Source organism: Coprococcus sp. RTP21281st1_F1_RTP21281_210402 (assembly GCF_040915325.1).
GTDB lineage: Bacteria > Bacillota > Clostridia > Lachnospirales > Lachnospiraceae > Coprococcus > Coprococcus aceti.
This window is the reverse complement of record NZ_JBCPDQ010000001.1, coordinates 240,127-283,696: the sequence shown is the minus strand read 5'-3', so window position 1 is coordinate 283,696 and position 43,570 is coordinate 240,127. Positions and strand designations below refer to the sequence as shown.

General features: G+C 42.5%; 35 protein-coding genes. 31 read left to right on the top strand and 4 right to left on the bottom strand.

The annotated features are described in order from the left end of the window. Positions 1-509: 509 nt before the first annotated feature. The 11 genes from AB5150_RS01325 (at position 510) to AB5150_RS01275 (ending at position 11,207) form a co-directional block, all read left to right on the top strand. Positions 510-944, top strand: coding sequence for a hypothetical protein (locus AB5150_RS01325; RefSeq protein ID WP_368291078.1), 435 nt, complete (start codon positions 510-512; stop codon positions 942-944). Between the two features lie 208 nt (positions 945-1,152). After that, complete coding sequence (locus tag AB5150_RS01320; RefSeq protein WP_368291077.1) at positions 1,153-2,742, top strand: family 43 glycosylhydrolase; 1,590 nt, start codon at positions 1,153-1,155, stop codon at positions 2,740-2,742. A 24-nt stretch (positions 2,743-2,766) separates the two neighbouring features. After that, positions 2,767-4,095 carry a Na+/H+ antiporter NhaC family protein gene (locus tag AB5150_RS01315; RefSeq protein WP_349092661.1) on the top strand — a complete coding sequence of 443 codons (1,329 nt, stop codon included), beginning with the start codon at positions 2,767-2,769 and terminating at the stop codon, positions 4,093-4,095. A 165-nt stretch (positions 4,096-4,260) separates the two neighbouring features. Continuing rightward, positions 4,261-5,676, top strand: coding sequence for a sodium:alanine symporter family protein (locus tag AB5150_RS01310; RefSeq protein WP_055144286.1), 1,416 nt, complete (start codon positions 4,261-4,263; stop codon positions 5,674-5,676). Between the two features lie 219 nt (positions 5,677-5,895). Then, positions 5,896-7,263: a sulfite exporter TauE/SafE family protein gene (locus tag AB5150_RS01305; RefSeq protein WP_368291076.1), complete on the top strand. Its 1,368-nt coding sequence runs from the start codon at positions 5,896-5,898 to the stop codon at positions 7,261-7,263. 4 nt (positions 7,264-7,267) lie between these two features. Then, the gene (locus tag AB5150_RS01300; protein WP_368291075.1) at positions 7,268-7,852 is read left to right on the top strand and encodes a DUF2318 domain-containing protein; all 585 of its coding nucleotides are present in this window, start codon (positions 7,268-7,270) and stop codon (positions 7,850-7,852) included. Between the two features lie 270 nt (positions 7,853-8,122). Beyond that, entirely contained in the window at positions 8,123-8,272 is a 150-nt protein-coding gene (locus AB5150_RS01295) for a hypothetical protein (RefSeq protein WP_015535036.1), read from the top strand. Next, positions 8,254-9,198 carry an acyl-CoA thioester hydrolase/BAAT C-terminal domain-containing protein gene (locus AB5150_RS01290; RefSeq protein WP_349823348.1) on the top strand — a complete coding sequence of 315 codons (945 nt, stop codon included), beginning with the start codon at positions 8,254-8,256 and terminating at the stop codon, positions 9,196-9,198. The genes AB5150_RS01295 and AB5150_RS01290 overlap by 19 nt, the downstream gene beginning before the upstream one ends. An 18-nt stretch (positions 9,199-9,216) precedes the next feature. After that, positions 9,217-9,834, top strand: a complete 618-nt coding sequence (locus AB5150_RS01285; protein ID WP_368291074.1) for an L-2-amino-thiazoline-4-carboxylic acid hydrolase — start codon at positions 9,217-9,219, stop codon at positions 9,832-9,834. 179 nt (positions 9,835-10,013) lie between these two features. Continuing rightward, positions 10,014-10,283, top strand: a complete 270-nt coding sequence (locus tag AB5150_RS01280; RefSeq protein ID WP_055144294.1) for a hypothetical protein — start codon at positions 10,014-10,016, stop codon at positions 10,281-10,283. 171 nt (positions 10,284-10,454) lie between these two features. After that, a complete protein-coding gene (locus AB5150_RS01275) occupies positions 10,455-11,207 on the top strand; it encodes an alpha/beta fold hydrolase (protein WP_004853039.1) in 753 nt (250 codons plus the stop codon). 584 nt (positions 11,208-11,791) lie between these two features. Here the strand turns inward: AB5150_RS01275 and carB are convergent. The 4 genes from carB to AB5150_RS01255 form a co-directional block, all read right to left on the bottom strand. Beyond that, positions 11,792-15,019 (bottom strand): carbamoyl-phosphate synthase large subunit, encoded by a 3,228-nt coding sequence (gene carB, locus AB5150_RS01270; RefSeq protein WP_055144296.1) that lies wholly within the window; start codon positions 15,017-15,019, stop codon positions 11,792-11,794. A 345-nt stretch (positions 15,020-15,364) separates the two neighbouring features. Continuing rightward, positions 15,365-16,189 carry an amino acid ABC transporter ATP-binding protein gene (locus AB5150_RS01265; RefSeq protein ID WP_004853032.1) on the bottom strand — a complete coding sequence of 275 codons (825 nt, stop codon included), beginning with the start codon at positions 16,187-16,189 and terminating at the stop codon, positions 15,365-15,367. Continuing rightward, positions 16,173-16,883: an amino acid ABC transporter permease gene (locus AB5150_RS01260; RefSeq protein WP_004853031.1), complete on the bottom strand. Its 711-nt coding sequence runs from the start codon at positions 16,881-16,883 to the stop codon at positions 16,173-16,175. Before AB5150_RS01260 ends, AB5150_RS01265 begins: the two co-directional genes overlap by 17 nt. A 60-nt stretch (positions 16,884-16,943) precedes the next feature. Beyond that, positions 16,944-17,834: a transporter substrate-binding domain-containing protein gene (locus tag AB5150_RS01255; protein WP_004853029.1), complete on the bottom strand. Its 891-nt coding sequence runs from the start codon at positions 17,832-17,834 to the stop codon at positions 16,944-16,946. 246 nt (positions 17,835-18,080) lie between these two features. Between AB5150_RS01255 and AB5150_RS01250 the strand changes: the two genes are divergently transcribed. The 20 genes from AB5150_RS01250 to AB5150_RS01155 form a co-directional block, all read left to right on the top strand. Beyond that, the gene (locus tag AB5150_RS01250) at positions 18,081-18,758 is read left to right on the top strand and encodes a TIGR00266 family protein (RefSeq protein ID WP_022216357.1); all 678 of its coding nucleotides are present in this window, start codon (positions 18,081-18,083) and stop codon (positions 18,756-18,758) included. Between the two features lie 311 nt (positions 18,759-19,069). Next, positions 19,070-20,353 carry an aminotransferase class I/II-fold pyridoxal phosphate-dependent enzyme gene (locus AB5150_RS01245; RefSeq protein ID WP_055272838.1) on the top strand — a complete coding sequence of 428 codons (1,284 nt, stop codon included), beginning with the start codon at positions 19,070-19,072 and terminating at the stop codon, positions 20,351-20,353. A gap of 344 nt (positions 20,354-20,697) precedes the next feature. Next, positions 20,698-21,150, top strand: a complete 453-nt coding sequence (locus AB5150_RS01240; RefSeq protein WP_022216358.1) for a 6-carboxytetrahydropterin synthase — start codon at positions 20,698-20,700, stop codon at positions 21,148-21,150. Between the two features lie 69 nt (positions 21,151-21,219). Next, positions 21,220-21,993: a Firmicu-CTERM sorting domain-containing protein gene (locus tag AB5150_RS01235; protein ID WP_015535029.1), complete on the top strand. Its 774-nt coding sequence runs from the start codon at positions 21,220-21,222 to the stop codon at positions 21,991-21,993. A 47-nt stretch (positions 21,994-22,040) separates the two neighbouring features. Continuing rightward, positions 22,041-22,646: an exosortase family protein XrtG gene (xrtG, locus tag AB5150_RS01230; RefSeq protein ID WP_015535028.1), complete on the top strand. Its 606-nt coding sequence runs from the start codon at positions 22,041-22,043 to the stop codon at positions 22,644-22,646. Further along, on the top strand, positions 22,618-24,024 hold the full coding sequence (locus tag AB5150_RS01225; protein WP_022216359.1) for a TIGR03111 family XrtG-associated glycosyltransferase: 1,407 nt from the start codon (positions 22,618-22,620) through the stop codon (positions 24,022-24,024). The genes xrtG and AB5150_RS01225 overlap by 29 nt, the downstream gene beginning before the upstream one ends. Further along, positions 24,024-25,130, top strand: coding sequence for a hypothetical protein (locus tag AB5150_RS01220; protein ID WP_055222731.1), 1,107 nt, complete (start codon positions 24,024-24,026; stop codon positions 25,128-25,130). The genes AB5150_RS01225 and AB5150_RS01220 overlap by 1 nt, the downstream gene beginning before the upstream one ends. Positions 25,131-25,194: 64 nt before the next feature. Beyond that, on the top strand, positions 25,195-25,644 hold the full coding sequence (locus tag AB5150_RS01215) for a 6-carboxytetrahydropterin synthase (RefSeq protein ID WP_022216361.1): 450 nt from the start codon (positions 25,195-25,197) through the stop codon (positions 25,642-25,644). Next, positions 25,641-28,112 carry a 6-pyruvoyl-tetrahydropterin synthase-related protein gene (locus tag AB5150_RS01210; protein ID WP_368291073.1) on the top strand — a complete coding sequence of 824 codons (2,472 nt, stop codon included), beginning with the start codon at positions 25,641-25,643 and terminating at the stop codon, positions 28,110-28,112. Before AB5150_RS01215 ends, AB5150_RS01210 begins: the two co-directional genes overlap by 4 nt. Before the next feature lie 60 nt (positions 28,113-28,172). After that, positions 28,173-29,666, top strand: coding sequence for a GGDEF domain-containing protein (locus AB5150_RS01205; RefSeq protein ID WP_022216363.1), 1,494 nt, complete (start codon positions 28,173-28,175; stop codon positions 29,664-29,666). Between the two features lie 114 nt (positions 29,667-29,780). Then, the gene (locus AB5150_RS01200; RefSeq protein WP_368291072.1) at positions 29,781-30,953 is read left to right on the top strand and encodes an ABC transporter substrate-binding protein; all 1,173 of its coding nucleotides are present in this window, start codon (positions 29,781-29,783) and stop codon (positions 30,951-30,953) included. Positions 30,954-31,050: 97 nt separating this feature from the next. Then, on the top strand, positions 31,051-31,692 hold the full coding sequence (locus AB5150_RS01195; RefSeq protein WP_055144308.1) for a TetR/AcrR family transcriptional regulator: 642 nt from the start codon (positions 31,051-31,053) through the stop codon (positions 31,690-31,692). A gap of 245 nt (positions 31,693-31,937) precedes the next feature. Continuing rightward, positions 31,938-32,639 (top strand): ABC transporter ATP-binding protein, encoded by a 702-nt coding sequence (locus AB5150_RS01190; RefSeq protein WP_117548877.1) that lies wholly within the window; start codon positions 31,938-31,940, stop codon positions 32,637-32,639. Position 32,640: 1 nt separating this feature from the next. Further along, positions 32,641-35,364, top strand: coding sequence for an FtsX-like permease family protein (locus tag AB5150_RS01185; RefSeq protein WP_368291071.1), 2,724 nt, complete (start codon positions 32,641-32,643; stop codon positions 35,362-35,364). 235 nt (positions 35,365-35,599) lie between these two features. Next, the gene (locus AB5150_RS01180) at positions 35,600-37,030 is read left to right on the top strand and encodes an alanine/glycine:cation symporter family protein (RefSeq protein WP_368291070.1); all 1,431 of its coding nucleotides are present in this window, start codon (positions 35,600-35,602) and stop codon (positions 37,028-37,030) included. 20 nt (positions 37,031-37,050) lie between these two features. Next, the gene (locus AB5150_RS01175; RefSeq protein ID WP_022216373.1) at positions 37,051-38,013 is read left to right on the top strand and encodes an NYN domain-containing protein; all 963 of its coding nucleotides are present in this window, start codon (positions 37,051-37,053) and stop codon (positions 38,011-38,013) included. 171 nt (positions 38,014-38,184) lie between these two features. Beyond that, positions 38,185-40,755 carry a tubulin-like doman-containing protein gene (locus AB5150_RS01170; RefSeq protein ID WP_161171944.1) on the top strand — a complete coding sequence of 857 codons (2,571 nt, stop codon included), beginning with the start codon at positions 38,185-38,187 and terminating at the stop codon, positions 40,753-40,755. A 93-nt stretch (positions 40,756-40,848) separates the two neighbouring features. Further along, the gene (locus AB5150_RS01165) at positions 40,849-41,595 is read left to right on the top strand and encodes a 4'-phosphopantetheinyl transferase superfamily protein (RefSeq protein ID WP_158547572.1); all 747 of its coding nucleotides are present in this window, start codon (positions 40,849-40,851) and stop codon (positions 41,593-41,595) included. A gap of 37 nt (positions 41,596-41,632) precedes the next feature. Further along, complete coding sequence (locus AB5150_RS01160; protein WP_015535018.1) at positions 41,633-42,133, top strand: helix-turn-helix transcriptional regulator; 501 nt, start codon at positions 41,633-41,635, stop codon at positions 42,131-42,133. Between the two features lie 21 nt (positions 42,134-42,154). After that, positions 42,155-43,570, top strand: a 1,416-nt coding sequence (locus AB5150_RS01155; RefSeq protein ID WP_368291069.1) for a peptide chain release factor 3, incomplete at its 3' end; no start/stop codon positions are given.

The window sequence follows — 43,570 nt, the reverse complement described above, 5'->3', positions numbered from 1 at the left end:
GGGCATATTTCCATATAACCTTCATAACTTCATATTCAGCTTCGGAAATCTGGGGAATGTGTTTCATAGATTATACTCCTTTAATACTACATTTGTAATAACAGTATAAAGATTATGGGGTGGGGTGTCAATTGTGTTGTGGAGGTTTGTTCAATGATAGACTGGGTAAGTATAATTTTTTTGATCTTCAAGAATAGTTAGAATAAGCAAAATCAGATAATGAAAGACCAGATATTTCGTTGAATATTTGATTATGAAACTTTTGTTGTCGGTTATCTCCCAATTGGCATAATATATATATTTCAATGTCGATTATGTCATGGAGTGCTTCATTTGTAATTATGACTTTATATTCTTTTAAGTTTATATTGATTCACCATGTCGGTAACTATTATGAAAGCCTTTGTCTATACATATGAGGAAACTCTCCAAAAAGGATTGTTTAGCAGAGTATATAATTTTCAAACACCGGGTAACATACTCATATACAGGCTAAGGAGGTATATGAGATGATATCACCAGACACAATAAAGCTGCTCAGGGAATGTGATGCCGGGATCAAGATGGGTGTTTCGTCTATTGATGAGGTGCTTGGGTATGTGCACGCGGCGAAGATGAAGAAGATACTTATAGAATGTAAGGAGGAGCACAACGCAATAAAACAGGAGATACAGAAGCTGCTGGATGAGTACCATGACGATGGAAAGGATCCAAATCCAATAGCCAAGAGCATGTCCTGGATCAAGACAAATGTGAAACTCATAGTGGATGAGTCTGACAATACCATAGCGGAGCTTATGACGGATGGCTGCAATATGGGTGTGAAGTCGCTGAATAAATATCTAAACGAATATAAGGCGGCGGATGACAGGGCGAAGGATAAGACGAAAAGACTCATAGAGCTTGAGAAGAAACTCTGCGAGCAGATGCAGCCTTTCTTGTAAAAATGCGCTGAACAAGGCGTTTTTATGAATGAATGGATGCACCAAAATAAATAGTCAGGCAGCCAGAATTTTGTAGGTTGACTAAAAAAGTTTTATTAAATATACTTGTAAATATGAGAACCCAACATGTCTGTAGATGACGCGGATCATGTTGGGGATTTGTTGTTTTAGGGGAACAGAAAAAATTGATACAAGAAGGAGAAGATATATGAACAGGCAGGTTTACAATCCCTTTTTGCCGCTGAATGAGTACATACCGGACGGCGAGCCGCATGTATGGGGCGACAGGGTTTATCATTATGGATCTCACGATAAGGAGGGCGGTTACACGTTCTGTATGCAGGATTATGTGGTGTACTCCGCGCCGGTAAAAGATCTGACAAGCTGGCGATGCGAGGGCATTACATACAGGGCGAGCCAGGATCCGGCATACCCGGAGCTGAAGTATATGTACGCGCCAGATGTTGTGAGGGGGAATGATGGCAGATATTATCTGTATTACTGTATGGGCGGTGACTACGGTTACGGCGGATACACAGGTCCGATCAGTGTGGCTGTGTGCGATACGCCGGCGGGCAAATACGAATATCTTGGCCATGTGCATTACAAGGACGGAACTGTGATGAAGAAGTACATTTGCTTTGATCCGGCAGCCATGAATGATGACGGAACCATCAGGATATTCTACGGAACCCAGTACGGATACGAGGAGGAGCCTGATTTTCTGACAAATGGCAGGCTGGATGATGAGGTATCTATGTTTGGAAGAACAAAGGAGGAGATACTTGGCTACAAGGACAGCATCATGGGACCGATCATGGTGGTGCTTGAGGACGATATGCTGACGGTCAAGGAAGAATCGAGGCACATCATTCCTTACGCTGTGAAGGGCACATCATTTGAGGAGCATCCATTTTTTGAGGGTTCATCCATGAGAAAGGTGGGAGACAAATACTACTTTGTTTATTCGTCATGGCAGAACCATGAGCTGTGCTATGCGGTGAGCGATTATCCGGATCACGGATTTACATTTGGCGGCACTATAGTGTCAAATGGCGATGTGGGATATAAGGGAAGAAGTTTCGAGAACAAGCTGAATATGACCGGAACTACGCACGGAAGCATAGAGTGCATAGATGGTCAGTGGTACGTGTTCTATCACAGACTCACACACAAGTCGGACTACAGCAGACAGGCCTGTGCCGAGAAGATATATATAGATGCGGATGGACACATAGACCAGGTGGAGGTTACGAGCTGCGGACTGAACAATGGACCGCTTGTGGCAAATGGCACGTATCCAGCGGTGATAGAATGCAACCTGACAAATGGACATATGCCACACGGCTCCAACAGTATATACACGACAGAATTCCCTAATGTGACGAACAAGGGTGAGGATAGATTTATTGCGGAGATAGAGGATGGAACACTCATAGGGTATAAGTATTTTGCGCTTGGGGGCAGCAGTACATTTGGCGTGAATGTCAGATATGAGACGGATGCCAACAAGGTGGTGTATGAGGGACCTGTCAGGGTAGACGAGAGATGCGAGAATCAGGAGCAGATCAAGGATGCAAACTGCTTGGCAGGAAATGTAGAAGGATACTTTGACATATGCGTGACAGAAGATGGTGAGAGTATTGGAAGAATAGATATACCTGTATCTGAAGATATCTCAGAGACAGAGTGGAGATGGTGCGAGAACAGAGTGGATTTCCCAGAGGGAGTCCACGTGGTGTATCTTGTATACCGTGGCAGAAGAAAGGTTCAATTAAAAGATATCCGATTTAGGTAAAATATTGAAAGAAGAGGGAGAATTATGAAGAAGTCAAATGGTGCGGCACTGATACCGATATACGTCTTTCTTGTCCTGTATCTGGGACTTGGAATACTGTTTGAGTACGTGCTGAAGATCCCGATGGGATTTTACAATATTCCAATAGTGGTCGCCTTTATGGTGGCGATATTTGTGGCATGTCTGCAGAACAGAAAGGTAAGTTTTGATGAGAAACTTCAGATCATGGCAAATGGACTTACAGACAAAAATATTATAACCATGCTGCTCATATTCCTGACGGCGGGAATATTTGTGGGAGTCGTGGGGCGGAGTAGTGCCGAGAGTGTGGCATACTTTATGCTGAGTATCATTCCGGCGAGATTCTCCGTGGCGGTTCTGTTCGTTGTAGCATGCTTTGTATCAACAGCTATGGGAACGTCTGTTGGAACAATAACACTTCTGACGCCTATAGGAGTTGCAGTTGCCGATGCGTCAGGATTTAATCTGCCGCTCTGTGTGGCGTCCATCATGGGCGGTGCGATGTTCGGAGATAACCTGTCGTTCATATCGGATACGACCATAGCAGCATGTAATGGTCAGGGGTGTGCCATGAAAGATAAGTTCAGGGCAAACTTCTGGATAGCATTTCCTGCGGCGATTGTGACGCTCATAGTAATCTTGGTTAAGTCATTCAATACTGAGATAGGCGGAGTAGTACACCATGATTACAATATGATACAGATCATTCCTTATGTTCTGGTACTCATAGGAGGAATAGTGGGATTTAATGTGTTTGTAGTCCTGATAGTTGGAATCGTGTCAGGCTCCATCATCATGCTTGCCACAGGGCAGACGGCAGCAGTGGATCTCCTGACGAATATGGGAAGCGGTGCAGCAGGAATGTTTGAGACTAGTATGGTTGCTGTACTTGTGGCAGCTATGTGTTCACTCATCAGAGAGTATGGCGGGTTTGAGGCACTGCTTTCAGCTATAAAGAAGGTGTTCAAAGGTGACAAGGGAGGCCAGCTTGGAATCGGACTCCTGGTTGGAGCCATGGACATAGCCACAGCCAACAATACGGTCGCGATAGTCATGGCGAATCCGATAGCAAAGGAGATGGCAGAGGATTATGGTATATCCCCGAAGAGATCAGCGTCGCTGCTTGATACATTTTCATGCATATTCCAGGGAATCATTCCTTACGGTGCCCAGATGCTGGTTGCAATATCAGCGGTGTCGGAGCTGGGACATGAGATATCAGCATTCCAGATAATTCCAAATCTGTTTTATCCAATACTTCTTCTTGTAAGTTCACTTGTTTGGATGCTTATAAGAAGTGATGACAAACCACATCTGGCAAAGAGACGGTAAAGAATATAAATGTGCGTTATTTCGTAATATAATAAATAAATATTCAAAAAAACACGCAAAAAAACAAGAAAAATGTTGAAAATGCGTGTTTTTTCGTTTTTATTTAAGAATTTTTATGCTATAATTTACACTTGTGAATTATAAATAAAAAATAGGAGGAGTAACATGGACGCATTCACAAACTTTTTAGGCAAAGTTGATGATATTGTCTGGGGCTTGCCACTCATAATACTCATCATCGTCTGCGGAATCTATCTGACGATCAGACTTAAGTTCCTTCAGATAGTTCATCTGCCAAAGGCACTGAGATTCATGATCAAGAATGAGGAAGACGGTACAGGAGAGGTGACGAGCTTTGGCGCGTTATGTACAGCACTTTCAGCAACTATCGGTACAGGTAACATCGTAGGAGTAGCAACAGCTATAGGTATCCTTGCCGGTGGTCCTGGAGCACTTTTCTGGATGTGGGTAGCAGCGCTTTTCGGAATGGCAACAAAGTATTCAGAGGGACTGCTTGCTGTAAAGTACAGAAAGATTGACGAGGATGGACACGTTCTCGGAGGACCTTTCTACTACATTGAGAATGGTATGGGTCACAAGTGGAAATGGCTTGCAAAGATATTTGCATTCTTCGGAGCATGCGTAGGTCTCATGGGTATCGGTACATTTACACAGGTAAATGGTATTGCTTCTGCAGTTCAGGCTTTCTTTGATCCTGACAAGGCAAATACAGTATCAATCTTTGGAAATGACTACTCAATAGCTATCGTCATCTCAGCATTTATTCTTGCAATCCTTGTAGGACTTGTCGTAATCGGTGGAATCCAGAGAATATCAAAGGTTTCTCAGATTATAGTACCATTCATGGCAGTTCTCTACATCGTGGTGTGTCTGGTTCTTATCATAGTTAATATAAATAAAGTTCCAGCTGCATTTGAAACAATAGTCAAGTGCGCATTTAAGCCTATGTCATTTGCAGGTGGTGTTACAGCAAGTCTTGCAATAGCCATGCAGAAGGGTGTTGCACGTGGTATCTTCTCGAATGAGGCTGGTCTTGGTTCTGCACCTATCGCAGCAGCAGCAGCTCAGACAAAGGAGCCTGTTCGTCAGGGACTTGTAACAATGACAGGTACATTTATTGATACTATCATCGTATGTACAATGACAGGTCTTTCAATCGTTATGATGGGAAGCTGGCAGGATGGCAGCCTTGAGGGAATCGCAGTCACAACTGATGCATTCCAGAAGGGACTTTTCTTTATGCCAGGTCAGGTTGCAGCATTCATCCTGATGATCTGCCTTGTATTCTTCGCATTTACAACTATCCTTGGTTGGGACTATTATGGTGAGAGATGTCTTGAGTACCTCACAAACGGCAGCAAGGTTTCAGTTCAGATCTATCGTTGGTTATACATACTTTGCGTATTCATCGGACCATACATGACAGTTAAGGCTGTATGGACTATCGCTGATATATTCAACGGACTCATGGCGATTCCGAATATCATAGCACTGCTTGCACTCAGCAGTGTGGTTGTGGCAGAGACAAAGGATTACTTTGCACGCCACAAGGAACTGTAGGGTTCAATAGAAGTAAATATTTATAATAATTGTGTGAGCACCTACCAGCAGTCAGGCAAAATTTTGTCTGGCTGCTTTTTTATATGGGGCAGAAAATTGGAAACTGTGTTTTCTAATGTTTGAATAATTTGTGAAAAATATTGACAAATATAATGTAGATGTATATATTGTCAATGTTAAAAAATACCCTATAGGGGTATACAAAAAGGAATTATAAGTATGGCAATGGAGAAAAAAGTCCTATTGATTGAGGGAATGACATGTTCCAACTGTCAGAACAGGATAGAGCGGGCTTTACGAAATACGGCAGGAATTTCAAAGGTTAATGTTTCATACAACAAGGGGCAGGCGGAAGTTGAGTTTGATAAAGAAATACTGACACTGGAGCAAATTATACACATCATTCAGGATCTTGATTACACAGTAGTACAAAGGAGAAAAATAGATTATAAGAAAACAGTCAGTTCAATAGGCACATTTGCAATTATTATCTGTCTGTATTATCTGTTACAGAGATTTGGTGTTCTGAACCTGCTTGTTCCATCGATGCTTGCTGATTCAACGATGAGCTATGGTATGTTGTTTGTAGTGGGATTACTAACATCGGTTCACTGCATAGCGATGTGCGGCGGTATAAATCTGTCGCAATGTATACCTTCGGGGAAAGATGACAGTGGGAATGGAAACAGTGAGGTTATGCCATCATTGCTGTATAACACAGGGCGGGTGGTCTCTTATACAGTAATCGGTTTTCTGCTTGGCGGAATCGGCATGATCTTAACAGGTTGGTCTGAGACAGGAATTCCACTGATCCTACAGGGGATATTGAAGATAATAGCAGGTCTGTTTATGGTGATAATGGGAATAAACATGCTGGGAGTTATTCCTGTACTGAGAAAGTTGCAGATAAGACTTCCGAACAAACTTGCAAATAAAATAAGCAGGAGAAAGATAACAGAAAAGCGTCCATTTTTTGTAGGTTTGCTGAACGGATTGATGCCATGTGGTCCCATGCAGTCTATGCAGATCATCGCGCTTGGTTCAGGTAATCCTGTATCAGGAGCATTTGCAATGCTGATGTTCAGCTTGGGTACAGTTCCCCTGATGCTTGGATTTGGAAGTATCGTGTCTGCGCTTGGCAAGAAATATACAAAGATTGTCATGCGTGCAGGATGTATTCTTGTTGTGGTTCTGGGACTTGCGATGCTTTCACAGGGGGTAAGCCTGTCTGGAATTAATATGAACAGAACAGCCACTTTATCAGAAAACACGGAAGAGTTAAACATGGCAGAGATATCAGAATCAGGCGATGTGCAATATGTAAGCAGTGAACTGGACTTTGGAAGTTACCCAGAGATTACAGTTTATAGCGGAATTCCGGTCAAATGGACAATAAATGTGCCGGAGGAGGTCATCAACGGGTGCAATTATAAAATGATATTGAGTGCTTATGGCATAACTCATGAATTTACACCAGGCGAGAATGTGGTTGAATTTACACCGGGAGAACCGGGGAGTGTTCAGTTCACATGTTGGATGGGAATGATAAATGGCAAGATAAATATCATTGGCAGAGAAGGAGAATGAGATAATGAGAAATAAAACAATGACAAGGAAAACAGATACAAGCAGAAAAATACTTACAGTTATAATGACAGCACTTGTGGTATCAATGCTGGCAGCCTGTGGAAGTTCAAATACGTCAGGAAATACAAGTGCATCAGGAAATTCAACCTCATCTGAGAGTGGAAAAATCGATTATACTACAGAGGAGAACAAGGCGGATGTATATGTAACTCCCGCAGTTGAAAATGGCGAGATTGCAATTGACGCAGACACATTGACTTCTGATCCGATATATGTTAACTATGATTCAAATGGAACAAACATCCAGCTTATCGCTGTTAAAGCATCTGACGGGACAACACGCCTGTCACTTAACACTTGTCAGGTATGTAATCCGTCGCCAAGGGCATATTTTAAGGAGCAGGATGGAAAGCTGGTATGCCAGAACTGTGGAAATACATTCATTATGGACAGCGTGGGCGAGACATCGGGAGGGTGTAATCCAACCTATATTGACTATAAAAATACAGATGGAAAATTGACTGTAAGTGTGGCTGATCTTGACACATATGCAGATAGATTTACGTCTTGGGGTGGTCCTGTTGAGTAATTTAAAATACTTTATTTCAGCCACAACCTGAACAGCTTTTGATTGGAAAAGACATAGATATGCTCTTTAGTATCAATAACAGAAATTCGATAGAGATAATAAATGCAAATGGCATCCGTGAACACATCATTAGGTCTTAGAAGATGTGTTTGCGGGTGCTTTTTTATTTGCGGGATTTTTTTGATTTACAAAGCAATAACACTTGACAATAAAGTTAGTAGCGACTAACATTGTGGTTGTTAAGAGAATTGGATCAGGGGGATGTAACAAATGAAAGGTTCTGAAACTATAAAAGAAACGCTGCACAAGGCGGATTGTGTCTTATATCCGGTTGGTGACAGAAGAGATAAAGTTGTCATTGTGTTATCAGGCAGCGAGGGCGGTCTGGAGTATACAGGAAAATGGAGGAAAAAGTTGTGAAAAAACAGTTTTTTGAAATCGAGAAGGATGGGTTCTACGGAACATACTACGAGAATCCAAATGGGGCTGACTGTGCATTCATAGGACTGTTTGGAGATGATCCGAATGATTTTATGGCGAAGTGCGGAGCAAAGTGGCTGCACAAAAATGGTGTGAACGCACTCTGTGTATCTCCCGGAAGAAAGAATTACAGCCATGTAAATAATCCGCTGGAGAGAATAGAGTCGGCTATTGCATGGCTGAAAAGTCATGGAAACCGGAAAATAGGAATCATGGGAATGAGCACGGCTGGCATGGATTCCCTTGTTGCGGCGTCGTATTTTCCTGATATCACATTGACATTTGGACTTACGGCAAGTGACTTTGTATGGCAGGGATTTGAACAGGGCAAAAAAGACGGATGTAAGGAATGGCCGATACCGGGTGCATCGACTCTTTCGTGGAGAGGCGAGCCTCTTGCTTATATGCCATTTGTGTATGAGCATCCTGTGTACTGGCAGAAAATCGAGGAGGAGACAAAGGGCTCCGGCGACATTGAGCGCAGTACCTGTCTGTTTATCGATTCGGAGAAGGCCAGAGAACACACAGAAGAGGAAATGATCAAGGTCGAGAACATAAGGGGAAAGCTGTTTTTGATTGGTGCAGACGACGACTCGTTCTGGGAGGCGGGCAAATACATCCGCAGAATGGATCAGCGACTGAAGGAGCGTCCACATACATGTGAGTATGTGCCGCTTGTGTATGAGCATGGAACTCATTTTGTTCTGCCGGAATCGATGCTTCGTATGGCACTTCCGGTTGGACTGAAATTCGTCATGAAGTTTATATTCAAGGCTGCAAAGGATTATCCAAATGAGTGCGAGGCGACGAGAAAGGATATAGACAGAAGACTCTCAGCCGCACTTAAGGAATGGATACAGGAATAAAAAGGGCAGGCGATTAAAATGTTGAAATATGGAATGTATGCAAAAGCTGTGGAACTGCTGTGTTTTAAGCAGGCACTTGCAAGGCTTGCGCAGATATATCCTGATATGGACATGAAGAGATATAAAAGATCCGTGAAGAGAGAGTACAAGGAGATGCTTCTCAGAATTCCCGATATAGGTGGAAGCTCACTGGAGATGAACCTGTATATCGCAGCATTTGTATTTTCACTGCACAAGGCAGAGCCGGATAGGATCACACCTGAAGTTGTGGATGAGATGGTCACTGCGGTGTTCGATTCGCCTTTCATGGTGAAGGCGCATGAGAACAAGAAGTGTACGCTCTTCACTGACAATGTTCAGGACAAAAAGGTGCAGGAGAGCATAGCAAGCCAGACATCAAAGTATGAGCTTGACTGGAAATTCCACTACGAGAAAGGTGTAGACGAATTCTATAACACTTATACGGAATGTGGAATATGCAAACTGGGCAAGAGGGAAAACTGCTTTGAATTCGTTCCGTGCCTGTGCAATATGGATGAGAGAAATTACAGAAATGAAGGAGGCCAGCTTCAGCGTACCAAGACCCTTGGTCAGGGTGATGAATGCTGTGATTTCCATGTCACACTGATAAAATGACGTTAAAATGGACTAGAGTCCAATGTTCACAATGTTAGCCTGTGGATTTACGATGCACTTGCAATTCCAGGCAGATTCGAGGAATATGGATTCTACGAGGAGTCATTTGACCAGCGTTTCCTTGATCTGATTGCGGCATTTGATAAATGCGGCAAATATTTGTATGAGGGGAGCTTGAAATGGTAAATACAATAGCATTTTTACTTATAGTATTTGGGATTATGTTTCTGATTGGTATTGCAATGGCAATACTTGCTTTATATTTCAATATCAAGATGAAGCATCCCATATTTTCAATTATATTTTCAATAATACTTATACCTCTGATTTGTATTCCGATACAATTCACTGGTGGAATCTTGATTTCACGATGCATGCTGATAATTGCTTTGATATATAGTGTGGCAATGATTGTAATGGCGGTGAAAAATATCAGAGACAATTGTTGAATATGCACTCTTTATGCGAATGCCCTCATTGAGCCGGCAGGCGGCATGATGGGGACAAGTGTATCAGCATGATGCGTAATTGTTAAGCGTTGAATTGGATCATGATGGCAAGAGTTTAATATTTTCATCATGATCTAAAGAAAGAATATGGTATGAGGAAGGAAAAATACAATGACTATCCATGAGTTCGGAAAAGAGAATAAAGAAACGATAATATTGATACATCCATCTGTTGTGAAGTGGGATTACTTTGAGAATGTAATTCCTCTGTTAGAAAAGAATTATCATCTGCTGGTTCCGGCACTTCCGGGTTATGATTTTGACAATGACAATGACTTTACAAGCGTGGAGCAGATTGCATCAGACTTAAATAACTGGATCAAGGCGAAGGGATTCACGGAGATATATGCTGTATATGGCTGTTCTATGGGCGGTTCCGTTGCGCTTATGGTTGCGCTGGGACAGAAGGTTAGAATACAGCATTGTGTAATAGACGGCGGAATCACACCGTATCAGTTGCCATGGATCGTGACACGCTTTATTGCGCTCAAGGATTATCTAATGATGATGATAGGCAGAGCAGGCGGTGTGGCTTTGCTGGAAAAGGCATTTGCTACAGACGACTATTCCAAGGAAGATCTGCAGTATGTTGCGGATGTTCTGAGACATTGCAGCAGCAAAACACTGTGGCGAACATTTGAATCGTGCAATAACTATAAGGTGCCGGATCCTGTTCCGAAGATTGATACGCACATCCATTATTGGTACGCAAAGAATGAAGAAAAAGAGCGGAAAAATGATATAGCGTATATCAGGCGCAGGCTACCTCAGACGGAGTTTGAAGTATTACCGGAACTCGGACACGGCGGACTTGTCTTACTCAGGCCTGAGTTGTTTGAGGAAATGATGAGCAAGTTTCAGTGAGATATGGAAAATATGAGTTAATATACGTTTGACATGAAGGGGGTGGAGAATGCTAATATAATATCAAAAGGTGCAACCGATAGACGGTTAGCCCTGATATTATTGGATACAAAAGTAACCGCTAAAGTTTGTTAGGACTGGGCGGTTATTTTTGTGTCTTATCATTGCTCTTAGAGCCAACGGCATAATCAAGAGCAAAGCAAGTGATGCATAAAGCTGATTATGGCTATAAACTCCTGTGATGAAGGCTAACCGCCTACCGAATAGGGTAGCACCGCATATATCACATCAAACAAATGTTCGACTCTCAGTGTAGGTAGTTTGGCGAGAAGGGTAGCTTGGAGAGAAGTGTAATCAATAAAAAGCGCATAATATTTTCGCAAATTAAAATAAAACCGGGAAAAGGATACAAAGACATTAGAAATTGTATCCTTTTCCTGGTTTTTGTCATTTTAGATAAAATTTTATGCACTTTTGAATGCTGAGAGGTCTTGCTGGCCAACAAATTGTAAACTAGAGCAAGCCTCTAGTCCTTTAACTGGCAATCCGGGCTACCTGAGCGGCAAAGCCGCCCGCGCCCGATATTACTCAGCGTCCTTTATCTCACTGTGAAGCTCCTGCAGTGACTTCACATCGCTGTCGCCATGCGCCTGAACGTACAGGATACCCTTTGCGGTTGCTCTTGCGCCTGCAATTGTAGTCACATAAGGAATCTTTGCCTTGATGGCAGCCTTTCTGAGGTAACTGTCGTCGTGGGCACTTTCCTTACCGCTCGGAGAATTGATTATCAGGTCTATAGAGCCATTTGTTATAAGGTCATTGATGTTTGGTCTGCCCTCCTGGAGCTTTTTGACTTTCTCAGCTTTTACTCCGGCAGCCGTAATTATGGCATATGTTCCGCTTGTAGCAAGGATCTTGAAACCAGCTTTCTCGAAGAGCTGAGCGATCTCGATAACCTCATCCTTGTCCTTTCTGTTTACAGAGATCAGGACAGTTCCGCTTGTAGGAAGGAGAGTCTGTGTAGCCTCCTGAGCCTTGTAGAATGCCTCTCCGTAGTAGGTTGAAAGTCCGAGAACCTCACCTGTAGATCTCATCTCAGGTCCTAAGATTGGATCAACCTCTGGGAACATGTTGAATGGGAATACAGCCTCCTTAACTCCGTAATATGGTATGTGCTGCTCCTTGAGAGCTGGAACAGGAGATGGTCTTCCTGTGAGCTCTGATGTGATGATATCAGTAGCGATAGGAACCATGCGCACGTTACATACCTTTGATACGAGAGGTACTGTACGGGATGCTCTAGGATTTGCCTCGAGAACATATACCTTGCCTTTCTCAATAGCGTACTGCATGTTCATAAGACCTACGACATGCATTTCCTCAGCGATCTTCTTTGTATATTCCTTGATAGTAGCAACATTCTCAGCAGTGATGTGTACTGAAGGAATGATGCAGGCTGAATCACCTGAGTGAACTCCGGCAAGCTCGATGTGCTCCATAACGGCAGGAACAAATGCGTGAGTTCCGTCGCTTATGGCATCTGCCTCACACTCAAGGGCGTGATTCAGGAATCTGTCTATAAGTATAGGTCTGTCAGGTGTGACACCAACGGCAGCTCTCATATATCCGTCAAGGCTCTCATCATCGTATACGACCTCCATACCACGTCCACCGAGAACGTATGATGGACGGACCATGACTGGATAGCCAATCTTGTGAGCAATCTCAAGTGCCTCGTCAACAGTAGTAGCCATACCAGATTCTGGCATAGGTATCTCAAGTTTATCCATCATCTCACGGAAGAGATCTCTGTCCTCTGCAAGATCGATGACAGCAGGAGATGTACCGAGGATCTTTACGCCGTTCTTCTCAAGGTCAGAAGCAAGGTTAAGAGGTGTCTGACCGCCGAACTGTGCGATGACGCCCACTGGCTTTTCCTTGTTGTAAATGCTGAGAACATCCTCAAGTGTAAGTGGCTCAAAGTAGAGCTTATCTGATGTATCATAGTCAGTTGAAACAGTCTCTGGATTACAGTTTACTATGATAGTCTCAAATCCGAGCTTCTTAAGTGCCAGTGATGCATGTACGCAACAGTAGTCAAACTCGATACCCTGACCGATTCTGTTAGGACCTCCGCCGAGGATCATAACCTTTGGCTTGTTCTCATTTATCGGATTGCTGTCAGGTGCATTGTATGTGGAGTAGTAGTAAGCACTGTCCTTTGTTCCACTTACGTGTACGCCTTCCCATGCCTCAGTAACTCCGAGCTCGATTCTCTTATTTCTGATGTCCTCCTCAGGAATCTCAAGGATCTGGCTGAGGTATCTGTCTGAGAAACCGTCTTTCTTTGCAGTGGTGAGTGCCTCGTCAGATGGGAGAGAGCCCTTGTGTGCTGCGAGTGCTTCCTCTTCCTCAACGAGTTCCTTCATCTGCTCAACAAAGTAGTGCTTAACCTTTGTTATATCGAAAATCTCATCTACTGTAGCACCCTTTCTGAGCGCCTCGTACATGATGAAATGTCTGTCGCTTGATGGATGTGCAAGCATGCGCAATAGTTCATCCTTGCTCTTTGTATTGTAGTCCTTGGCGTAGCCGAGGCCGTATCTTCCTGTCTCAAGGCTTCGGATAGCCTTCTGGAATGCCTCCTTGTAGGTCTTACCGATACTCATGACCTCACCTACGGCACGCATCTGGGTTCCGAGCTTGTCCTCAACACCCTTGAACTTCTCGAATGCCCAACGTGCGAACTTGATAACCACATAGTCACCGTCCGGAACGTATTTGTCCAGTGTGCCATACTTACCGCACTCGATATCCTTGAGGGTAAGTCCTGTTGCCAGCATGGCTGACACAAGGGCAATAGGGAATCCTGTAGCCTTTGATGCCAGAGCAGAAGAACGGGATGTTCTAGGGTTGATCTCGATTACGATGATTCTGTCAGATACAGGGTCATGTGCGAACTGTACATTTGTTCCACCGATGACCTCAACAGAGTCAACGATCTTGTATGCCTGCTCCTGAAGTCTCTTCTGAACGTCCTCAGAGATTGTGAGCATAGGAGCGGAGCAGAATGAATCACCTGTGTGTACGCCGAGAGGATCGATGTTCTCGATGAAACATACAGTGATCATATTGCCTTCACAGTCACGTACAACTTCAAGCTCAAGCTCCTCCCATCCGAGGATTGACTCCTCAACGAGAACCTGACCTACAAGGCTGGCCTGGAGACCTCTTGCACAGACAGTCTTGAGCTCCTCCTTGTTGTATACGAGTCCGCCGCCGGCACCGCCCATGGTGTATGCAGGACGAAGAACAACAGGGTAGCCGAGCTGATCTGCGATGGCGAGAGCCTCATCTACCGAGTAGGCAACCTCACTTCTTGCCATTTCTATTCCGATTGCGTTCATGGATTTCTTGAATTCGATTCTGTCCTCACCGCGCTCTATGGCATCTACCTGAACACCGATGACCTTGACATTGTATTTGTCTAAGATGCCTTCTTTTGCAAGTTCAGCACAAAGGTTAAGTCCTGACTGTCCTCCGAGATTTGGAAGAAGAGCATCAGGTCTCTCTTTTGCAATTATCTGCTCAAGTCTCTTGACATTGAGTGGCTCAATGTATGTGACATCAGCTGTCTCAGGATCTGTCATGATGGTAGCAGGGTTGGAATTGACCAATACGATCTCGTATCCAAGCTTCTTAAGTGCCTTGCAAGCCTGAGTTCCTGAGTAGTCGAACTCACATGCCTGACCGATGATGATTGGACCAGATCCTATTATCAGAACTTTGTTAATGTCTTCTCTTTTTGGCATATTTTTCTCCTTATTGTAAAATGATTCTTGTTCAGAACGAGAGCACTGAAAACTACATGAAATCACACAAAATAAAGAAGTATTTTAATGTGATTTTAAACATTTTCGGACATCATTTATTTTCTTTTATAAAAATGCCCAAATTATTGTTATTATAAAGTATAAGAGCCTAAAAGTACATAGCTAATAAGGAAATAAATTGAAAAAATGAACTGAAATACGAAATGGATCAAGAATTGAATTGGAAAGTACGTATGAATATACAGTAAAAATTATTAATGATATGATTTTTTACATAAGAAAATCCGGCACATATGAAAAAACACACATGCCGGATAAAATGTCTTATAACACTTTTGAAAGGAAATCCTTAAGTCTAGGATTCTTAGGGTTGCCGAAAAATTCCTCCGGTGTACCGGATTCTAGAATCTGTCCGTCGTCAATAAATACAACCTTATTGGCAACCTCTCTGGCGAATCCCATCTCATGGGTAACAATGATCATTGTCATGCCTTCGTCCGCAAGAGCCTTCATAAGATCAAGAACCTCGCCGACCATCTCGGGGTCAAGAGCGGAGGTTGGCTCATCAAACAGAATGACATCAGGATTCATGGCAAGCGCACGGACGATGGCAACACGCTGTTTCTGACCGCCTGAGAGAGTAGATGGATATACATCCGCCTTGTCCTCCAGACCGATCCTCTTCAGGAGTTCCTCCGCCTTTGCATGTGCCTCGGCAATGATCTCTGATTTTGTTGTTGTTATTTCCTGCTTTGTCTGCTTTTCCTTGCGGAAGAGATTGGTGACAGGAAGCAGAAGATTATGCCGCTTTGCCTTTTTCAGATCCTGACATCTGACATAGACAGGAGCAAGCATGATATTCTGTATAACAGTCTTGTTGTTATACAGATTGAAATGCTGGAAAACCATACCCATATGACGGCGGTGTATGTTGATATCAACCTTAGGGTCTGCTATATCAACACCATTGAATATAATCTGGCCGCCGGTAGGATCTTCCATACAGTTCAAACAGCGAAGAAATGTACTTTTACCAGAACCTGAAGGGCCGATAACAACCATTATATCGCCTTTGTCTATGGTGATATTGATGCCGTTTAAGACTTTGTTATCACCGAAGCTTTTTTCAAGATTAATGACGTCTATCACTCTTTCTCAGGCTCCTTTCCATTAATTTGATTCCCAGGCTGATGAGAAGCACCATCACGATGTAGATAAGTGCCATGACCAGATAAGGGACCATGAATTCGTAGCTGTTACTTCCGATGTAGTTGAATGCAACGTAGAGATCAGTTGCTCCGACAAAACTTACAACTGAAGTCTCCTTTATTAAAGAAATAAATTCATTTCCAAGGGTTGGCAGAATATTCTTGACTGCCTGAGGTATAACGATTTTGAGCATGGTAGTCGAAAAACTGAGTCCCATGGCACGTCCACCTTCCATCTGACCTGGATCAACGGAGAGTATACCACCACGCATGATCTCTGAGATGTAGGCACCGCTGTTGAGTCCAAATACAAGCATAGCCACCTGAACTCCTGTCATGTGTCCTCCCACTATAGGAAGAAGAACATAGTAGAAGAGAAGAAGCTGTACAACCATAGGTGTTCCACGGAAGAAACCTACATATACACTGCAGATCGCATCCAGAACTCTAGGCAGACGCTTGTACTTTGGAATTACCCTGACGGTAGCAATGAGGGTACCGATTATTATACCGATGATAAGACCGGCAATGGCTATTATCACAGTATTCTTCAGACCCTCGACTACCTTAACATACCCGTTGTTGTCGATGAATATTTCTATGAACTTTTGTATTTTTGTAGAAATGTCTCCCATGAAATATCCTTTCAAACATAATTGGCGTTAATACTAAAATTACTAAATCCGAATTAAAATTTACTGCATTGCGTTAAGAGCAGCAGTGATGCTGGCTGCTGGAGCGGCATCGATGATAACATAGTTGAGGTTACCATTTAAAAGATCCTGAACTGCAAGTGAACCGTTCTTGTAGCCGGTTGAAGTCATAGCAAGTTTTGTGAATCCCCAGTCTGCGTCACCCTCGCAGTAGAACTGTCCGGTAGTACCTGTCTGGAAACCAATCTTCATGTCTGAGCCTTTAGCCTGAAGAATTTTGTTGACATCATCAGCTGTCTTGCAATCATCAAACTCTGTATTGTCTGATGTAACGATAAGCTTCTGAGAAGCCTTGTAGTATGAATCTGAGAAGCTTACATACTCCTCACGGTCTGGCTTTATAGTAAGACCTGCCATAGCGATATCACACTTGTGCTGACCAACTGAGAGACATACAGCATCGAAATCCATGTTCTGGATAACGAGCTCCTTGCCAAGCTTGTCTGCGAGAGCCTTAGCTATCTCCATATCGACACCATAGTAGTTCTCACCCTTTGTATACTCAAATGGCTCGAATGCAGCATTTGTTGCAACTACAAGCTGATCCTTGTTTGCGTCGAGTGTTGCCGACTCAACGGCAACTGGCTCGCCGTCACCAAAATAGTGATTGCAGATCTCCTCAAATGATCCATCCTCGTTCATTGACTTGATGAAATCATTGACCTGTGTTAAGAGCTCAGGCTGATCCTTATCAACACCGAAAGCATACTGCTCGTCTGTAAGGTCAATCTCTATGACCTTTGCAGTCTTCTTTGATGATGAAGCACTCTCTGAAGCTGCCTCCGAAGAATCATCCTTGCTTCCACAAGCAGTAAGAGCTGTCATAGCCAGAACTGCTGACATTGAAATTGCTAATAAGTTTTTGAGTTTCATTTTTACATCTTCCTTTCATATTTTATCTGAATAAATATACCATTGTGTTTCAAAAAAAGCAATTAATATATGAAAAAACTCGTTCCAAAAGTGGGAAAAAGTGAGATGCCTAATAAAAACAGGCTTTTATTCATGATTTATAAATAAACATTGTTATATGAATAGTATTTACTATATAATACATTTGTACCAATTAAAAAAATGAAACTCATATTAAATATGAAGAATACAGGGAGGTAAGATTATATGAGATACGAGATCAAAGGCGGCATGATGCCTGTGGTAGAAATTATTCTGGAGGCAGGGGAATCTATAAACTGCGAAAAAGGTGCAATGGTATGGATGTCTCCGAATATGCAGATGCAGACATCAGGTGGCGGAGTAGGCAAGATGTTCACCAGGGCCATATCCGGTGAATCGATGTTCCGAAATACATATACGGCTCAGGGGGGACCTGGACTGATAGCATTCGGTTCAAGCTTTGTGGGGAATATAATGGCGGTTGAGATAGGACCTGGCAAGGAGATCATTTGTCAGAAGTCAGCATACCTTGCATCGACACCGGGAATCAATCTGGAGATAGCTTTTCAAAAGAAGATAGCCGGTGGGTTCTTCGGAGGTGAGGGATTTATTATGCAGAGGATTACAGGTCAGGGAATAGTGTTCCTTGAAATCGATGGTTCTGTTGTGGATTACATGCTTGCACCGGGACAGCAGATGGTCATTGACACAGGTTATCTTGCAATGATGGATGCAACATGTTCCTTAAACGCAGAGACAGTAAAGGGTGGTGCCATGAATATGTTCTTTGGAGGAGAGGGATTCTTCAATACAGTGGTAACTGGTCCTGGCAAGATAACACTTCAGACCATGCCGAAGTCGCAGCTTGCCGCTGAGATAGCATCCATGATACCATCTAAATAACCAATAGAGCCATATATTTAAGCCGACCCCAAAAGAACACTGCAGCATCTTTCAATGTCGGCTAACTTGAAAATAAAAAGTTAAATATAAAATTTTGACGAAAATATAGTCGAATACAGTGATTAAACTTAGATTTTTCAACCAAAATTTGCAAAATACTGCAAACTTATGCGATTAAGGTCTAGACAACCGGAGAAATAAATTATATGATACAAGGGTTGAACGTTAGGATAGTCTATTTGATGTAGAATATTTTGACGTGCAACCTGGACATATAACTATAACATTGTTAGGTAGCAAGGGAGACTTTTATGAAAGCGTACAGTGAATTATCAAGAGAAGAGTTAATGGAACTTAGAGAGCAGCTGCTTGCGGCATATGAAGAGAAGAAGGCTCTTGGCCTGAACCTTGATATGTCAAGAGGTAAGCCATCACCAACCCAGCTTGGAGTATCTGTTGGTCTTATGGATGTTATCAACAGTGATTCTGATATGAAGTCAGAGTGTGGCATAGACTGCAGAAACTATGGGTGCCTTGATGGAATTCCAGAGGTCAAGAGACTTATGGCTGAGATGATGGGAACCACTGAGGATCATATCTTCATCGGTGGTAACGCAAGTCTTACTCTTATGTTTGACACTGTATCAAGAGCATATACACATGGAATAATGGGAGAGACACCTTGGTGCAAGCTTGACAAGGTGAAGTTCCTCTGCCCTGTTCCAGGATATGATAGACATTTTGCCATCACAGAGCATTTTGGAATAGAGATGATCAACATACCTATGTCAGAGACAGGTCCAGACATGGATATGGTTGAAGAACTTGTAAATTCAGATCCAACAGTAAAGGGCATATGGTGCGTGCCAAAGTACTCAAACCCACAGGGAATCTGTTACAGCGATGAGACAGTAAGAAGATTTGCAAATCTAAGACCAGCAGCTAAGGACTTCAGAATCTTCTGGGACAATGCATATGTCATCCATCATCTGTATGAGGACAATCAGGTAGAGATACTTGATATCATCGGAGAGTGTGAAAAGGCCGGCAATCCGGATATGGTATTTGAGTTTGCTTCAACATCAAAGGTAAGCTTCCCTGGTTCAGGAGTTTCAGCTATGGCTACATCACATGCAAATCTTGAGGATGCCAAGAAGCATTACACAATACAGACCATAGGAAACGATAAGGTAAATCAGCTCAGACATGCAAGATACTTCAAGAACCTTGATGGACTCAAGGAGCATATGAAGAAGCATGCTGATTTCATGAGACCAAAGTTTGAAACAACTCTCAAAGTTCTTGAGGAGGAGCTCGACGGACTTGGAATTGGTTCATGGATCAAGCCTCTCGGCGGATATTTCATATCATTTGACGCTATGGAAGGCTGTGCAAAGGCTATAGTTGCCAAGTGCAAGGAGGCAGGAGTTATCCTCACAGGCGCAGGAGCAACATTCCCATACCACAACGATCCAAAGGACAGCAACATCAGAATCGCACCTTCATTCCCTACACCGGAGGAGATGCAGCAGGCAACAGAGATATTTGTTCTCTGTGTAAAGCTTGTAAGTGTTGAGAAACTGCTTGCGGCATAAATGACAATGTCAGAGCTATAATGTAGATAGGATTTATAGACAAATGTAAAAAGATCTCATTCATATGGATGGGATCTTTTTTTTGTGCGGCCATTCACATTATGACTATTTGACGGATTTTGTGATTATACAATCAATAACGATCAAATAGATAATAAAATATGAATAGCGCAATCGGTTGAAATGTCCTTGTTATACATAAAGTCACAATATGTTCATAAAATAGCCATAATTTTGGCGATTTTTCATCATTGATATATCACAATGATGTACTTATAATTTAGAGATGATAAGAATGAGTCTTATTAAGTTGAAATAGAAGTTTATGGTCGGGAGGGGTATGGTTGTTTAACTACTATATATACAGAACCTACTTTAATGCAAAACATAGTTTTAATGGCGACATAACGAAGATACATGGACACTCATTTACAGTTGTCACTTATATAGGTATGAAGGATAGTAAAGAGGATATTCCCTTTTTTAAGTTGGAAGCAATCATCTCGTCATTTATAGATCAGTATAGGGGACGGTATCTTAATGAACTTCCTGAGTTTGAGGGATGTGGTAATACCCTTGAGACAATAGGCGACTACTTCTACGAGAAATTGCGAAAACAGCTTATGAAAAGTGGTATGGAGTTATACCAGCTTGATATATCTGAGAATCCGCTATGTGTGTATCAGGTATCTGACAGGATGCTGCTGCCGACCATGAACATGGATACAAGCAACAGAAATTATCAGAAGATATTTGATGATATATTGAAACTTGAGAGTATGACAGGACTTAGCTGATATAGATGAAATATATACATATATAAATTGAGCAATGAAAATATACTACAGAGATGAGGCGTGATGAGTATGAAGAAAAGAGAATCGTATAAGAAACATTTGAACAGAGGCGTTATGGCTGTTTCTTTCGCTGTTATTTTTATAGTTTTTTCTATTATGGGCGGCAGAATACAGGCATTTGCGGATGATGCAGTTGCAACCCAGACAGATGCGGCAAAGAGCAATTCAAGTGGACCTGTCACAACAGGGCTTGCCATAGATGGATATTACGGTGAATGGAGTCAGTATCCATCTGCTGATATAACATATAACAGCAACAATGGCTATTCGGTTCACAAGGGACAGATTGCGATAGATGGCGACAGGCTGTATGTGCATTTTTCCATGAATGACCTGTACACATCACAGATGCAGTTCCAGTTCTGGAACATTACAGTAGATGGTAAACAGTGTGTGCTCAATGTATTACCTGTGAATTCAGATGGTTCGATCAACTGGTCGGGACAGATGTATAATCTAGGTGAGGGAATATACAGGAATTTTGGTGTGTTCGCAGGTTACTATACAGATATAGATGGCGATGTGGCATTTACGGTTTATGATGCAGCACACACTGAGACGGGAAAGGGTGATGAGATAGAGTTTTCAATATCAATGAAGAAACTGGCTGATTATCTGGGTATAAACATTGATCAGGGGGCGACTATCACAGTGTCCAACCCTAATATCGGCGCGCAGGGCGTAACTATAACCGGAACTCCGACAGGTCCGTGGGCAGGGGCAGCTATGGCGATGGCACTTGCAACAGGCGGAGTGTTTGTGTGCAGAAGAAAGAAGAGGTAAACCCTCGTATAATAAAATTACTATGTGAAAAGGAGACAGAACACAGGATGAACATACTGTTGATCGTAACGTTTATTATATGGATATATGTGCTTACGGTTCTAAAACGTGGCAAACTCGAATTCTGGTATTTCATTGCAGGCAGTGTGGGTCTCTTTATATACATGCTTATACTGGTTGAGCCGGTCATTCTTGCCCCACTGCAAAAAGCAGTATCCGCAGTGGCAGGGATGTTTGGGGATATGACTGGAATATACGAGTCTTATTTCAACAAAAATGTAATATTTATATCCACAGGGGATACAAACCTTTCAATGTATATAGACTATGAGTGCTCAGGCATCATAGAGATACTGGCATTTTTGGCGCTCCTGTGGTTTTTTCCTTTGTATCACACATATGAGAAAAGCGTGCTCAGCGTAGTGGGAGGATTTGCGATATTTGTGTCAAATGTACTCAGGATATTTGTGATCTGCCTCATAATATATATGTTTGGAGAAAGTTCATACTTCATTGCCCATACGATAATAGGGCGTCTTGTGTTCTATGCATGCACGGTTGCACTATATTTCTTTGTATTTACAAAGTCGCAGATAATAAGACAGAAGGTTGGAGGTTTTAAGTTTGACGCACATAATGCAGATATTTCATAGTTCTATTATATTCTGGGCAGCCTGGGTCATCATACCTATAGTTATGGAGATCATTCCGACCATAGGCAACTTTGTGATACTGATAAAGAAAAAGATAGTGTCACATAAGGAGAAGGCAGTAAACTTTTCACCTGAGATAACCATGATAATACCGGTGTACAATCAAGAGCACAGTCTTAGACGGTGTATCAAGTCAATTAATGATTCAAGTTACCCAAATGATAAGATATATATACTTGTCGTCAACAACATGAGTACAGACAGAAGCTTTGAAGTGTTCTGCGAGTGTCAGGAGGAGTTTCCGGAACTTACCATGAACTGGGTAAATTCAAAGCAGGGCAAGTCTAAGGCACTGAACCTTGGGCTTTTCAACAGCTTTGGCAAATATGTGATCCATATAGACAGTGACGGTGTTCTGCAGAGGGATGCCATAAGAAATATGGTCGTAAAGTTTGAGAGAAACGCTGATATTGACTGTATGACGGGTACAATCATGACAAATCCTGAGATGATAGACGAGACAAAGGGATTCGGACTTCGCCTGCTCAGAAAACTTGAGTTTTTTGAGTATGCCCAGGCTTTTCTTGCCGGAAGAAACTTTCAGTCAGAATTCAACAACATATTTACACTTTCCGGTGCTTTTTCAGCGTTCAGACGTTCCACCATCATGAGAACCAATATGTACAATACGGATACAGTGTGCGAGGACACACACGTAACATTTCAGATAAGAGATGTGCTTGGTGAAAGTGTGGTTCTCTGCAGTGAGGCGATATTTTACGTTGATCCGATAGAAGACGTGAACAGATTGTATATCCAGAGGCAGAGATGGCAGCGTGGGGAGATAGAGGTTGTCCATATGTTCATGAAGAACAGAATGAATGTGGTCAGGGGATTTTTCTCGGATTTTATAGTTAGACTTGTCATGTTTGATCATACATTTGCATTTCCGCGAATGATATGGTACTTCGCACTAATATGTCTGGGATTTGTGAATTACCCATTTAGTCTTATCATACAGTCGGTCATCATTATGTACATGCTGTATGTTTTTACCACAGCACTTCTTTATATATGTATAAGCCTGTTTTTAAAGCCCTTTAAAAAGCTTAGAAGATACTATGTGCGAAAAATTTATCTGATATTTCTGCTGCCACTTTACAATTTTGTTGTATTCTGGTTCAGGTTTGCCGGAATAATAAATTCCATGAAGTCAAAGGGCAGCTGGAAGATGCAGACTTTTTCAGATGAAAGGGATACGGCAGTGGGCGTAGTAAGGAGCGATTTTCTGCGGTTTACACACGGACTAGATAAGGTACGCAGATTTGTCAACTATCCTGAGGATGAGCTGGCAGGTGCACATGAGGAGACCAGATGATGGACAGATCTACAGATAAAAATACAGAGAAGAGAAAAGAAAATAAAAAAACGTACAGGGGAAGACTGGTGGCAGCATTTGTAGTTGTTTTGGTCACCACTTTGCTTGAGATCATATATTATGGATACCATATCATGGACAACAGGGACAATGTTGTACATTCGTTTAAGAATGAACAGGACAGCACAGCGCAGATTATTGCAGATGGGCTGGCTGGGAAATCGGAGGATGCGATGATACATTTCATAAGACATTCTGTGCCGGTATCCGGAACTACGTGGGGATTCATTCTCAAAGATGGCAGAGTGCTGTATATGAAGGATGATGATACAACAAAGAATCTGGAGAATATATCATCTAAGGCGGAATTTGAACTCTATATGGAAGATTTGGGCGGAATAGTCAGTGAGGCGTCTGTGTCTGGAACAGAGTATGTGTGTGGTGTATTTACAGACAAAGATTATGTTCTTGAGGAGTATGGAACCTCAAATATGGAATTCTACATTGTGACAGCCGTTATAGCTACGATACTGGTGTTTGGATGTATATTAATTGAATTTGCAGGGAGGATTGGACATGAGGGAAGAAAAGTTATTGCGCTGCAGTCCGATCTTACAGAGCGGAATGAAAAGTTTGATGAGTATGAAAGACTGACAGACCAGTACGAGGAAGAACTCAGAAACAGGGATTTCGATAAGACGGAGATAAAGAGGGAAGGTTACTATGATTTGGAGATAGTTGACACGCTGTTGTCGAAATCTTCGGATACTGAACTTTTTCCGATCACTTTTATGTTCATTCGCGTCAGGATGGGAGACAGGTATTTCTCACGGGATGCCATTTTCAGGATCATGGACTTTATAAAGGGTTCCATGGGAAAAAATCATGTTACAGCGGAACTTTCAAAGGGATATTTCGTGGTGATCATGTACAAGACGGATCTTGCAGCAGCTGAAAAGACGAGAGAGGAAATGCTGTCCAAATGGGAGGCGTTTTCTAAAGGAGCGGAGCTGGAGACTGTACTCAGAGAAGTTGTATCCACGGAAAATCCAAGAAATACATTTTACCATGAGAAGGACAGATTGCTGGACCTTGCGAACTGGTAAGGCGGCTGCAGATGAGAACAAATTCAAATGATGTTGAGTTCAAATGTTTTGAGAGGTGAATTATATGAGGTTCAGACAGTATAAATTCAAATTCTATCTGAATGCCAGACATGGCATATACAAAAATGGACTCATGGGAGAAATACATCCCCACACATGGGAGATTGTGATAAATGTTGTCAAGGGACGTGATGAGACTGTCAAGTTTCACCATCTTGAACACAGGGTTGAGGAGTTTTTAAGTGCATACCAGGACAAGACGTTAAACGATGTTCCGCCGTTTGATATGATCAATCCGACACTTGAGAATATATGTGAGTATTTCAAGGAAGAACTAACGAAGATATTGAACAGAAACGGTTGGATATTTCTCATGATGGAGATCAGCGAGTCCCCATCGATGTCGTATGTGGTAAGTCTTATCGACGATAGTTACACGGAGGAGATGCAGACGATAAACTCCATAACTGACAGGATACTCAAAGATATAAAGGAAAATGACGAGACCAAATGACAGAAAAGGATAAACTCAGCAGGAGAAAACTTAATATTTATTTCGCTCTTGGTGTGGTTGTCCTTGCCGCACTGGCAGCGGTTGGAGTCATACACTTTAAGAACGTAGTGACTGAACCATCGGGAAATGATGTATGGGGGCATATGTACAAGTCGGAGTATCTCTATAAGGCACTGAAACGTGGACAGATATATCCTCTGTATGACGAGACATGGTATAACGGAATCCAGTTATACAGGTACTGGCCGCCTCTTTCATATTATATAACAGCACTTCTCATGTGTTTCACGGGGGGAAATGTGATAAATGCATATTACCTCTTGTTCGGCGTGTATATATTCTTCGGCGGACTGGCATTTCTGCTCATCGGCAGAAGAATCGGAAGGCCTGTATTTGGAACAGCACTTGCTGTGCTGTGGTTCTTCATGCCTGAAAATGCGAGAATGTACATTGATGAGGGCAATATGCCGAGAATGGTCGTGTCCTTCCTTCTCCCATATCTCATATATTTTATCTGGGTGTATCTCAGGGAAGAGAAGAGATGGGCACTTGCCGGGATTCTCATATTTACAATGCTCATAACCGTTACCCATATCATGATGATAGCTATGATCGGAATAGGAACTTTCTTGTTTTTGTTGTTCGATCATCACAGGAAAATGGGTATAAGACGTCAGGTGATCATCCTGCTCACGATGATATGTGGCATACTCATCATGGGAGTGTGGCTTGTGCCATCACTTTCGGGCGGAATATCATCCATGGATTCCGAGGCAGCATCAGATGTAATGACGATGTGGATGTCTGATCTTTCTTCATCGCTCAATCCGTTAAACCGTATAAATGGAGATATCGGCGCATTTTATTTTGGAATATCCGTTGTCCTGCTCTCCATAGCGGGAATTTTGCTTGCAGATAACAAGAAAAAATCAGGATTTATCCTGGCTCTTGTAATCCTTGTGCTCACGACACCGGATGTTCTGCCGATACTTCGAAAGATGCCGATGAGTCAGGCACTCTGGATGACGCGATTTACAGTTATAGCATATGGATTTTTCTTCCTGTCGCTCATAGAGTGGGAGCGGCTCAGAAAGCCATTTGTGATTGCCTCGGTGATCATACTTGTGGTGGATGCGATACCGTCATTCACATTTGAGAGGTACAGCGTTCCGGCAAATGATGACGGTGTGGCTGTGGCGGGCCTTTTGAGGGATAACACAAGTCAGAGGGCATCGCTCATGGATCTTTCAAGTCTCGGTTCCTATCCATCGTACGGAGTGTGTACAGATGGGGGGGCGTCATATACATTTGGATGGGCATGGCAGGGGGCTGCGACCGCTGACAACATAATGCTGCTCAACCAGGCACTTGAGAATGAACAGTATGATTATCTGTTTGACAGATCGGTCGAGCTTGGAGACGATACAGTTGCAATTGACAGAAAGTATATAGGTGCAAAGGGAAAGACTCTCGATGATGTCACTGCAAGCGCAAAGAAGAGTGGCTACACGTTGACATATGAGTCGGATAAGGTGTGCCTGTTTAAGCTTGATGGTCCGGAGGAGTTCGGTGTTGTCACGCAGTATGATGGCATTGTCATAGGTGACTATGCGGATAGGATAACCCTTGCATTTCCTTCTTTTAAGGCAGGAATGTCCTCAAATATAGAGGATTATTCTACGGACGAACTGAAAAGCTACCATACTGTAATTTTGACCGGATTCTCATATGACACCAGACAGAAGGCTGAGGAGATGGTGAGATCTCTTGCGGATTCTGGTGTAAATGTTGTCATAGACATGACACATGTCCCAGCGGACAGCGCAACGAGGCAGCATGTATTTCTTGGAGTTACGGATATGTCTGTATCATTAAAGTCCAGCTATCCGATTTTTAGCTATGACGGTGAGCAGATATCTACTACAGGATTTCCTGATGATATGTCAGAGTGGAATACCGGATATATAACCGGAGCCATGAACGTGACAGGTACATTCGCTTATGAGATGGAACAGCTTGCATTTGCAGCCACGGACGAGAACAGTCAGAATATCAAATATGTGGGACTGAATCTTTTGTACTATTATAGTGTGACAGGGGACAGCGGTGCAGAGAAGATAGTTGAGGATATTCTTGGCGTGAGCCCGGAGGATCTTCCTGAGAGAACGCTGATTCCTATAAGTAGTGAGATAACGGACGGTGGAATGGTGATAACAGTAAATGATGCTCCGGCAGATATTGCTGATGGAGCCGTGATAAATACTACTCTTGCATATCAGGATATTTTCGTATCTGATTCGGAGATAATGGATGAAAATAATATGCTGTGTGTTGGAACAGGAGTGACAAACATAAAGTTTAAATATCCATTATTTTGGCCAGGAGTGTTGGTGAGTATAGTAGGATTTTGTGGAATGAGTGCAATATGGATACTAGCGTGTAAAGATTACGGAAAGAAAAAAGATTGACAATTTACAAATAATAGTTGTTATATAATAGCTATGTATATAACACGGGGGAAGAAAGATATGTCAGCAAACAGCAGGAACAGAACTGAATATGAGATAAGCAAAGCCAGGAGGAGATTCGCTATCATCTTCCTGGCTGCTGTTGTTGCCACAGCAGGTATGATATCTTTTATCATAACAAAACAGGCAGTTGATAATATGAGAAGCAAGATAGTGAATCTTATATCGTCTAACAACCAACAGCTTGGATACAACGTCGACAATTATCTTGTCGGTATAGAAGATACAGTGGCTCTTTTTTTCTCCGATGATCAGCTGTGTGAGTATGATGCCACAGATGATAGTCTGGATGAATTTACCAGAATACAGCAGGAAGCGGCGATTCAGAATAGGATAAGTGACCTTGGTGTGTTTGACAACTTTACAGATTTTGGTGTCGTATATTCCAATGACAAGAGCGTGGGATGGATTTCCAACACAACACTTCAGGCTTTTCCGGATGGAGGAATATATACATATTTTACTGGACATATAAATGACGAGAAGACAATGTCCGGTTGGTTTTTTGATTATTTAAACAGTCCAGACAGGCTTTTCTACGTCAAGAAACTTAATGAAAATGCTGTGATCGTAACTTCTTTCTATAGCAGGGAACTAAGTTCAGTGGTGAATTTAAGTCATGAACTCAAGGATATGAGGGTGTGTCTTGTAAATGATTCCGAGGAAGTTGCGTATTCAAATAATGCAAAATGCGTTGGAGAAAAAATTGAAGTGAACCTTCCAAAGGAAAATGACGACTTCGAATATCAGACAAATTCGGATGGATATGTTATATCCGTAGCACAATGTTCAAATGGCTGGAGAGTAGTGTCTTACATAGGTGAATCTGAGATATTCAAAGAAGTAGGGAGATTGAAATTGTATTCATTTGTAGCAACTCTTGTGCTGGCTTTATTGGTTGTTGTGACAGGAAGCATTGTATTGAAAAGAATATATACACCTGTTTCCGGAGCTATTGAGGAATTAAAGCAAAAGGCTGAATATGACCAGCTTACAGGACTTATGAATAAAGCTTCGTTTGGAGAAGTTGTTGGATCCTGTCTTGAGGAAAAGTCAGAAACAGTCACACATGTGTTTATAATGATAGATATGGACAATTTTAAAAAGGTAAATGATACTTTGGGTCATGGAGAAGGGGATGTGGTTCTGTCTAAAACTGCTGAACTCTTCACAAAAATGCTTGGAGCAGATTCCGTGATCGGACGGGTAGGTGGTGATGAGTTTGCAGTGTACAGGAAGTTTACTGGATGGACTTTGGAAAGTGTTAGAAAGAAAATGGAATTTGAGCTGAGACTGTTGGCTGAAGATTTTACCAGAACGATTTCGAAACAATATACTGAATGTAATCTTTCGTTATCAGCAGGTGTTTACATAGTAGATGGAGAGAACTCATCTGATTATGAAAGCATGATGAAGAAGGCTGATACCGCTTTGTATAAATCAAAGAGAAACGGAAAAAGTCAGTATAGCTGGTTCGTTGAAAATCAGGATTGATCAGAGGTGAAACAGATGAAACATATAATTAAAAATCACAAAAGAGGATTATCGGTTTTGATGATGCTTTTTTTGCTTTTTGTAATTAGTGGTTGCGGAGAGCAAAAAACAGATATGGCTGTCGGGGATACGATAACTATAGAATATTCCTGGTGGGGCGATGATAGTAGAAACCAGTACACACTGGATGCTGTTGATATATTTGAAAAAGAAAATCCAGAAATAAACGTCAAATGCAAATATGGTGTGTGGAATGGATACGAGAAAAGACAGCATATATATATGAAATCACAGGAGACTCCGGATGTTATGCTCATAAATTATGGCTGGCTTGATACATATTCTTCTGACGGATCTGGCTTTTATGATCTTAATACGCTTTCGGATTATATTGATTTTGAAAACTATACTGAAGAAGAGCTTGCCTTTGGAACAAAAAATGGAAGATTAAATGCTGTTCCTATCGCGTTCAATACGGAGACTTTTTATTATAATGAGACTCTTTGGAACTCATATGGACTTAGTATTCCCAGAACATGGGATGACTTGTTTGATGCAGCCAGAATCATGAGCAAAGATGGGGTATATCCTCTGGGCATGACAAAAAAATCATTATTTTTTATGCTGCTTTCACATTATATACAGACAACCGGAAATGATCCGGTCAAATCTGATGGCACATTGAATCTGAATAAGGAACAGATAGGTGACATGTTGGATTTTTATAAGGAACTACTTGATAAAAAAGTCTTAATGTCTGTAGATTCATTTAACAGGAATGCTTTTGCCAGCGGTGAGGTTGGCGGCACTCTTGCGTGGGTAAGTGATGCAGGAGGATATTGTGATCCTTTGAAGGAAAATGGATATGATGTAAAAATAGGAGAATACATATGTGAGCCGGGGGCAAAATCTTTAGGCTGGTTTGTTAAACCTGCAACAATGTATGCGATAAGTAATAATACTGAACACCCAGAAGCGGCCGCAAAGCTGTTGAATTATCTGTTGAACGGTGAGGAAATGACTTTAAGACAGGGAACAGAAAAGGGTGTTCCGATCAGCAGTTCGGCACTTGCTGTTCTTGATGAGCATGATATGCTGACTGGATTTGAGGTACAGGCAGATGCTATGAGAAAAGAAAACAGCGACAAATTGTCGATTATGGCACCGATATTGGAATCTGAGGATGTGTATGGATCATTTAAATCAGATTCTGACTATTATCTGTACGATAAGTTGAGCCGGGATGAGACTATAGACAGAATTTATAGCGATATGTATAATAAATAAAATAGTTGACAAAATGATCGATTTGTTTTAACATAACGGTGTTATCAAGCGTAACACTGTTATGTTATTTTATATTATAATTAAATGGGTGAGGATTATGGCAAAGAAAATACAACATGACAGCGAGACGAGGAAAGAACTTCTAAAGTGTGCCAAGGAAGAGTTCATGGATAAGGGATTTATGGGTGCGTCACTTAGAAATATATGTCAGAAGGCAGGAGTGACAACCGGAGCTTTATATTTCTTTTTTAAGGATAAGGACGATCTGTTCTGCAATGTTGTGGGACACATGATGGACAGACTCAATGCTGTGTTAACCGAGCATTTTTCCGTTGAGGTGGACGAGATGAACAATGGCATGGCATCAGACCACAATGAGGACAGTGATTTTGAGTCGGCCAGGAACATAGTGCATGAGATTTATATGCATAGAGAAGAAGTGCTTCTTGTTCTTACGAAGTCACAGGGATCCAGCATGGAGAGCATGCCAGACAATATAGTGGATCAGATGGATGCACACAATGCATTTATATGTGAGGCGATGTGCAGGGCTTATGGAACACCGATGGTTGACAGGAATGTGGTACATTGGATGTCTCATTCACAGATTGATATGTTTATATTCATGGTGACACATATTGACAATGAGAAGGATGCCTTGAAGTTCGTTGAGACAGGTATGAAATATCTGATCTCAGGCTGGTATGGCCTGGTTAAGCCGTGGCAGGATCCAGAATAAAATTTGATCGGAATAGAAAATTGAAAACAGTAAAATGAAAAATGTGGTACAGGGGAATCAAATTCCCATTATGTCTTATTATAGGTCTTCCGAATTACAGGGAAGACCTAAAAAAAGGCTTAAACCATAACAGCGTTATGTATGCAAATGAACATTTGAATAACCACTAAAGTGTAATGGGTTGCTATAAAAAATAAAGTAAATGAAAATTAGAACAACGAGGATATCATAAAGGAGGAAAAATTATGTATTTGGAAGTGTCAGGAGTAAAGAAGAGCTATGGAGAGGGTGGAAGCTATGTGCAGGTGCTTAAAGGTATAAACACAGGTGTTGAAAAAGGACAGATGTGTGTTATACAGGGAACGTCAGGTTCAGGTAAGTCAACACTTCTGAACTGTATAGGTGGTCTTGACACCATGGATTCAGGTTCGATAAAGGTTGATGGAACAGAGATATTTGGTATGACCAGCGACCAGCTTGCGGACTACAGACGTGATAATTTGGGATTTATATTCCAGTTCTATAACCTTGTTCCAAACCTCACCGTGAGGGAGAACATACAGGTGTGTGAGTATCTGACAGATGATCCGCTCCCTATGGATGACTTGATAGAGACTCTAGGACTTACTGAGCATCAGAACAAGTTTCCCTCACAGCTCTCAGGTGGACAGCAGCAGAGATGTGCTATAGCGAGAGCTCTGGTTAAAAATCCAAAACTCCTCCTCTGTGATGAACCGACAGGAGCTCTTGACTCCAAGACTTCAAGAGATATACTTGTTCTTCTCGAGGAAATAAATGCGAAGTATGGAACGACCATGCTGATAGTAACACATAACAATTCCATCAAGAACATGGTGCACAAGGTTATCTTCATAAAAGATGGCCTTATAAGCAAGGAGTATGAGAACGAAGTGAGAGTTCCAGCGTCAGAATTGGAGGATTTGTAATATGCAGAAGGTTTTGAGAAAAAGGGTTCTGAGGGATCTGAAGAATAATCTGTTCAGATACATAGCACTTGCATTTCTTATCATCATGGGTATGTATGTCATTGTCTCGCTGATAGGAGCCGGATATGCGATCATTGACAATGGCGAGACACATGACGAGGCAAATAAGATAGAGGATGGTCAGTTTTCCGTATTCGTTCCACTGAGCGATGAAGAAATATCCCGGCTTGAGGATGTGGGTACTGAGGTTGAGCAGATGTTCTACGAGGATTACGATGTCATGGATGGCAAGACTCTCAGGGTATTTTCCAACAGGAAGAATATAGATCTTGTGGAGTGCGATGAGGGAAGACTGGCTGAAAATGATGATGAGATAGTTGTTGAAAAGAGATTCAGTCAGGTTAATGAAGTATCGATTGGAGATACGATACAGATAGCCGGAAATGATTTCAAGGTGACAGGAATAGGGACATCACCTGATTATAATGCTCTTTTCAAGGAGATGTCAGATACTGTAGTTGACAGTAAGGTGTTTGGAACGGTATTCGTTACAGAGGGGGCGTATGATAAGCTCCATGCAACAGGCGAGAGTGTTAAGACAGAGACATATCTTTATGCGTTCAGACTTAAGGGCAAGACCACATGTGATGATGTGAAGGATGCACTTGAAGACATCAAGGTCGACACAGACAGCATAGATGATGAGTATTTCCAGGAGTATTGGGATAGAACTGGCGGAGCCATAAACGATTTCAAGGATGGCATAAAGGATCTTAAGTCAGGCGCAAATGAACTTGCAGATGGACTTGGAGAACTCACTGATAACAACAGGAAGCTCAACAATGCGGCACAGGAGCTGTTTGATGCATATCTTGAACAGGCGTCATCATCTCTCTCAGCGTATGGTTTGGATACAGAGCTCACAGAGGATAATTACAATGACGAGATGACTAAGATTGCCGACAGTCAGGGCGGAGTTTTGGCGATGAGCATTGAAAGTGCCCTGAGTGACATTGACAGCATCAAGGCATTCAAGGACGGTATTAAGGAGTATACCGACGGAGCTACAGAGGCAAAGGATGGCTCGGATGAGCTTGCGGATGGAGTGGCAGAACTCAAGAAGGAGACGGATTCATTCCTCAAGGATTACGACACAGATCTTGCAAATATTACATCATTTGTGACAAGTGATGATAATCCGAGAACAGGCGGAGCCGCTGATGACCAGCAGATCAATGTACAGGCGGGATATTTCTTCGGTGTGCTGCTCATGTTCCTGTTCACATATGTAATATCAGTATTCGTTGTACATGGAATAGAGAAGGAGAGCAGCGTCATAGGTGCACTTTATGCCCTGGGGGTCAAGAGAAGAGATCTCATGATGCATTATCTGACACTTCCGGTCATAGTCACAACAGTTGCAGGCATAATCGGTTTTCTGATCGGGATAAGCAATGTGGGAATCCCTGTTCAGATGGCAGATGCATATGCGTATTATTCCATCCCTGCTATGGATGTAAAGATTCCGCCGATTCTTATAGTGTACGGTATTGTGATGCCTCCACTGACAGCGATAGTTGTGAACTACTTCGTTATCAGAAAGAAGCTCTCACAGACAGCTCTTTCACTTATAAAGAATGAGGTCAAGCAGCCGAAGGGCAGCAATGTCGATCTCGGAGACATGGGATTTGTCGGAAGATTCAGAGTCAGACAGATGCTCAGAGAGATGAGAACAGGGTTGACCGTTGTGATCGGAATGTTTATAGCCCTCATATGCCTGATGTTAAGCCTTAACACTGCAACTTTCTGTTCAAAGGTCAAGAAGCAGAATGTGGAGGATACCCATTATGAATATATGTATACATACAAATATCCTACAGAGAATCCCCCTGAGGGCGGTGAGGCAGCGTATGCTAAGACTTTGAAGAAAGAGGTATATGGTTACAACTGGGATGTGACAGTTCTTGGACTTTCAAAGAATACTAAGTATTTTGATGTTGACCTTAAGGATGGCAAGAACAGAGTTGCCATATCATCATCATTTGCTGAGAAATATGGTTATGGTGTGGGTGACGAAATCGTGCTCCACGACGAGGAGAATGATATAGATTATGGTTTTACAGTGGACAGTGTGACACAATATACTCCGGCATTTTATGTTTTCATGACTATAGATGATGCAAGGGAGCTGTTCGGAGCTGGAAGTGATGAGTACAATGTAGTATTTTCAGACAAGGATCTGGAGGTTGATCCTGCAAGACTTTACGCAACCACAACAAAGACCGATATAGAGTCGGCTGCTGGAATATTTGCAGATCAGATGAGAAGTATGGTTATTATGATAGTTATTATCTCGACACTTATATTCGTAGTGGTAATGTATTTGATGATGAAGGTTATGATTGACAGATCAGCATTCTCGATTTCATTGATAAAGGTGTTTGGTTTCAGGACGAAGGAGATCAGAAAGCTATATCTGGATGGTAATTTCTTCATAATCGCAATCGGAGCAGCCATATGCCTGCCACTTGCAAAGCTTATAATGAGTGCAGTGTATCCTTCTCTGGTGTCAAATGTAAACTGCGGCGTCAAGCTGACATTTGCCCCATGGCTCTGGGCTGTGCTTTACGGCGGAATACTTGTCCTGTATTTCATAATCAACAGAGTTCTTGTTGGCAGGCTGAACAAGATCGTGCCGGCTGAGGTGCTGAAGAACAGAGAGTAAAGATAGTGGCAGTATGATATAAAAGTACCTTAAAATAATATATGATTGCGGAGGCGGTATAAATAATCGTCTCCGTTATTTTGTGTGCAAAATTTGTCTGAAAAGCGGATAGGTATTGTGATTGTTGGCGGGACTATACGGGATATATACGCGTTTTTTCTTGCACAATGTGCAGTTTATATTGTAAAATCATATATGATATGCAAAAAAGTAATAGGAAAAGAGAAGTACAGATATGGAGAAATTACTTAAGATCATTGCCGATGTGAATTCATCGGTGAACAATTTTATATGGGGAGTGCCATCCATGATATGTATCGTGGGCGTGGGACTGTGGCTCCTCATAAGAAACAGGGGGGTTCAGTTTACAAAGTTTGGATACGCGTTCAAGCATACGTTTGGAAGGATATTCAACAAGAAGGAGACTTCAGATGGTGCCATCAGTCCTTTTCAGGCCATGTGTACGGCGTTGGCGGGAACGGTTGGAACGGGAAATATAGCCGGTGTTGCTGGAGCCATCGCCATAGGCGGTCCTGGTGCGGTATTCTGGATGTGGATCTCAGCACTTCTTGGAATGGGAACAAAGTTTGCAGAGGTCGTACTTGCAGTGTTCTATCGTGAGAAGGATGTGAATGGTGACTGGGTCGGCGGACCAATGTATTACATCAAGAATGGCCTAGGCAAGAATGCTTACATCCTGGCTATAGCATATTCAGTCCTCGGTATACTCACAGTGTTCGGAACAGGAAATGCAACACAGGTCAATACCATCACAACAGCTATAGATTCAGCACTTTTTAATTATAATCTGGCTGACAAGAGCAATACATTTACAATCAATCTTGTGATAGGAATCATAATAGCTATTCTTGTTGGTCTCATACTTATAGGAGGAATCAAGAGAATAGGAAGCGTGACAGAGAAGCTGGTGCCATTCATGGCTGCTATGTATATCATCATGGCTATAATTCTTGTAATAATCAATATCAAGAGTGTGCCGGGAGTGTTCGCTTCTATATTTGAAGGTGCATTCAATCCGAAGTCCGTGACCGGTGGAATAGTTGGAAGTCTGTTCCTCAGCATGAGAAAGGGTGTATCGAGAGGTATTTTCTCCAATGAGGCAGGTCTTGGTACAGGATCCATAGCCCATGCATGTTCTGATGTAAAGCATCCGGTGCAGCAGGGACTCTGGGGAATATTCGAGGTATTTATCGATACTATAGTTATATGTACGCTTACGGCACTAGTAATACTGTGCAGTGGAACTGAGGTAGCCTACGGACAGGCTGCAGGAGCCGATCTCACGATCAACGGCTTTGTTGCAACCTACGGCAACTGGATATCGATATTCACAGCGGTGGCTTTGTGCTGTTTCGCGTTCTCAACCATACTCGGATGGGGACTTTACGGTTCAAGATGTGTCGGATTCCTGTTTGGAAGTAAGCTTATCAAGCCGTTCATGGTTGTGTATGCATTTGTCGCAATCATCGGTGCGACCATGGATCTCGGACTTCTCTGGGATATAGCGGACACCTTCAACGGACTTATGATCATACCTAACCTGATCGCAGTATTCATGCTGTCAGGTACAGTTGTGAAGCTTACCCGTGAGTATTTTCAGGATGGACCGGGCAAGTTTGGGGTTGAGACCGGCAAAGAGAACTGATAAATGAAAGGGACTTTTATATGGAAGAAATATCAAGTGAGATTTCTAACAAGTATGCGATACTTATCGATTCAGAGAATGTATCGGCAAAATATATTGAGAGTATATTTGATGAGCTGTCAAGGCTCGGCTCAATAACGGTGCGGAAGATATATGGGGATTGGTCAAAGAATAACAATGGCTGGGACAAGGATTGTCTGCTGTCATATTCTATACAGCCTGTACAGCAGTTTTCATACACGGCGGGAAAGAATTCAACGGATTCGGCCATGATAATAGATGCGATGGATCTTCTCTATACGAGCAATATAGATGGATTCTGTCTGGTGACAAGCGACAGCGATTTCACTAGGCTTGCATCAAGACTCAGGGAGGCTGGCAAGCAGGTCATCGGAATGGGAGAACGCAAGACTCCGAAAGCGTTCGTGAGTGCGTGTACAAGCTTCAAGATCCTTGATTCACTGGTGACAGAGGATCTCAACAAGCCGGCATCAAAGAATGCCATGCTTGAGGCTGCGGCTGTGGACGAGTCATATATCACAAGCATAAGGGACATAAAGAAGACGGTCTACAATATAATAGATGAGAACGATGACAAGGATAAGAAGACTCATATGGGTGAGATCGGAAGCCGCCTTGTGAACAAATATCCTGACTTTGACGTGAGAAATTATGGGTATTCCAAGCTGTCAACATTCCTCAGTGAGGAGTTTGACGATCTGGATATAGACAGCGGCAGGCAGAAATTTGTGTCCATCAAGAACCATATCGATCCTAAGAGTGCTGTCAAGCTGCGCATAGTGAGACTTCTCACGGAGAATTCTGACACTATGTACAATATGGGACTGCTGAATACAGAACTTAAGAATATTATACCCGGCTTCAGCATAAAGAAATATGGATACAGTAAGTTTTCAAGCTTTCTCAAAAGCTTCGGTTGTTTTGAGATCGTGGGAGACAGGGTAAAATTGACAGATAAGTAGAAAGTGTTTAATGCTTAAATATGTCAAAATTTAGAAAAAATGCCAAATAAATTAACGCTTTTTGTTGAAAATCAATAAGAATAGTGATAAATTGAAAATGTGGGTTTTCAGGTACAGAAAATTCACTATGGGGGAAGAAGTGTACGTGCATATTAAGGAGAGGCATAATCTATGATACTTATTGATACTCAAAAAGAGGAGTTTAGCAAATTAAAAGACATACGTGTTTTTGGACGTATAAGTCATGAGAACAGATTCAACAAGAATCTGCTCGTAATAGGTCTTGGGGGACTTGGAGGCAGGACCGTTTGCGCGCTTAAGGGTATGCTGATGGATAACATCACACCCGAGGATAACATTAATTTCCTCATGATAGATTCAGATATAGCAGAGATGGAGGCTACCATAGATGATAGCAAGGAGGGTGTAGGTTTCAATGCCCTTGAGGTTATCAGTATATACAGACCGGACATTGAGAATGTTCTGGAGAATGGAATCCAGAAGAATCCGATCCATGAGAATCTTGCAAACTGGATGGATCCTGAATTCCCGGCTATCACGATAGGAAGAGACGGAGCAAAGGGGAACAGACAGATTGGACGTCTGATGTTCTCGAATGCATATACGGATGTCAGAATGCTCCTTTTTGATAAGCTTCAGGATGTATACGACAAGACAACGGAGGGAACAGTCGATGTTCTGATCGTATCCGGAATCGCCGGAGGAACCGGAAGTGGAATCCTCTCAGATGTCGCATATAACATTCGTGCGTATGGCAAGGCGAAGAAGTGGAACAATCTGAGGATTGGCGGTTGCCTGCTCACACCGGATGTACTGTTCGGTCATAAGGCTGTATACGAAGATACAGAGCTTGTGGCGAGACTCAATGCAAATGGATGTGCGACCCTCAAGGAAGTTGATTATTATATGAAGCTCTCCGAGAAGGATGACAACTATACATTTATCAGTAAGTCAAACAAGATGGTCATCAGGGAGAATCTCTTTGATGCCTGCATGCTTGTATCAGGTAGAAAGGACGAACAGGGCTACATACCTGAGGGATACATCACAAGGGATACAGCAAGCTTCCTCTACAGGCTAGCCAGCAACAAGTTCATTGGCAACAATGACGTGGAGAACGACAGGAAGCTTCTCAGGGATGTATTTTTTGAGAATGAGGGATATTCCATCACGAACTGGAAGATGGAGCAAAGTGACGAGAATATCAAGAAGTCAAACTGCTATTACAAGGTAGTAAGCGAGGCTGACTACCATATTCCTATCAAAGAGATAGAGAATATGTGTGAGAATGATCTGTTTTCCCAGGCATATAAGGGATTGTTCAGATCTCCGTTCAAGGAGGGCAATGCCGAGGAGGATATCAAGAATGTACTCACAGAGCTCACTGTATTCTTGCAGGAGGAGCAGGGTGAGAATATCAAACTTGCCGTGAACGGTCTCATACAGTACGGTCAGATCACCAAGCCTACATATAAGATGATAAAGAAGAATACGGACGGTCTTCGAGAGGGCTTTGCCAAGAAGATGGAGAACTTTGAGAAGGAACTTCCGGTTATCATAAAGTCGATGAAGAACAAGCTTTGGAGTTCACTTGATGATGTGATATCCAAATATATGAATGAGTTTGGCCCATATGGCGCAATAGATGTCATAGGTGCACCGAGTGCCGGTGTAACAGATTCTACAAAGGGTATGATGGCTGAAGTCAGAAAGCTTGAGAAGATGATGAAGGATTATACACCGTCGGGTGAATATACCAGAATCATTGATTCCATCAAGACCATTGTTGCGAAGAGATTCTTCACTTTCCCTTCAGCGAAGAGGGAGACTGAGAATGGTTATTTCGATGCATGCATCAAGGAAGCACTTGCTGCGGAGAGAACAAAGCTTATAGATGAACTCGATGCACAGGATCTGTTTGGAGATACACTTAGATGGCTTCAGCAGAGGGCAGAGAGACTTGACGAGATATATTCACAGTTTGGAGAGGATCTGAAGAATTCCATCGAGGATCTTGCGAATAACGGTGATAAGGCTGTTGGCAATATACTCAAGAAAGCCAAGAGACATGAATTCCTTCCGACTGATTATGTCACATCCAGAAGGATAAAAGAGATGGAGACAGGGATCATCAAGCTCATGCTGGACAACGAGTCCAATATAGACAGTGGAAGAGTTGTTCCTGTCAAGGATGAGATGGAGAAGATATACAGAGAGCTATTTTCCGGTGTCGGAGCATATGGTCCTGAGAAGATGTTCACAGTGGCATTTGCTGATAAGAAGCTCACGGAGCAGGATCTCAACGTTATGTACGGATCTCCGATCAACGACAGGAGAACATCCATCATGGAGGAGGCTGCCAGGGCGTTTGTGGATGATATATCAGAGGAACAGCCTCTGTGTGTTCTTGCTGACGGATATAAGGAGAAGCTTCTTGCAAAGAAATATATATCGGTTCCAAATGTGATGCCGTATTTCAGCAAGGCAGTCAAAGCGATACTGATGGCTCCACCTTACAATGAGAAGGAGGATTCAATAACGCTCAATCCGGGTGAGATAGAGATCTCGATCGATGATATATTTGTCGGTGTTCCGGTATCCATGATGCAGTGTGCGATGGAGATGCAGATGGCTTACAATGCAGTATATGATTACAAGGGACTTCATATTGATGAGGTGAACAAGGATATGAAGAGCTTCCCTGATTTTGTCACAATATAGGTTAGTTTATACAGCCCTTTAATATGCGAGTATTAAGGGGCTGTATTGTTGTTATGACCATGGCGTATTTGGTAGAAAGAGATGGAATTGGATTTGAATAAATCTTTTAACGGATACAGAGCATATATAATGGATACGGGGGCATTTGCTGACGATGGGATATATGGCAGATGTCTGGATGCAGTATCGGAATACAGAAGGTGTAAGGTGGAACGTCTCAGGAGGCGGGATGACAGGAATGCCAGTCTTGCAGCGGGAATCCTGCTTGCACATGCTCTCAGGGAATGTGCCGGAATTGATGAACGGCTGGTCACGTATGAGAAGAATAAGGCGGGAAAGCCGTTTATAAAGGACATTCAGTTTTCGATAAGCCATACCGAGGGTTGTGTGGCGGCTGCGATAGGCAGTGAGCCTTGTGGTATAGACGTTGAGAGAGTCAGAAGGATACCGGACAGCATAGTTAACCGCCTGTATTCGGATGAGGATAAAAAATGTGTGATGTCGTGTGCACACCCGGAAATATACAGCACATGTGTGTGGACAAGGCGCGAGGCGTACAGCAAGATGACCGGAACAGGCATACTTATGAAGGATGAGGAACAGCAAATGGTCATGGACAATGCGCATATGGAGAAGAAGAATATCTGGCTGGGCAATTATGCAGTATGCAGGGCTGAGTGTGACGGCCGTATGCATATGGATGAAATAGCGGATCCTGCGCATGCAGAGGGAGATATGAATATAGACTTTATAGCTGCATTTTGCGCAGCTTCTGATGGAACTTTTTCACCGGATATTAAGATGATTGATTCGGCTGATATTGTGTGTTATTATGTTTAATTAGGTGTATTAGGAAGAACTACATAAGGAGAAAAAAATGAGTAAAAAAGCTACAAAGGCGCTTAACAATAAATATTATGTCGCAAGATATAATGCGTCTAAGGTGAACGATAACCTTACAAGCAGGGAGAAGAGTGCAGAGGTGCTCAATATAGACAGGACAAGGCTTTCAAGAATAGAGCTTGGCACAGTAGTTCCGTACCCTGAGGAGGTACTTTCCATGTCAAAGGCGTATGACATACCCGAGCTCTGTAACAGCTATTGTTCAGGCGACTGCCCTATAGGAAAAGAGACGGTGAAGCCGATAAATGCGGACAGCCTTGACAGGCTCATACTTCAGTTCCTCGGATCCTCCAAGAAGATGGAAGATATATCTGAGCAGCTTATAGAGATCACCGCTGATGGAATAGTCGATGAGACCGAGGTTGCAGCTTTTGATGCTGTCCTTGAGGAGCTGGAGAAGATGTCTGTGAATATACAGTCGCTTATGCTCTGGGCTCAGAAGAACAGGGACATTTTGAAGAATAAGAATCAATAAATTGTATATGAGGAAAAGATAATGGATGACAAGTTAAGAGAAGAGATCAACAGAAGAAGGACATTTGCCATAATTTCACATCCTGATGCAGGTAAGACTACACTCACAGAGAAGTTTCTGCTCTTTGGCGGCGCAATAAACACAGCGGGATCTGTAAAGGGAAAGGCAAATTCCAAATATGCAGTGTCGGACTGGATGGATATAGAGAAGGAGAGAGGTATCTCGGTAACCTCGTCTGTTCTGCAGTTCAATTATGACGGATATTGCATAAACATACTTGACACACCTGGACATCAGGATTTCTCGGAGGATACCTACCGTACACTTATGGCTGCGGATTCTGCGGTCATGGTGATCGATGCATCCAAGGGTGTTGAGGCTCAGACCATAAAGCTCTTCAAGGTATGTGTCATGAGACATATACCTATATTCACATTTATAAATAAGATGGACAGAGATGCAAGGGATACATTTGAGCTTCTCGATGATATAGAGACTGTTCTCGGTATCAAGACATGCCCTGTCAACTGGCCTATAGGTTCAGGAAAAGAGTTCAAGGGTGTATATGACAGAAAGACCAAGATAGTGTCCACGTTCCAGGCTATATCGACAGGTGGAGCCAAGAAGGCGGAGGAAACAGATTATCATATAGACGATGAGGCTCTCAAGGAGCTTGTCGGCCCATACCTCTTTGACCAGTTAAATGAGGAGATAGAGCTTATAGATGGTGCCACAGAGGAGATGGATATAGAGAAGGTCAGAGCCGGAGAGCTCTCCCCTGTATTTTTCGGTTCTGCGCTGAATACATTTGGTATCGAGCAGTTCCTGAACTATTTTCTTAAGATGACGACACCTCCTATCGGACGTAATTCATCAGAGGGAATCATAGATCCTGTAACAGAGCCGTTCTCAGCTTTTGTGTTCAAGATCCAGGCAAATATGAACAAGGCTCACAGAGACAGAATCGCATTTATGAGAATCTGCTCTGGTAAGTTTGAGGCAGGCATGGAGGTATATCATGCTGCCAGCAAGAGAAAGATCAAGCTTTCCCAGCCTCAGCAGCTTATGGCTCAGGACAGAAAGATCGTCGATGAGGCTTATGCCGGTGACGTTATAGGAGTATTTGATCCTGATCTGTTCTCCATCGGAGATACGCTCACAACAGGCGGAAAGAAGTTTGAGTATGAGGGTATCCCTACATTTGCACCGGAGCACTTCTGCAGGGTTGTTCAGCTCAACAGCATGAAGCGTAAGCAGTTTGTCAAGGGTGTTACCCAGATTGCCCAGGAGGGTGCTATACAGATATTCCAGGAGTACACTGCGGGACTTTCGGAGATCATAGTCGGAGTTGTAGGTGTGCTTCAGTTTGATGTACTTAAGTACAGACTTGAGAACGAGTACGGCTGTGAGATAAGACTTGAGCCGATACCATATAAC

Excerpts from the sequence above, each read along its gene's own strand:
- AB5150_RS01325 (WP_368291078.1), top strand. The coding sequence starts at position 510 with ATGATATCACCAGACACAATAAAGCTGCTCAGGGAATGTGATGCCGGG.
- AB5150_RS01320 (WP_368291077.1), top strand. The coding sequence starts at position 1,153 with ATGAACAGGCAGGTTTACAATCCCTTTTTGCCGCTGAATGAGTACATA.
- AB5150_RS01315 (WP_349092661.1), top strand. The coding sequence starts at position 2,767 with ATGAAGAAGTCAAATGGTGCGGCACTGATACCGATATACGTCTTTCTT.
- AB5150_RS01310 (WP_055144286.1), top strand. The coding sequence starts at position 4,261 with ATGGACGCATTCACAAACTTTTTAGGCAAAGTTGATGATATTGTCTGG.
- AB5150_RS01305 (WP_368291076.1), top strand. The coding sequence starts at position 5,896 with ATGGCAATGGAGAAAAAAGTCCTATTGATTGAGGGAATGACATGTTCC.
- AB5150_RS01300 (WP_368291075.1), top strand. The coding sequence starts at position 7,268 with ATGAGAAATAAAACAATGACAAGGAAAACAGATACAAGCAGAAAAATA.
- AB5150_RS01295 (WP_015535036.1), top strand. The coding sequence starts at position 8,123 with ATGAAAGGTTCTGAAACTATAAAAGAAACGCTGCACAAGGCGGATTGT.
- AB5150_RS01290 (WP_349823348.1), top strand. The coding sequence starts at position 8,254 with ATGGAGGAAAAAGTTGTGAAAAAACAGTTTTTTGAAATCGAGAAGGAT.
- AB5150_RS01285 (WP_368291074.1), top strand. The coding sequence starts at position 9,217 with ATGTTGAAATATGGAATGTATGCAAAAGCTGTGGAACTGCTGTGTTTT.
- AB5150_RS01280 (WP_055144294.1), top strand. The coding sequence starts at position 10,014 with ATGGTAAATACAATAGCATTTTTACTTATAGTATTTGGGATTATGTTT.
- AB5150_RS01275 (WP_004853039.1), top strand. The coding sequence starts at position 10,455 with ATGACTATCCATGAGTTCGGAAAAGAGAATAAAGAAACGATAATATTG.
- carB (WP_055144296.1), bottom strand. The coding sequence starts at position 15,019 with ATGCCAAAAAGAGAAGACATTAACAAAGTTCTGATAATAGGATCTGGT.
- AB5150_RS01260 (WP_004853031.1), bottom strand. The coding sequence starts at position 16,883 with ATGGGAGACATTTCTACAAAAATACAAAAGTTCATAGAAATATTCATC.
- AB5150_RS01255 (WP_004853029.1), bottom strand. The coding sequence starts at position 17,834 with ATGAAACTCAAAAACTTATTAGCAATTTCAATGTCAGCAGTTCTGGCT.
- AB5150_RS01250 (WP_022216357.1), top strand. The coding sequence starts at position 18,081 with ATGAGATACGAGATCAAAGGCGGCATGATGCCTGTGGTAGAAATTATT.
- AB5150_RS01245 (WP_055272838.1), top strand. The coding sequence starts at position 19,070 with ATGAAAGCGTACAGTGAATTATCAAGAGAAGAGTTAATGGAACTTAGA.
- AB5150_RS01235 (WP_015535029.1), top strand. The coding sequence starts at position 21,220 with ATGAAGAAAAGAGAATCGTATAAGAAACATTTGAACAGAGGCGTTATG.
- xrtG (WP_015535028.1), top strand. The coding sequence starts at position 22,041 with ATGAACATACTGTTGATCGTAACGTTTATTATATGGATATATGTGCTT.
- AB5150_RS01220 (WP_055222731.1), top strand. The coding sequence starts at position 24,024 with ATGGACAGATCTACAGATAAAAATACAGAGAAGAGAAAAGAAAATAAA.
- AB5150_RS01215 (WP_022216361.1), top strand. The coding sequence starts at position 25,195 with ATGAGGTTCAGACAGTATAAATTCAAATTCTATCTGAATGCCAGACAT.
- AB5150_RS01210 (WP_368291073.1), top strand. The coding sequence starts at position 25,641 with ATGACAGAAAAGGATAAACTCAGCAGGAGAAAACTTAATATTTATTTC.
- AB5150_RS01205 (WP_022216363.1), top strand. The coding sequence starts at position 28,173 with ATGTCAGCAAACAGCAGGAACAGAACTGAATATGAGATAAGCAAAGCC.
- AB5150_RS01200 (WP_368291072.1), top strand. The coding sequence starts at position 29,781 with ATGGCTGTCGGGGATACGATAACTATAGAATATTCCTGGTGGGGCGAT.
- AB5150_RS01195 (WP_055144308.1), top strand. The coding sequence starts at position 31,051 with ATGGCAAAGAAAATACAACATGACAGCGAGACGAGGAAAGAACTTCTA.
- AB5150_RS01190 (WP_117548877.1), top strand. The coding sequence starts at position 31,938 with ATGTATTTGGAAGTGTCAGGAGTAAAGAAGAGCTATGGAGAGGGTGGA.
- AB5150_RS01185 (WP_368291071.1), top strand. The coding sequence starts at position 32,641 with ATGCAGAAGGTTTTGAGAAAAAGGGTTCTGAGGGATCTGAAGAATAAT.
- AB5150_RS01180 (WP_368291070.1), top strand. The coding sequence starts at position 35,600 with ATGGAGAAATTACTTAAGATCATTGCCGATGTGAATTCATCGGTGAAC.
- AB5150_RS01175 (WP_022216373.1), top strand. The coding sequence starts at position 37,051 with ATGGAAGAAATATCAAGTGAGATTTCTAACAAGTATGCGATACTTATC.
- AB5150_RS01170 (WP_161171944.1), top strand. The coding sequence starts at position 38,185 with ATGATACTTATTGATACTCAAAAAGAGGAGTTTAGCAAATTAAAAGAC.
- AB5150_RS01160 (WP_015535018.1), top strand. The coding sequence starts at position 41,633 with ATGAGTAAAAAAGCTACAAAGGCGCTTAACAATAAATATTATGTCGCA.